At 72.5% G+C, this 57,671-nt stretch carries 48 protein-coding genes, 1 tRNA gene and 3 pseudogenes (2 of these 52 only partly in view); 31 read left to right on the top strand and 21 right to left on the bottom strand.

The window, feature by feature from the left end:
* Positions 1–698, top strand: partial view of an alpha/beta fold hydrolase gene (locus tag RM445_RS01625; RefSeq protein ID WP_311554116.1) — the 3' portion only. Its footprint begins 49 nt before the window's first position; the window shows 698 of its 747 coding nt (coding positions 50–747); its start codon lies off the left edge, out of view; the stop codon is at positions 696–698.
* Between the two features lie 60 nt (positions 699–758).
* On the opposite strand, the gene RM445_RS01620 is transcribed toward RM445_RS01625, so the two are convergent.
* Positions 759–832, bottom strand: a tRNA-Gly gene (locus RM445_RS01620).
* Positions 833–1,005: 173 nt separating this feature from the next.
* Here RM445_RS01620 and RM445_RS01615 point away from each other — a divergent pair.
* The 12 genes and pseudogenes from RM445_RS01615 to RM445_RS01560 all read left to right on the top strand — a co-directional run bounded on the left by RM445_RS01615 (position 1,006) and on the right by RM445_RS01560 (position 12,600).
* Entirely contained in the window at positions 1,006–2,157 is a 1,152-nt protein-coding gene (locus RM445_RS01615; protein WP_311554115.1) for a UDP-N-acetylglucosamine 2-epimerase, read from the top strand.
* A gap of 9 nt (positions 2,158–2,166) precedes the next feature.
* Positions 2,167–2,535 (top strand): annotated as a pseudogene (locus RM445_RS01610) (dCTP deaminase); the annotation flags it as partial.
* Positions 2,518–3,237: pseudogene (locus tag RM445_RS01605) on the top strand (LAGLIDADG family homing endonuclease); the annotation flags it as partial. The pseudogenes RM445_RS01610 and RM445_RS01605, both read left to right, overlap by 18 nt.
* 159 nt (positions 3,238–3,396) lie before the next feature.
* A pseudogene (gene dcd / locus RM445_RS01600) lies at positions 3,397–3,711 on the top strand (dCTP deaminase); the annotation flags it as partial.
* A gap of 42 nt (positions 3,712–3,753) precedes the next feature.
* Positions 3,754–4,716, top strand: a complete 963-nt coding sequence (locus RM445_RS01595; RefSeq protein ID WP_311554114.1) for a hypothetical protein — start codon at positions 3,754–3,756, stop codon at positions 4,714–4,716.
* Positions 4,717–4,971: 255 nt separating this feature from the next.
* Positions 4,972–5,208, top strand: coding sequence for a hypothetical protein (locus RM445_RS01590; RefSeq protein WP_311554385.1), 237 nt, complete (start codon positions 4,972–4,974; stop codon positions 5,206–5,208).
* A gap of 5 nt (positions 5,209–5,213) precedes the next feature.
* The gene (locus RM445_RS01585; RefSeq protein WP_311554113.1) at positions 5,214–5,636 is read left to right on the top strand and encodes a hypothetical protein; all 423 of its coding nucleotides are present in this window, start codon (positions 5,214–5,216) and stop codon (positions 5,634–5,636) included.
* 49 nt (positions 5,637–5,685) lie between these two features.
* On the top strand, positions 5,686–8,595 hold the full coding sequence (locus RM445_RS01580) for an ATP-binding protein (protein ID WP_311554384.1): 2,910 nt from the start codon (positions 5,686–5,688) through the stop codon (positions 8,593–8,595).
* Complete coding sequence (locus RM445_RS01575; RefSeq protein WP_311554111.1) at positions 8,592–10,511, top strand: hypothetical protein; 1,920 nt, start codon at positions 8,592–8,594, stop codon at positions 10,509–10,511. The genes RM445_RS01580 and RM445_RS01575 overlap by 4 nt, the downstream gene beginning before the upstream one ends.
* A gap of 29 nt (positions 10,512–10,540) precedes the next feature.
* Complete coding sequence (locus RM445_RS01570; RefSeq protein ID WP_311554110.1) at positions 10,541–11,131, top strand: hypothetical protein; 591 nt, start codon at positions 10,541–10,543, stop codon at positions 11,129–11,131.
* Between the two features lie 13 nt (positions 11,132–11,144).
* A complete protein-coding gene (locus RM445_RS01565; RefSeq protein ID WP_311554109.1) occupies positions 11,145–12,161 on the top strand; it encodes a C40 family peptidase in 1,017 nt (338 codons plus the stop codon).
* A gap of 13 nt (positions 12,162–12,174) precedes the next feature.
* Positions 12,175–12,600, top strand: coding sequence for a hypothetical protein (locus RM445_RS01560; protein WP_311554108.1), 426 nt, complete (start codon positions 12,175–12,177; stop codon positions 12,598–12,600).
* Positions 12,601–12,635: 35 nt separating this feature from the next.
* Here RM445_RS01560 and RM445_RS01555 read toward each other — a convergent pair whose 3' ends face one another.
* Both RM445_RS01555 and RM445_RS01550 read right to left on the bottom strand, forming a co-directional pair.
* Positions 12,636–15,797, bottom strand: coding sequence for an AAA family ATPase (locus RM445_RS01555; RefSeq protein ID WP_311554107.1), 3,162 nt, complete (start codon positions 15,795–15,797; stop codon positions 12,636–12,638).
* A gap of 16 nt (positions 15,798–15,813) precedes the next feature.
* Positions 15,814–16,908 (bottom strand): metallophosphoesterase family protein, encoded by a 1,095-nt coding sequence (locus RM445_RS01550; RefSeq protein WP_311554106.1) that lies wholly within the window; start codon positions 16,906–16,908, stop codon positions 15,814–15,816.
* Between the two features lie 401 nt (positions 16,909–17,309).
* On the opposite strand from RM445_RS01550, the gene dnaK reads away from it, so the two are divergent.
* Genes dnaK through RM445_RS01530 form a run of 4 tightly spaced genes read left to right on the top strand, consistent with a single transcriptional unit; the run spans position 17,310 to position 21,547 of the window.
* Positions 17,310–19,163: a molecular chaperone DnaK gene (dnaK, locus tag RM445_RS01545; RefSeq protein WP_311554105.1), complete on the top strand. Its 1,854-nt coding sequence runs from the start codon at positions 17,310–17,312 to the stop codon at positions 19,161–19,163.
* The gene (gene grpE / locus RM445_RS01540) at positions 19,160–19,846 is read left to right on the top strand and encodes a nucleotide exchange factor GrpE (RefSeq protein WP_311554104.1); all 687 of its coding nucleotides are present in this window, start codon (positions 19,160–19,162) and stop codon (positions 19,844–19,846) included. Before dnaK ends, grpE begins: the two co-directional genes overlap by 4 nt.
* A gap of 16 nt (positions 19,847–19,862) precedes the next feature.
* Positions 19,863–21,068: a molecular chaperone DnaJ gene (dnaJ, locus tag RM445_RS01535; protein ID WP_311554103.1), complete on the top strand. Its 1,206-nt coding sequence runs from the start codon at positions 19,863–19,865 to the stop codon at positions 21,066–21,068.
* Positions 21,069–21,103: 35 nt separating this feature from the next.
* Positions 21,104–21,547, top strand: a complete 444-nt coding sequence (locus RM445_RS01530) for a heat shock protein transcriptional repressor HspR (RefSeq protein ID WP_311554102.1) — start codon at positions 21,104–21,106, stop codon at positions 21,545–21,547.
* Positions 21,548–21,557: 10 nt separating this feature from the next.
* Here the strand turns inward: RM445_RS01530 and RM445_RS01525 are convergent, their stop codons facing one another.
* On the bottom strand, positions 21,558–23,537 hold the full coding sequence (locus tag RM445_RS01525; protein WP_311554101.1) for an OPT family oligopeptide transporter: 1,980 nt from the start codon (positions 23,535–23,537) through the stop codon (positions 21,558–21,560).
* Positions 23,538–23,631: 94 nt separating this feature from the next.
* Positions 23,632–24,801 (bottom strand): globin domain-containing protein, encoded by a 1,170-nt coding sequence (locus RM445_RS01520; protein WP_311554100.1) that lies wholly within the window; start codon positions 24,799–24,801, stop codon positions 23,632–23,634.
* Positions 24,802–25,132: 331 nt separating this feature from the next.
* Between RM445_RS01520 and clpB the strand changes: the two genes are divergently transcribed.
* The 4 genes from clpB (at position 25,133) to pyrE (ending at position 30,116) form a co-directional block, all read left to right on the top strand.
* A complete protein-coding gene (gene clpB / locus RM445_RS01515) occupies positions 25,133–27,748 on the top strand; it encodes an ATP-dependent chaperone ClpB (RefSeq protein ID WP_311554099.1) in 2,616 nt (871 codons plus the stop codon).
* A gap of 144 nt (positions 27,749–27,892) precedes the next feature.
* Positions 27,893–28,552: a type III secretion system chaperone family protein gene (locus RM445_RS01510; RefSeq protein ID WP_311554098.1), complete on the top strand. Its 660-nt coding sequence runs from the start codon at positions 27,893–27,895 to the stop codon at positions 28,550–28,552.
* Positions 28,553–28,595: 43 nt separating this feature from the next.
* Positions 28,596–29,378: an SDR family NAD(P)-dependent oxidoreductase gene (locus RM445_RS01505; protein WP_311554097.1), complete on the top strand. Its 783-nt coding sequence runs from the start codon at positions 28,596–28,598 to the stop codon at positions 29,376–29,378.
* A 165-nt stretch (positions 29,379–29,543) separates the two neighbouring features.
* Positions 29,544–30,116, top strand: coding sequence for an orotate phosphoribosyltransferase (gene pyrE / locus RM445_RS01500; RefSeq protein ID WP_311554096.1), 573 nt, complete (start codon positions 29,544–29,546; stop codon positions 30,114–30,116).
* A 115-nt stretch (positions 30,117–30,231) separates the two neighbouring features.
* On the opposite strand, the gene RM445_RS01495 is transcribed toward pyrE, so the two are convergent.
* The 3 genes from RM445_RS01495 to RM445_RS01485 all read right to left on the bottom strand — a co-directional run bounded on the left by RM445_RS01495 (position 30,232) and on the right by RM445_RS01485 (position 34,158).
* Positions 30,232–31,521: a hypothetical protein gene (locus RM445_RS01495; RefSeq protein ID WP_311554095.1), complete on the bottom strand. Its 1,290-nt coding sequence runs from the start codon at positions 31,519–31,521 to the stop codon at positions 30,232–30,234.
* A 236-nt stretch (positions 31,522–31,757) separates the two neighbouring features.
* Positions 31,758–32,723 (bottom strand): DUF4142 domain-containing protein, encoded by a 966-nt coding sequence (locus RM445_RS01490; RefSeq protein ID WP_311554094.1) that lies wholly within the window; start codon positions 32,721–32,723, stop codon positions 31,758–31,760.
* Between the two features lie 112 nt (positions 32,724–32,835).
* A complete protein-coding gene (locus RM445_RS01485; RefSeq protein ID WP_311554093.1) occupies positions 32,836–34,158 on the bottom strand; it encodes a ferredoxin reductase family protein in 1,323 nt (440 codons plus the stop codon).
* A 412-nt stretch (positions 34,159–34,570) separates the two neighbouring features.
* Between RM445_RS01485 and RM445_RS01480 the strand changes: the two genes are divergently transcribed.
* The 4 genes from RM445_RS01480 to RM445_RS01465 all read left to right on the top strand — a co-directional run bounded on the left by RM445_RS01480 (position 34,571) and on the right by RM445_RS01465 (position 39,835).
* Positions 34,571–35,260 (top strand): hypothetical protein, encoded by a 690-nt coding sequence (locus RM445_RS01480; protein ID WP_311554092.1) that lies wholly within the window; start codon positions 34,571–34,573, stop codon positions 35,258–35,260.
* A complete protein-coding gene (locus RM445_RS01475) occupies positions 35,257–37,761 on the top strand; it encodes an AAA family ATPase (RefSeq protein WP_311554091.1) in 2,505 nt (834 codons plus the stop codon). Before RM445_RS01480 ends, RM445_RS01475 begins: the two co-directional genes overlap by 4 nt.
* A gap of 94 nt (positions 37,762–37,855) precedes the next feature.
* Positions 37,856–38,521 (top strand): TrmH family RNA methyltransferase, encoded by a 666-nt coding sequence (locus RM445_RS01470; protein ID WP_311554090.1) that lies wholly within the window; start codon positions 37,856–37,858, stop codon positions 38,519–38,521.
* 147 nt (positions 38,522–38,668) lie between these two features.
* Complete coding sequence (locus RM445_RS01465; protein ID WP_311554089.1) at positions 38,669–39,835, top strand: glycoside hydrolase family 76 protein; 1,167 nt, start codon at positions 38,669–38,671, stop codon at positions 39,833–39,835.
* Between the two features lie 6 nt (positions 39,836–39,841).
* Here the strand turns inward: RM445_RS01465 and RM445_RS01460 are convergent, their stop codons facing one another.
* The 4 genes from RM445_RS01460 to RM445_RS01445 all read right to left on the bottom strand — a co-directional run bounded on the left by RM445_RS01460 (position 39,842) and on the right by RM445_RS01445 (position 42,643).
* On the bottom strand, positions 39,842–40,576 hold the full coding sequence (locus RM445_RS01460) for a DedA family protein (RefSeq protein WP_311554088.1): 735 nt from the start codon (positions 40,574–40,576) through the stop codon (positions 39,842–39,844).
* Positions 40,577–40,608: 32 nt separating this feature from the next.
* The gene (locus tag RM445_RS01455; protein WP_311554087.1) at positions 40,609–41,259 is read right to left on the bottom strand and encodes a DedA family protein; all 651 of its coding nucleotides are present in this window, start codon (positions 41,257–41,259) and stop codon (positions 40,609–40,611) included.
* A gap of 123 nt (positions 41,260–41,382) precedes the next feature.
* The gene (locus tag RM445_RS01450) at positions 41,383–42,051 is read right to left on the bottom strand and encodes a hypothetical protein (protein ID WP_311554086.1); all 669 of its coding nucleotides are present in this window, start codon (positions 42,049–42,051) and stop codon (positions 41,383–41,385) included.
* Between the two features lie 22 nt (positions 42,052–42,073).
* Positions 42,074–42,643, bottom strand: coding sequence for a SigE family RNA polymerase sigma factor (locus tag RM445_RS01445; protein WP_311554383.1), 570 nt, complete (start codon positions 42,641–42,643; stop codon positions 42,074–42,076).
* Between the two features lie 294 nt (positions 42,644–42,937).
* On the opposite strand from RM445_RS01445, the gene fbaA reads away from it, so the two are divergent.
* From fbaA to RM445_RS01425, 4 genes are all read left to right on the top strand, one after another.
* Entirely contained in the window at positions 42,938–43,972 is a 1,035-nt protein-coding gene (gene fbaA / locus RM445_RS01440; RefSeq protein ID WP_311554085.1) for a class II fructose-bisphosphate aldolase, read from the top strand.
* A 28-nt stretch (positions 43,973–44,000) separates the two neighbouring features.
* Positions 44,001–44,414, top strand: a complete 414-nt coding sequence (locus RM445_RS01435) for a DUF3151 domain-containing protein (protein WP_311554084.1) — start codon at positions 44,001–44,003, stop codon at positions 44,412–44,414.
* A 98-nt stretch (positions 44,415–44,512) separates the two neighbouring features.
* Positions 44,513–45,529: an FUSC family protein gene (locus RM445_RS01430; RefSeq protein WP_311554382.1), complete on the top strand. Its 1,017-nt coding sequence runs from the start codon at positions 44,513–44,515 to the stop codon at positions 45,527–45,529.
* 173 nt (positions 45,530–45,702) lie between these two features.
* A complete protein-coding gene (locus tag RM445_RS01425) occupies positions 45,703–47,178 on the top strand; it encodes a cation:dicarboxylate symporter family transporter (RefSeq protein WP_311554083.1) in 1,476 nt (491 codons plus the stop codon).
* 80 nt (positions 47,179–47,258) lie between these two features.
* Here RM445_RS01425 and urtE read toward each other — a convergent pair whose 3' ends face one another.
* From urtE to RM445_RS01395, 6 genes are all read right to left on the bottom strand, one after another.
* Positions 47,259–47,951 carry an urea ABC transporter ATP-binding subunit UrtE gene (gene urtE / locus RM445_RS01420; protein ID WP_311554082.1) on the bottom strand — a complete coding sequence of 231 codons (693 nt, stop codon included), beginning with the start codon at positions 47,949–47,951 and terminating at the stop codon, positions 47,259–47,261.
* Positions 47,951–48,730 carry an urea ABC transporter ATP-binding protein UrtD gene (urtD, locus tag RM445_RS01415; RefSeq protein ID WP_311554081.1) on the bottom strand — a complete coding sequence of 260 codons (780 nt, stop codon included), beginning with the start codon at positions 48,728–48,730 and terminating at the stop codon, positions 47,951–47,953. The genes urtE and urtD overlap by 1 nt, the downstream gene beginning before the upstream one ends.
* A complete protein-coding gene (gene urtC / locus RM445_RS01410; RefSeq protein WP_311554080.1) occupies positions 48,727–49,845 on the bottom strand; it encodes an urea ABC transporter permease subunit UrtC in 1,119 nt (372 codons plus the stop codon). The genes urtD and urtC overlap by 4 nt, the downstream gene beginning before the upstream one ends.
* A complete protein-coding gene (gene urtB, locus RM445_RS01405) occupies positions 49,842–50,726 on the bottom strand; it encodes an urea ABC transporter permease subunit UrtB (RefSeq protein ID WP_311554079.1) in 885 nt (294 codons plus the stop codon). The genes urtC and urtB overlap by 4 nt, the downstream gene beginning before the upstream one ends.
* Before the next feature lie 66 nt (positions 50,727–50,792).
* The gene (gene urtA, locus RM445_RS01400; RefSeq protein ID WP_311554078.1) at positions 50,793–52,040 is read right to left on the bottom strand and encodes an urea ABC transporter substrate-binding protein; all 1,248 of its coding nucleotides are present in this window, start codon (positions 52,038–52,040) and stop codon (positions 50,793–50,795) included.
* Positions 52,041–52,334: 294 nt separating this feature from the next.
* The gene (locus tag RM445_RS01395) at positions 52,335–53,000 is read right to left on the bottom strand and encodes a hypothetical protein (RefSeq protein ID WP_311554077.1); all 666 of its coding nucleotides are present in this window, start codon (positions 52,998–53,000) and stop codon (positions 52,335–52,337) included.
* A 235-nt stretch (positions 53,001–53,235) separates the two neighbouring features.
* Here RM445_RS01395 and RM445_RS01390 point away from each other — a divergent pair, with 235 nt between their 5' ends.
* Together RM445_RS01390 and RM445_RS01385 are read left to right on the top strand one after the other, a co-directional pair.
* A complete protein-coding gene (locus tag RM445_RS01390; RefSeq protein ID WP_311554076.1) occupies positions 53,236–54,516 on the top strand; it encodes an adenylosuccinate synthase in 1,281 nt (426 codons plus the stop codon).
* Between the two features lie 6 nt (positions 54,517–54,522).
* Complete coding sequence (locus RM445_RS01385; RefSeq protein WP_311554075.1) at positions 54,523–55,422, top strand: hypothetical protein; 900 nt, start codon at positions 54,523–54,525, stop codon at positions 55,420–55,422.
* A 26-nt stretch (positions 55,423–55,448) separates the two neighbouring features.
* Here RM445_RS01385 and RM445_RS01380 read toward each other — a convergent pair whose 3' ends face one another.
* The 3 genes from RM445_RS01380 to RM445_RS01370 form a co-directional block, all read right to left on the bottom strand.
* On the bottom strand, positions 55,449–56,645 hold the full coding sequence (locus RM445_RS01380; protein ID WP_311554074.1) for a MarP family serine protease: 1,197 nt from the start codon (positions 56,643–56,645) through the stop codon (positions 55,449–55,451).
* A 63-nt stretch (positions 56,646–56,708) separates the two neighbouring features.
* Positions 56,709–57,401 carry an NUDIX hydrolase gene (locus RM445_RS01375; protein ID WP_311554073.1) on the bottom strand — a complete coding sequence of 231 codons (693 nt, stop codon included), beginning with the start codon at positions 57,399–57,401 and terminating at the stop codon, positions 56,709–56,711.
* Positions 57,398–57,671, bottom strand: the 3' end of a protein-coding gene (locus tag RM445_RS01370) for a TlpA family protein disulfide reductase (protein WP_311554072.1). The gene runs 359 nt beyond the window's last position; 274 of the gene's 633 nt are visible here — the last part of the coding sequence; the start codon falls outside the window, past its right edge; its stop codon occupies positions 57,398–57,400. The genes RM445_RS01375 and RM445_RS01370 overlap by 4 nt, the downstream gene beginning before the upstream one ends.

Genomic DNA, 57,671 nt, shown 5'->3' with positions numbered 1-57,671 from the left:
GCCCACTGCTCGCCGAGCTCGGCCTGCCCGACGTCGTCCGGCTGTCGCCGCCCGGGTGGGGTGCGCCCGCGCCGGACGGCTGGACCGCCACCGTCGAGGAGTACCGGCGTTGGCTGGTCAGCGAGCTGGAGGCGATCGGCGAGCCTGTCGACCTCGTGGGCCACGACTGGGGCGGCGGGCACGCGCTGAACGTGGCGATGACCCGACCGGACCTGCTGCGCAGCTGGGTGTCCGACCTGCTGGGCTGCTTCGACCCCGACTACGTCTGGCACCCGCTCGCCCAGGGCTGGCAGACGCGGGGGAAGGGTGAGGAGGCCGTCGCCGCAATGGTGGACGACCCGTCGTCGCGGCTCGACGACATGGAGTCGCGCGGGCTGGCCCGGGCGGTCGGCGAGCAGATGGCGCGGGGCTACGACGCGACGATGGCCCGCTGCATCCTGGGTCTGTACCGCGACGCGGCGCAGCCGACAATGGCGCGCCTCGGTGAGAACCTCCCGGCTGCGGCAGCCCGTCCCGGCCTGGCCGTGCTCGCGACGGAAGACCGCAATGTCGGCACCGACGAGATGCGGCGCCGGGCCGCCGCCCGAGCGGGCGCGGAGGTCGCCGTGCTCGACGGACTCGGCCACTGGTGGATGGTCCAGGACCCGAAGCGGGCAGCGGCCGTGCTCCACGACTTCTGGTCGTCGCACGGCGGCTGATCGCCGGGAAAGACAAAGGCCCAGGTCCGGCGAATCGCCTCTGACCTGGGCCTTCTTTTATGGAGCGGATGACGGGAATCGAACCCGCGTATTCAGCTTGGGAAGCTGATGTTCTACCATTGAACTACATCCGCGTGGTGCAGTCCGAGGCTATCACGCTCACTCCGCGTGATCGACATCGGCGCTTGATCCCCTGGTCGGGGCAGCCGCTGAGAGCTTCCTGTGAACCGTCCGTCACACTCACAGTCGACTTCCGATGGTCGGAACTGCACACTGGCCGGGCTCCCCGGCAACGAAGGGCACCGCCATGACCGAGTTCGACGAGCCCCCCGAGGACTCGCTGGACGTGGAGGACGACTACGACCACGACATCCTGCTCGTGGCCGGTAGCCGCCCGGAAGTAGCGCGTCTCGCCCCCGTCGCCCGCGCCTTCGAGTCCGTCGACCGCATCCGCGCCGTCACCATCGCGACGGGCTGCGACCCCATGTCCGTGCACGAGGCGTACGAGGCGCTCGGGGTCCCCGTCGACGTCACGGTGCTGCTGCGCGAGCCGCTCGGCCCGAACCCCGCGAACGTCGCTGCCGTGCTGATGACCCGGCTCGACGACCTGCTCGTCGACCTCGACCCCTCGGCGATCATGGTGCACGGCGGAGGGATGACCGCCGTCGTTGCCGCCCAGGTCGCCTTCTGGCGGCAGATCCCCGTGGTCCACCTGCAGGCCGGGGTCGCGACCGACGACCTGCTCTGCCCGTTCCCCCAGGAGGCGAACCGCCGGGTGATCGGCCAGCTGGCCTCGCTGTTCCTCACCACCGGTGGCGCGGCGCTCGGCAGCCCGATCGGGCCCAACTCGATCCCCGTCGGCGACACGATGGCCGCGAACCCCCAGCCCGCGGACCTCCGCTTCGCCGGCCTCGTCCGGCGGGTGCGGACGCGCGGGACGCGCCTGGTCGTGGCCGGTCTGGACCGGCCCGACTCCCTGGGCGTCCTCGCGAGCCTCCCGGAGCTGCTGGAGCGCGAGCCGGATATCGAGCTCGTCGTCTTCGGCCGGCTCGCCGCGCACGGAGCCGCGCACTCGTTGGCCGTGCACGACCGCGCGGTCGTGGTCCGCACGGTGCCGGCGTCGGAGATGCTCGGGCTGATCACGGCGAGCACGGTGCTCGTCTCGGACGACCCCGAGCTGGTGGCGGACGCACCGGGGCTCGGCACGCCTGCCGTCCTCGTCGACGGCCCGCACGTCGCTCAGCCCGGCGACTCGATCCGCAGCATCCTCAGCCCCGCGGTGATGGACACCGTCCGGCAGGTGCTCGCCGTCGCTCCGGGTCCGGCTCCGCTGCCGTCCGACGGGCTGGAGGCGCTGCGGGTCGAACAGGCGGTGGCGTGGATGTTCGGGCTCACGCCCTCGCCGCAGCTCGACTCCGCGCAGGCGACGAACGCGAGTGACAATTCCGGCTCCGGTTAGGGTGTCGCCGTGCTGCTCTCGGACGTCGATCTGCGCAAGGAGCTCGAGGCCGGGCGGCTGGTGCTCGACCCCTGGGATCCGGCCATGCTGCAGCCCTCCAGCGTGGACGTCCGGCTCGACCGCTTCTTCCGCGTCTTCCAGAACTCCCGCTACACCCACATCGACCCGATGCAGCAGCAGGACGAGCTGACGACGCAGGTCGAGCCCGACGGCGACGACCCGTTCGTCCTGCACCCGGGCGAGTTCGTGCTGGGGTCGACGTTCGAGAAGGTCGGGCTGCCGGACGATCTCGCGGGCCGGCTGGAGGGGAAGGCCCTCGCCATCGGAACTCCGGTTGCGACCGTCGCCGGGTGGCGGACCATGGGATCGCTCCGGGTCGGTGATCTCGTGTTCGGGGTGGATGGACGTCCGACTCCGGTCGTGGCCGCCACCGAGATCATGAGCGGCCGGCCCTGCTACGAAGTCTGCTTCTCCGACGGTCAGACGATCATCGCGGATGCTGCTCACCTGTGGCGGACGACGACGAAGTCGGCGCGCAAGCACGGCAACCCGTCGCGGATCGTCACCACGACCGAGATCGCCGCGACATTGCGGGCCGGGTCGGAGTGGAACCATCACGTGGAGCTCGGCAACGCTGTGCAGTACCCGGAGCAGCCGTTGCCGGTCGACCCGTACGTTCTCGGCATCTGGCTCGGCGACGGTACGAGCACCAAAGCCGAAGTGACCGTGGGCCACCGCGACGAGCAGATACTGGACGAGATCCGGGCGGCCGGGTGTCGGGTCTGGAAGGCGACCGGTCCTTGTGCCTATCGAATCGGCGGCCTCTCGCATCGGCATGAGGGCCGTGTCCACGTCCCCGGTCGCTACCTCCGGGCGGCCGAGCACCAGAGGTTGGCGCTGCTGCAGGGCCTGATGGATTCCGACGGATACGTCGACGAGTTCGGCCGGTGCGAGTTCGTCAGCATCCGGGAGTGCCTGTCGGACGCCGTCGTCGAGCTGGCGGCGAGCCTCGGACTTCGGCCGGTCAAGCGGAAAAAGACGGTGAAGTTCCGCGGGATCGAGCACGGTGTCGCCTACCAGGTGAAGTTCAGCCCCCGAATCCCCGTGTTCCGCCTGGCCCGCAAGCTCGCGCGGCTGAAGACGGGAACGTCCCATCGGCACCGGGCCGTCGTCGACGTCCGGGCGGTGGCCTCCTACCCGGTGCGATGCATCCAGGTCGGTGCGCCCGACGGGATGTTCCTGGCGGGCAGGACCTTCATCCCCACCCACAACTCGAGTTTGGGCCGGCTCGGGCTGCTCACCCACTCCACCGCGGGGTTCATCGACCCCGGGTTCACCGGGCACATCACCCTCGAGCTGTCGAACGTCGCCAACCTGCCGATCACGCTCTGGCCAGGGATGAAGATCGGGCAGCTGTGCCTGTTCCGGCTGTCGACGCCCGCCGAGCGGCCCTACGGGAGCCAGGGCGTCGGATCCCGCTACCAGGGGCAGCGCGGCCCCACGCCGTCGCGGGCGCACCTCAACTTCCACCGGGCCGACACGCGGCGGTCCTGAACGCGCGTCCGGAGCAGGTGGCGCCGGTAGCCTCGCCCGACGATGGACCCGCGCCGCAGCACTCCGCCCCCTTCCGGGCAGTCCTGGCTGCCTGCCGTGCGGCCGCGCAACCCGATCGCCCGGCCCGAGGACGTGCGCCCCGAGGACGTGTACACGGTCGACCCTCCGACCGGACCGCCTCCGGGCGAGCCGACGCCGCCGGAGACGCCTGCCCACCGCTGGCGTCGCCTGACCCGCACGCGCCAGGGGGCCACCGGTCTGGCGATCCTCGTGGCCGCACTGCTGCTGTGGCCGTTCGCGGGATGGTTCTGGATCCCGTGGCTGGCCGGGCTCGTCGTGCTCGTGCTGATCGCCCTGCTGCGGCTGGACCGGCTGCTCCACGGATGGGCGGGCCATGTGGCCGGGCTGGCCGTGGTGATCGGGCTGATGCTCGCCACCGGCCCGTGGGACTGGGCACTGGCGGCGAGCCTCGGTGTGCTCCTGGCGGGCCTGGTGCAGTGGCCCTGGTGGCGGCTCGCGGCCGTGGGGGCCGTGCTGTGCCTGGTGGCCGGAACCGGATGGGGTGTGGATCGCTATCGCGTGGCGCAGGAAAGGGCCGCGCAGGAAGCGCAGCGGAGCCAGGAGAACATGAGTCAGCTCGGCGAGCGGTCGCCCGACCGTGTTCTTTCGGCTCTGGTGGAAGGCATCGGCCAGGGCGATGTCGTGGGGGTGTGCGGACTGCTCGCCGAACCCGCGCGGAATCAGTTCGCGACCGTGGCCGGCACGCCGGACTGCGCGAGCGCCGTGGCGCACTTCCATTCGGCCCTGCCCCGCGTTCCCCCGTTGCGCGGGCTCGCCGCGCCGGTCGCGGCCACCGCAGGTGGGGCGACCGTCGACGGCTGCCGCACCGTCTGGGCGTCGCCAGATCTCGGTGGTCCGACAGTGGGAGTACTGCAGATCGGGAAGGCGCCGCCGCCGGGACAGACCTATTTCATCAGCTCCTTCGCGCCCTGCGCCGCAGGTTGAGCCGAGATTCGACTGCGCCGTTCAGTCGACGACGCTTCGCAGCTGTGAACAGTCAGTGGTGCAAGCGAGGCGACACGGTGCCGCGGACTTAGGATTGATCCGGTCACCGTGCTCTACTCGGTGCCCGGGTATGTCCGGTGGAATGTGTCCACCTGTCCCGGGTTCGTCCGACGCCCGCTGGACAGGCGCCGGACGGGGACATGATGAGGAGGAGCAGTCGTGGCCGCACCGAACGCCCTGCTGCAGCCGGCGTTCATGCTCGCCCAGGATCTCAACACGCGCGGTCTCCAGGGTTGGATCCAGGACAACGTCATCCCGCTCGTCCTGCTGGGCATCGCGATCATCCTGCTGTGGATCGGCGGACGCGGCGACAACGCCGGTGTCGCGCGTCGCAGCGTGGGTCTGATCGTGGGCCTGATCGCCCTGGGCATCGCGGTCTCCGGCAACGGTCCCCAGATCGGCACGTTCCTCGCCAAGCTGATCACGGGCTGACCGCCGTGCTCGTCCGTACCGACGACGAGGTGTACCGCGTCGACTCCGTCTGGCTCGGGCCCCCGCGCGCCACCTTCCCCTGGCGTGCCCGGTACGTGAGCTACGGCGTCGGTCTCGTGGTAATGATCTTGGTTATGTTCGTGCAGCGCCGGGTCGGCATCGGGCTCGACTTCTTCTCCGTCGCGTGGGCGCTGGTGATCACCGTCGTCGTCACGCGGTTCCTCGGCAAGAAGATCGACTACGAGCGCCCGCTCGGTCAGGTCGTCGAGATGTTCCGGCACGAGGTGCGCGGGCCCCGGGCGCGCACGGCCGTCGCCGGCGGCGCGATCCGGGCCGGGCACGTCCGGATCTCCCGTTCGCGGACGCGTCCGCGACCCGTGCAGGCCCGGCGCCGGCGCCGGAAGGAGTGGGCCCGTGCCGCGGCGTGAGAAGCCACCGGCGAAGGGTCGAGATCCCCGGCGCAACGCGCGCCGGGAGATGCCCGCGGAGGAGCCCCGTCGGCGACGTGGCCGCTACCTGGCGGGCGAGGCGGACCTGCCCAAGTACTCGCCGGACATCGGGTTGCGCTCGATCGACGGACACCTCACCCGCACCGGCACCCAGGTCATGGCCTGGTACCGGCTGGCCGCGCAGGCCTGGAGCTTCCGCAGCGACTCGCAGCGCGAGGTGCTGATCCGCCAGATCGCCGCGCAGCTCGGCGAGCTGCAGGGGCGCTGGCTGCACATCCGGGTGACCACCCGGCCCTATCCCGTGCACATGTGGGCCGAGTCGTTCGACAACAACGCCCTGGGCCGGCTGCCGGACGTACCCGGCGGCCTGGGCTGGGACGGCTTCCTTGAGGGCGAGCAGCGCCACCTCATGGGCCTGTCGATGTCGGACAAGGAGGTCTTCCTCGGCATCGAGGTGTCGGGGCGCAGCATTCTCGACCGCTGGGTGGAGAAGGCGGCGCCCGTGCTGGGCAAGGTCGCGCCGGCGGCGGCGCGGGCCGAGCTGTCGGCGCTGACGTCGGAGGTCGGGCACCTCGACGAGCTCGTCGCCGGCAGTGGCCTGGACGCCGTGCCCGCGACCGGCGACGACGTCGCGTGGCTGATGCACCGGTCGTGCTCGCTGGGCCTGCCCGCGCCCCGCACGATCTCCGCCACCACCAACTCCCGCTGGGAGACCGAAGACCTCGCGGCGTTCACCGACGGCGTCGACATGTTCCAGGAGCCCTACGCGCCGACGGTGCGGGTCGTCGGCAGGCTGCGCTCGGCGACGGTCCAGCGCAACGTCGCCGTCCTGACGGTCGGGCTGATGGACGGCCTGCGCATCCCCGAGGTCGACGACCCGTGGATGCAGCACAGCGACCGGCTGCCGTTCCCGGTCGAGTGGTCCGCGCGGATCTACGTGCGCCGCCCGGAGGAGGTGGCCGGCGAGCTGCAGCGCCAGATGGGCAAGGTGCGCAGCCAGATCCGGCACTACACGCACGACCACGACCTCGACCCGCCGATGTCGCTGGCCCGGCAGGCCGAACGGGTGCTCGAGGTCGAAGACGAGCTGACCAACGGGCTGACCCAGCTCAACACCAGGCTCTACGGCTGGTGGCGGATCGCGGTGTCGGGCCGCGACGAGGCCGAGGCCGTCTCCCGGGCCCAGCAGGTGCTCGAGATCTACCGGCCGAAGGTGCAGATCGAGCATCCCGAGGCCCAGTACCGCTACGCCCGCGAGTTCATCCCGGGCGAGCCGCTGGCGTCGACGGCCTACCGCCGCCGCGGATCAGTCATGTGGGCCGCCGCCGCGGTGCCCGCCGCCACCGCCAGCGTCGGCGACCGCCGCGGGATCATGCTGGGCGAGACCTGCACCGCCACCCGGCGCCCCGTGGCCTGGGACCCGTGGCTCGCCCAGGAGGTCCGGCGCGCGTCCGGGCTGACGGCGGTGGTCGGCGGCCTGGGGTCGGGCAAGTCGTTCCTGACCGGGCTGATCGTCTACAAGACGCTGCGTGCCGGCGCCCGGTGGACGGTGCTCGACCCGTCCGGGCCGCTGGCCGCGCTCACCCGCCTCCCCGAGCTGGCGCCGTTCTCCCGCCACATCAACCTGCTGCGTGCCGAGCCCGGCATCCTCAACCCGTACCGGGTCGTGGCCGAGCCGCGGGCCGACCACTTCGCGGACGAGGACGAGCCCGAGCGCGCGTGGCGGCGGGAGCGCTCCCTGGCCGCGGCGACCCGGCGCCGGCTGGTGCTCGACGTGCTCACCGGGCTGGTGCCCTACGACGTCGCCCGGCTGCCGCACACCCGCATCGTGCTGCTGCGCGCCGTCCGTGAAGTGGGCGGCGCGCCGGACCGCCATCCCGGCATGGTCATCGACACCCTGCGCCGGCACGCCCGCGACGGCGAGGAGCACGCGGGCGTCGTCGCCGACTTCCTGGAGGAGCGCCGCGAGCTGCCGCAGGCCGCGCTGCTGTTCCCGGACACCAGCAGGGACGACCCGTGGCAGGCCGACCGCGACTACCGGCTGACGGTGCTGACCATGCAGGGGATGTCGCTGCCGCGCCCGGGCAGCCCCCGCGAGGAGTGGACGGACGCCGAGTCGCTCGCCGTCGAGCTGCTCAACCTGGCGTCGTGGCTGACCCAGCGCACGATCTACGACGCCGACCGCAACCTGCGCAAGGGCGTCGCGCTGGACGAGACGCACTTCCTGTCGCAGGTGCCGACGGGCAAGGTCCTCATCGACCGGCTGGCCCGCGACTCCCGCAAGTTCAACGTCCGGGCGCTGTTCGCCTCGCAGCTCGCGGGCGACCTGCTCCGGGTGTCCGGGTTCGCCTCGCTGGTCAACGCCGTGTTCGTCGGCCGGACGGACGACGAGGAGGCCCAGACCGAGGCGCTGCGGCTGCTGCGGGTGCCGACCGGGGTCGGTTACGAGCAGATGCTGGGCACGCTGTCCCCGCGGCCGCGGCACGACGACCGGCCGGACGACACGCCGCGGCAGTTCGTGTTCGCCGACGGGCACGGCGGCGTCGAGAAGATCCGTATCGACCTCGAGGCGCCGCACCTGGACCACGTGCGCGAGGCGCTCGACACGAACCCGGACGCCAACCGCATCGCCGTGCGCGGCGTACCCGGCGCGGCCGCACTGCTGGCGCCGGACGAGCCCGCTCCGCTCGGCGCGGTGTCGGACGAGCGCACCGAGGCCGCGCGCCGCGCGGTCCGCGCGCGCAACGGTGCCGGGCAAGCCCCGTCGCTCTCCGCGGCCGAGGCCGAGCTGCTCGACGACGAGGATCTCGACCTCTTCGACGACCTGGACGACCTGGCGGTCGACGGTGGACGGTCGCGGGGGAACGGCAACGGTTCGGGTCCGGCCGGTTCCCGGTCGCCGGGCGACGACCGGGTCCATGGTGGGGCCGTGCGGTGACCAGCGGCCTGCCGGTGTTCGGGGTGCTGGCGGCCGCGGTGCTGGTCGCGGTCGTCAAGGCGGTCGTCAAGGCGGTCGTCAAGGCACTGCGCGCGCGGCGGCCGGCGGACCCGGAGCGGCCGCGTCGGCGCGTCGCGCTGCTGGTCGTGACCGGCCTGGTCGCCGGGTCCGTGCTCCTCGGGACGCCCGCGTTCGCGCAGGGCCTCGAGTGCAAGGAGTCGCCGGAGCCGGACCGGCCCGGCACGGGGCTCGTCGGCTCGCTGGACCCGCCGACCCTGAGCGCCGGTGAACCCGGCAGCGTCTACAACGAGGTCGGCTACGCCGGCATGGTCTGGCACAACTACGACCTCGGCTGCGCAGGCACGGCCTTCAACCCCGCCTCGACCACCGACACGTGGCTGGGCAACCAGGCCTTCAACATCGCGAAGTTCGCCGTGGGCGGGGTCAACTGGGCGCACTACCTGATCTCCGGGGGCGGCAACCTGCTCGCGCCGCTCGACGGGGTGATCCGCGACGCGACGTCGGCGATGTACGAGGCCGTCTTCACCACGTGGATCGGCCCCGCGCTGGTCGTGCTGTCGGTCGTCCTGCTCGTGCTCGCCATCCGGGGCGACCTGGCCCGCCAGGCGCAGCGCACGGCGTTCGCCCTCGCCGCGCTCATGGTGGGGTCGGCCGCCTACCTGACCCCGGTCGAGTGGGCGAAGGCCGCCGACGGCCTGCTGCTCGACGGCGTGACGCAGATGCAGGAGGGGTTCCTGTCGCAGGTCGGGCTCGGCGACCGCGACACGCTGCCGACCGTGCTGGTGGATCGGGTTGTGTACGACAACTGGGTGCGTGGCGAGTTCGGGTCGCCCGACGTTCCGCAGGCCCAGCAGCTTGGCCGGAACCTGCTGCGCGCGCAGACGTTCACCAAGCAGGAGGTGGCCGAGGGCCGCGACAACGCGGCGCTGGCGGAGCAGAAGAAGGCCGACTTCGCCGCGGTGGCCGGCCAGATGGGCGACCGCTACAGCTACTTCCAGGGCAAGTCCGGCAGCCGGATCGGCGTCGGTGTCCTCGCGGTGATCCAGGCCGCGTGCATCGCGCTGTTCCAGCTGCTCAGCAAGGTCCTGGTGCTCACGGCGCTGCTGCTGCTGCGGCTGATGGTGATGACGGCGCCGGCGATCGCGGTGGTCGCCGTGCTCAAGCCCGAGATCCTGCCGGCGCTGTTGCGGGTGGCGGGCGCGGCGATCGTCAACACGATCGTCGTCGGGGCGCTGGCGGGCCTGCACGCGCTGCTGGTCGTCACGCTGTTCCGGCCCGGTTCGGGCATCGACCTGTGGCTCGCGTTGCTGGTCACGGGGGTGGTCACCGTGGTGCTGTGGGCGGTGGCCCGGCCGTTCCGGCGGCTGGTGTCGATGGTGTCGCTGACGAACGAGCAGTTCGGCGGGATCGTGCCGGGCGCCGGCACCGGGCCGATGTCGCGGGTCTGGCAGCGCGTGCGCGGCGGGGCGAACGACGACCGCCAGTCGCGCTGGTGGGAGGAGCGGCGCACCTCGGCCGAGGGCGTCGGCGGCCACGATTTCGTGCGGCCCGAGGCGGCGCCGATCGTGGCCCAGGCGTATCAGACCGGCACCGGGGCGTGGACGTCACGACGGCGGACGGAGGTCGAGGCGCCCGCCCGGCCGAGCATCCCGGCCGCGCGCCGGGCGGCTCTGCCTGCGGGACCCGACGGCGTCGGCACCGGCTCGGGCTTCCCCGGGTGGGCCGACTCCGGGGAGATCGACGACCGCGTGATCTACCGCAGGCCGGACGCCGTGCCGTTGCGCCCGGGCGGCGCACGACCGGTCACGGCCGAGCTCGTCGACGGCGTGCCGGTCTACCGGATCTACCGGTCCACCCGGAACCGCCCCGCCTACAGCGGGAGCGGGAGTGACTGAGCGGAGCCGGCGAGAAGGGACGGGTCCCGGTGCCGATCAGGACGCCTAGGGGCCGATCCGCGGCCTACCGCGTGCTCTGGCAGTGGCCGTTGCGCTCGCCGGCGCGGCTCGGGCTCAGCGCGGTGCTGCTGCTCGCCGTGGTCGTCGGCGCCGTCGCGGCGATCGGCGCCGTGCGCGGGACCAGGGGCACCACGGTCGCGAGCGAAGCCCCGGCGACGGCCCAGCCGGCCGCACCGGGGGCCGACGCGGCGCCCGCCCCGACCGTCCTGCCGCCGGTCGCCCCGCTCACCCCGAGGAACCTGCCGTTGTCGGCCGCTCCTTCTCCCGCGCTGTCCGTCGCGGCGCGGTGGACGGGGGCGTGGGTCGACCACCCGCCGGGCGTCCCGGCCCAGAAGTGGGTCGACGGCCTGCGCCCGTTCACCACCGACGAGTACTTGGGCGTGCTGGTGGGCGTGGACCCGGCGAACATCCCGGCCACGCGCGTCACAGGTGAGCCCCGGGCGACCAAGGTCGCGGCCCGCTCCGTGCAGGTGACGGTGCCGACGAACGCCCTGACCCTCGACGTGCTGGTGGTGCTGACCGACGACGGCTGGCGGGTCGCCGGCTACGACAAGGCGTGACCGGGGGAGCGCCATGAGGTTGCTGCGCCCGCTGCGCCTGCTCGTGCCGCTGGTGGCCGTCGGCGGCGCGCTCGTGATCTTCCTGGTGTTCGGGTTCCTCGCGTACCAGGGCGGCACCGGCGGCGGGGCGAGCTTCGTCCCCGGCTACTGCGACGCGGGGCTGCGGTCGGCCACCCAGTCCGGGCGCGGGCAGGCGGGCGACACGGCAGCCACCCTCAGCGCCGAGCAGCGGCAGAACGCCACGACGATCATCGGGGTGGCGAAGCAGAAGGGTGCGCCGCCGCGGGCGTGGCTCGTGGCGCTGGCCACGGCCAAGCAGGAGTCCGACCTGCGCAACATCAACTACGGCGACCGCGACTCGCTGGGGCTGTTCCAGCAGCGGCCGTCGCAGGGCTGGGGCTCACCGGCCCAGGTCCTCGACCCCGTCTACAGCACCACCATCTTCCTCGACAAGTTGCTGCAGGTGCCGAACTGGGACCGGCTGCCGGTGACGGTGGCGGCCCAGACGGTGCAGCGCTCGGCCTTCCCCGACGCCTACGCCAAGTGGGAGGGGCTGGCCGCCGAGCTCGTCTCCCAGCTCGCGGGCGTCGCCGATCCCACCGGGTGCGGGCCGAACACGGCGACGTTGCCCGCGGGCGCGGCGGGCAACGCGATCCGCTTCGCGCTCGCCGAGGTCGGGAAGCCCTACGTCTGGGGGGCGACCGGGCCCAACACCTACGACTGCTCCGGGCTCATGCTGCGCGCCTTCCAGGCGGCCGGGATCGACCTGCCGCGGGTGTCGTGGCAGCAGTTCCAGGCGGGCGGCCACGTCCCGATCAAGCAGGCACAGCCCGGCGACCTGCTGTTCTACGCCACCGACCCGAGCGACCCCGCGACCATCCACCACGTGATGCTGTACATGGGTGACGGGCAGATGGTGGAGGCCCCCTACAGTGGCGAGTCCGTCCGGGTGCGGCCGGTCCCGTGGGGCTACAACGAGCTGGTGCCTCTCGCGACGCGCCCCGGGACGACCCCCAACAGCCGCGCCTGATGATGGAGCGTCGATGCCCGACCCGTCCCTCCCGGCGTCCACGACGCCGGTGCAGGACTACCTCGACCGCCCGGCCCGTGGCGCCACGGCCGACCACCTCGTGGTGCCCCGCTCGCTCGCCCAGTCGATGCCGCTGCGCTGGCAGCAGGTGTTCGTCGGCCTGCTGGCCGACCTGCACGACGCCTACGCGGAGCTGCCCTGGCCCGACTACAAGGTCGTGCCCAGCCGCTGGGAACGTCTCGTCGACCTCGACGAGGAGCAGCTGCAGGCCGCCGGGTACGTGACCGACCTCGACGCCGAGGGCCGGCTGGAGTACCACGACGCCGCGGATCAGCCGATCCCCGACCCGGAACGGCACAAGGTCCTCGCCCCGATCGACGACCCGCTGCCCCGGGCGGCGGACGGGCGCGTCGAGCCCCGCCCCGCCGCCCCGCTCTGAGGCTCCCTGTCAGGTCTCCCTGTCAGGTCTCCCTGTCAGGCGACGGGGAGGCGGGTGAGCTCCCGGACGCGGTGCCGGTCGCCGTCGAGGTGCTCCCGGGCCCATCGCAGCACCGTCTCCTCCTGGGTGAACAGCACCACCTGACGCTCGGCGGCCAGCCGCAGCAGCAGGTCGAGGATCTCCCGGGTGCGCTCGTCGTCGGACTGCGCCGTCACGCCGTCCAGCAGCAGGGGGCAGGTCTCGCCCGTCGTCGCCAGGTGCTGGGCCAGCGCCACCCGCAGCAGCAGGTAGACCTGGTCGGTCGTGCCCGCCGAGAGCCGGTCCAGCGGCCGCCAGCGGCCGCCCGACCCGTAGACCTGGATCGCGAGGGTCTCCGGGTCGACGGTCGCGTCGACGTAGCGCCCCCCGGTCACAGCCGGCAGCCAGGTCCGCAGCGTCGCCTCCAGTACCGGCGCGAGGTCCTGGTGTGCCTGCTCCTGGGCCCGGGCGAGGAACCGGCGGGTCAGTGCCGTGGTGCGGCGCAGCTGCTCGATGCGGCGCAGCTCGGCCTCCGCCGCCTCGACTTCCTCGTCGGCCCGGGCCACACCCGGCCCCTCGACGGGGACGGGCAGGGCTGCAGGCTGTTGCTCCAGTGCTGCGCGGGCGCGCCGCACCTCGGCCTGCGCCACCTCGATGAGGGCGGTGACGACGGAGCGGTCGCCGGCCCGCACGGGGTCGACCGCCGCCGCCTTGGCGAGCTCGTCGCGGCGCTGGCGCGCCTCGCACGCGGCCAGGTCGGCGGCCCAGGCCTGCGCCAGACGCTCGTCCCGCTCGGCCCGCAGCGCCTCCTCGCGGCCGCGCAGGTCGTCGGGGGGGCCGCCGTCGAGCAACGTGGCCAGCTCGGGAGCTGCACCGCTGCCGTTCGCGGTCGGGTCGGTCGTGACGAAGCGCGGCCGCGGCCGCTCGGCCAGCGCCACGGCGCCGTGTGCGGTCCGGGTCGCGCGCCATCCGTCCAGGGCGGCCACCAGCGTCTCCGGCTCGCCCGACGAGTCCAGCCCGGCCGCACCGGCCACCGAACGCAGGCGGGCGACCGCGTCCCGGCGGGTGGCGACGACGTGCGCCGCGGTCTCCTCCGCGGCGATGCGCGCCGCGAGCGCGCGCTCCAGCTCCGCGCGGCGCGCACCGGCGCCGCCCGACTGCTCCTCGTACCGTGCGAACTGCTCCAGCGGCGAGCCCTCGTCGAGGATCCCGCGCTCGCGCAGCGCCGCCCGCAGCTCGTCGCCGGTGCGGGCGACGGCCGCGGCGAGCCGCGACCGCTCCGCGTCGTGCCATGCCGACTGCTGCTCCGTCCGGTCCGCCAGCGCCCGCAGCGCCGCCGGGTCCGCGCGCAGACCGTGCTCCGCGCACCAGTCGAGTGCCTGCTGACGCGCCGGGTCCGGCCGCTCGCCCCGCTGCGCGGCCTTCTGCTGTGCGCGGCACTCGGCGAGGTGCTCCTCAGCCGCACGCGCCTCGTCACGGGCCCGCGTGGCCGCCGCCCTCTTCTCGCGCACCGTCACGATGGCGCCGACGAGGTCTTCGACGAGCGGCTGTCCCGGCTTCTTGCCGGGCTTGCGCACGGCGCGCACTGCGACGACGACGGCTGCCAGGAGCGACACGACGACGGGCAGGATGACGATCGCGCTGAAGACCAGCGCCGCGAGCAGGCCGAAGTACAGCGCGGCGAGCCCGACGCCGACGCCGAGCACGGTCAGCGCGAGGGCCTTGAGCCGGCCGCGCGCCTTGCCGGACCGCTTGGCCCCGGCGACCGGCGCGGCCGCCCGCATCCGCTCGTAGCGCTCCGCCGCTGTTGCGGCGTCCTGCTCTGCGGCCTCCGCTGCGGCCGCGGTCTCCCGCTGCCGGGTCTCCGCGGCCTCGACGACCGACGTCAGCTCGGCGAGCGCCGGCCCGCCCGCCGACGTCGCGTCGAGCCGGGGGGCCGGGGCGGTGAGGACGTCGGCGATCCGGCGCAGTTCCTCGGCGGGCGCGGGCGACGGGCGCGGGGCCGGACGCGCCACGGGGTGCGCCGCGACCGCGTCGACCGCCTCGCGGTGCTGCTGGGCCAGTGCCCGCACGGCGGGGTCGGCACCGTCGGGCAGTGCGGCGAGCTCGCGGCGCAGCTGCCGGGTGCAGGGTCCGTCGAGGGGTGGCGGGACGGGCCGGATGTCCCACGCACGGCGCGCGGAGTCGACCTCGTCGAGCAGCGCGGTCTCGTCGGGCGGCGCGTCGACGTCGACGCGCCCGGAGTTCTGTTCCGGCACACCCGTCGACATCGCCGCGGCACGGACCGACCGCGCGGCGGCCGCCTCGCAGGCCGCCGTCGCCGCCGCCAGCTCGGTGCGCGACCGCTCGGCCGCCGCCCGTGCCTCGTCGGCCGCCCGGGCGGCGTCGCGCAGCGCCTCCAGCCCGCGCAATGCCCCCTGGGCGGACTGCAACCGTGCCGAGTCGTCCGCGGTCGAGCTGCGCCGGCGGCATGCGGCGGCCAGGCCGGCGAGGTACTGCTCCTGGCCCCGGCGGGCGACCACCCGCGCCTCGCGGGCGAGCCGCACGCGCTCCTGGGCGAGCAGCAGAGGGTTGCCGCCCTCACGACCGAGCCGTTCCTGCTGGAACCGGTCGAGCGCGGCCAGCGCAGGCCCGGCCGTGCCCCCGGTGCGGGCGCTCTCGGCTGCCCGCAGCAGGTAGTGCTGCAGCCCGTGGGCGGCGTCGCGCACTGCGCGGTGCTCGGCCTGGTTCACCAGCGCGACCGCACCGAACGCGGAGCGGTCCAGGCCGAGCCAGCGGCTGGCGTCCGGTCCGTCCGCGGTGAGGATCTCCGAGGTGATGTCGGTACGCGGGACGACGCCGTCGCCGTCCTCGTCGCCGAGTTCGACGACGGTGCTCCCTGACGTGCCGTCGAGGTCCTGGCAGATCTCCACCCGGCGTCCGTCGTCGAGCACGACCACCGCGGACACCAGCCAGGGCGACCCGTCCCACGGCTTGTAGCGCTCGAGCAGCCGACGGTCCTCCGGGGTCGGTGCGACGGCGCCCCGGCTCCGGCCGCACAGCGCCGCGTAGAGCGCGGCGTGCCACGACGACTTCGCCGACTCGTTGACTCCGCTGACGACGGTCAGCCCCGGCGCCAGCGCCAAGGTCTCCCCGGCGAGCGGCCCGAAGGCCTGCGCGGTGACGGATTCGATCCGCACGGCTGCCCCCCTTTCCTTATCCGACGGCCGGCTCGGGCGTGCGCCCGTCCAGGGCCCGCAGCCCGGCGAGCAGCACCCGCGTGCGGGTCTCCTCGTCGAGCGAGGAATCGGCGCGGACGTCACGGACGAACTGCCCGCGCACCGTTCGTTCGCCGGCCAGCGCGTCGAGGTCGTGGCCGAGGTCGAGCTGTCCCTGGCGCAGCACCAGTCCGTCGAGGTGTGCAGCGTCGTCTTGACCGAGACCCGTGAGGTCGGCGAGGTCGACCGAGGGGGCGAGCGCGCCGTGGACGGTCACGCGGACGACTCCGGCCAGGCCGGCCACCGCCTCCTCGACCCGCTCCCGCATCTCGGCCGAGTGGCTCGCGCCCGTGACGTCCACCGAGACCTCGTGCACGCGGCCGCCTGCGACGTCGTAGCGGGTGCGCTCCACCGCGCCGTCGTCGCCCACGGCGACCAGCACCGCGCCACGCGGGCCGGTCTCGCCGGGCGTGAGCGGGCAGGGATTGCCCGGGTACGTGAACTGCGCGTGGTCGACGGGGGTGTGTACGTGCCCGAGCAGCGCGTGGTCCAGCCCGGCGGCCTCCACCTGCTCGGCCCGGAACGGCGCGTACGGCACGGCGGCGGCGGTCGTGCCGGTCTCGCAGCCGTGGAACAGGGCGAGGTTGACCCCCGCGCGGTCCACGCGGAACCCGTCGAGGAAGCCACCGGTGCTCGCGGGCGAGTCGTGCGCGGCACCCCAGAGCGTCAGGCCGTCCTCGACGGTGACCGGGGTGAGCCGGGCCTCGGTGAAGACGTGGACGTTCGGCGACCAGTCGACCTGCCGGTACGGGCTCGACGGGCCGTACCAGTCGTCGTCTCCGGGGGTGAGGTGCACCGGGACCTCGAGCTCGGCGAACGAGGTCCGCAGATGGTCGAGGGTCTTCGGGGTGGCGCGGGCCTGGTCGAAGAGATCACCTCCGCACAGGAGCGCGTCGGCGCGCGACTGGCGCGCCAGTGCGGCGATCCGGTCGAGCGTCGCGCGCAGGTTGGCCCGCAGCACCTCGCCGAGCGCCGGCCCTGCCCACCCGAACGCGGTGTCCAGGTGCAGGTCGGAGACCAGCAGTATCCGCATCCGCCCCTCCGATTCCCCTACCGGTTCCGTCACGCGCGGTGTGTCGCGCCGGGTGAGTGCCGCCCTCATGTGCTGCCCGTGGGTGATTAGTACAGCCCGATGCGGCACTCCGGCTCGCGCAACCACCGCACTGACGGGTGAATGCGCCCGGTTCTCCGCACGATCCGGTGATCTCGCCGAAACGGCTCGTCAGGAAGGGGTGAACCCGGGTACGTGTCCGGCCGCGATTCGGCCGACGGCCCCGGAACATTCCGGGGGGGTCGCACGTTGGGCAGGATGAGCAAGTTGAGCGGTACCGGCTCAGGTTCGGTTTGACGATCCGTGTCGGAGCCGCTAGAACTTGAGTCGAGCAAGCTCAAGACTCCCCGCAGTACCAACGCAGTATCAACGGAGGAAGCACCATGGCTCGTTCGGTCGGTATCGACCTCGGGACCACCAACTCGGTCGTCGCCGTCCTCGAGGGCGGCGAGCCGACGGTCATCGCGAACTCGGAGGGTTCGCGGACCACGCCCTCGGTCGTGGCGTTCGCTCGCAACGGCGAGGTGTTGGTCGGTCAGTCCGCCAAGAACCAGGCGGTCACCAACGTCGACCGGACCCTGCGTTCGGTCAAGCGCCACATCGGGACCGGCTGGAGCACGCCGGACATCGACGGCAAGAAGTACTCCGCCCAGGAGATCAGCGCGCGCGTGCTGCAGAAGCTCAAGCGCGACGCCGAGTCGTACCTGGGTGAGGAGATCACGGACGCTGTGATCACCGTCCCCGCCTACTTCGAGGACGCGCAGCGCCAGGCCACCAAGGAGGCCGGCCAGATCGCGGGTCTCAACGTGCTCCGCATCGTCAACGAGCCCACCGCGGCCGCCCTGGCCTACGGCTTGGACAAGGGCGACAAGGAGCAGACCATCCTGGTCTTCGACCTGGGTGGCGGCACGTTCGACGTCTCGCTGTTGGAGATCGGTGAGGGCGTCGTCGAGGTCAAGGCGACCAACGGCGACAACCACCTCGGCGGCGACGACTGGGACGAGCGGATCATCACCTGGCTCGTCGACAAGTTCAAGGCCAGCCAGGGCATCGACCTGACTCGCGACAAGATGGCCATGCAGCGTCTGCGTGAGGCCGCCGAGCGGGCCAAGATCGAGCTGTCGAGCCAGAACACGGCCACGATCAACCTGCCGTACATCACGGTCGACGCCGACAAGAACCCGCTGTTCCTCGACGAGACCCTGTCGCGTGCGGAGTTCCAGCGGATCACCAGCGACCTGCTCGACCGCACCCGCGCCCCGTTCAACCAGGTCATCAAGGACGCCGGGATCTCCGTCGGCCAGATCGACCACGTCGTGCTCGTGGGTGGCTCCACCCGCATGCCCGCCGTCGCCGAGCTCGTCAAGGAGCTGACCGGTGGCCGGGAGCCCAACAAGGGCGTGAACCCGGACGAGGTCGTCGCCGTGGGCGCCGTCCTGCAGGCCGGTGTCCTGAAGGGCGAGGTCAAGGACGTCCTGCTGCTCGACGTCACCCCGCTGTCCCTGGGCATCGAGACCAAGGGCGGCGTGATGACCAAGCTCATCGAGCGCAACACCACGATCCCCACCAAGCGGTCGGAGATCTTCACGACGGCCGACGACAACCAGCCGTCCGTGCAGATCCAGGTGTTCCAGGGTGAGCGCGAGATCGCGGCGTACAACAAGAAGCTCGGCATGTTCGAGCTGACCGGCCTGCCGCCCGCCCCGCGTGGCGTGCCGCAGATCGAGGTCTCCTTCGACATCGACGCCAACGGCATCGTGAACGTCTCGGCGAAGGACATGGGCACCGGCAAGAGCCAGGCCATGCAGATCACCGGCGGGTCCGCCCTGGGTAAGGACGAGATCGACCGGATGATGCGCGAGGCCGAGGCGCACGCCGAGGAGGACCGCCAGCGCCGCGAGGACGCCGAGGTCCGCAACCAGGCCGAGTCGCTGGTGTACCAGACCGAGAAGTTCGTCAAGGAGAACGACGAGAAGCTCCCGGCTGAGGTCAAGGACTCGGTGAACGCCGCGTTGACCGAGGCGCAGGAGTCCCTCAAGGGCACCGACACCGCCGCCATCAAGGCGTCGATGGAGAAGCTCGCGACCGAGTCGCAGAAGCTCGGCGCTGCTCTCTACCAGCAGCAGCCAGGCGACGCCGGTGCCGCCGGTGCGGCCCCGGGCGCGGACGCCGGTCAGTCCCAGTCGGGTGCGGACGACGTCGTCGACGCCGAGATCGTGGACGAGGACAAGAAGTGAGCCAGGACCCGAACCGCCACTCTGACGAGAACGGCGAGCGGGTCGTGGTGCGGGACCGTCGCCGGATCGACCCGGAGACGGGCGCGGTGCGGACCCCGGACGCGCAGTCGGAGACTGCCCACCCCGTTTCTGGGGAGTCCGGGGCCGCCCCGGCCGCCGAGACCCCGGCCGACGACCCCCGTGTCGCCGAGCTGACCGCCGAGGTCGCGGAGCGCACGTCGGACCTGCAGCGCCTGTCGGCCGAGTACGCGAACTACCGGCGGCGCGTCGACCGCGACCGCGAGACGGTGCTGGTCAACACGCGTGCCCAGTTCGTCGGCGAGCTGCTCACCGTGCTCGACGACGTCGAGCGGGCCGGCGTGCACGGCGACCTCACGGGGCCGTTCAAGTCGGTGGCCGACAAGCTCGTGTCCGTGGTGCAGAAGCTGGGCCTGGAGCCCTTCGGGGTCGAGGGCGAGCCCTTCGACCCGGCGGTGCACGAGGCCGTGCAGCACGAGAGCGCGGACGTCACCGGACCGACGGTGACGGTGGTCTCGAGCGTGATGCGCCGCGGCTACCGCATCGGCGACCGCGTGCTGCGGCCCGCGATGGTCGGCGTGGTCGACCGCGCGGACGACGGCACGACGACGGAGACCCCGCCCAAGGGAATCCCGGTCGTCGACCCCGGCGAGACGCCGGCCTGAACGGAAAGGAGGCGGAATGACCCAGCGCGACTGGATCGAGAAGGACTTCTACCGTGAGCTGGGCGTCGCCTCCGGCGCGACCCAGGACGAGATCAAGAAGGCGTACCGCAAGCTCGCCCGCGAGCTGCACCCCGACGCCAACCCCGGCGACGCGAAGGCCGAGGCCCGCTTCAAGTCGGTGTCCGAGGCCTACGGCGTGCTCTCGGACGAGAAGAAGCGGCGCGAGTACGACGAGACCCGCGCGTTGTTCGCCGGCGGGGGCGCGGGCTTCCCCGGCGGATTCCCGGGCGGGGCGGGCGGGTTCCCCGGCGGCGCAGGCGGGTTCCCCGGTGGCGGCGGACAGACGTTCGACATGGGCGACCTGTTCGGCAACACCGGCGGAGCCGGCCCGGGCCTCGGTGACCTGCTCGGCGGGATCTTCGGCAACGCCGGCGGGGCCGGCCGCGGCACGCGGGCGTCGGCGACGCGCGGACAGCGCGGCGCGGACGTCGAGAGCGAGTTGCGGATCGACTTCACCCAGGCCGTCCGGGGTGCCGAGGTGCCGATCCGGCTCTCGGCGCCCGGGCGCTGCCAGACGTGTTCCGGCAGCGGCGCGCGGCCGGGTACGACTCCGCGGCAGTGCCCGACCTGTTCGGGACGGGGCCTGATCAGCCGCAACGAGGGCGCGTTCGCGTTCTCCGAGCCGTGCCCGGACTGCCGCGGCACGGGCCGGATCATCGACGACCCGTGCCCCGAGTGCCACGGCGACGGCGTCAGCACCCGCACCCGCTCGCTCACGATCCGCGTCCCAGCGGGAGTGGACGACGGGCAGCGGATCAAGCTCGCCGGCCAGGGCGAGCCGGGCCGCGGCGGGGCGCCGGCGGGCGACCTGTACGTCAAGGTGCACGTCACGCCGCACCGCGTGTTCGGGCGGTCGAAGGACAACCCGGACGACCTCGTCGTCACGGTGCCGGTGACCTACCCCGAGCTCGTGCTCGGCAGCACGATCGACGTGCCGACGCTCGACGGCTCGGTCACCCTGCGGATCCCGGCCGGGACCCAGAGCGGCAAGACGTTCCGGGTCCGGGGCCGCGGCGTGCAGAAGCGCACCGGCACCGCGGGCAACCTGCTCGTCACGGTGTCGGTGGCGGTCCCGCAGCGGCTGGACGACGCGGCGCAGAAGGCGCTGAACGACTTCGCCGAGGCGACCAAGGGTTTCGACCCACGGGCGGACCTCTTGTGACTGTGACCGATCACGAGTTCGGGAGGTGACCGATCGTGGCATCCCGTGAGCACGGCGGCGGCCTGCCACCCGGCGAGAGCCAGGACAGCCCGGTGTTCGTCATCTCGGTGGCGGCCCAGCTGTCCGGCCTGCACGCCCAGACACTGCGCAGTTACGACCGGCTGGGGCTCGTGAGCCCCGGCCGGTCGGCCGGCGGCGGCCGGCGCTACTCCGCCCGCGACATCGCCCTGCTCCGCGAGGTGCAGCGGCTGTCGCAGGAGGAGGGCGTGAACCTCGCGGGCATCAAGCGGATCATCGAGCTGGAGCAGCTCGTCGACGAGCTGCAGGGCCGGGTCGAGGAGCTCCTCTCCGAGCTGCAGTCGGTCCGCGACGCCGCCGAGCAGGCGACGGCCATGGTGCACCGGTCCTACCGTCGCGACCTCGTTCCGGTGGACCGGCGCCACCACGTGGTGGTCTGGCACCCGGAACGCCCGGAGTAGCCACCGCCCGTCAGGCCCTGTCGTCGGCCGAGCGGCGCGTCCACCGGTACAGCGCGAGCACGAGCGCCACGTACAGCACGATGCCCAGGCCGAGGGCCCAGTTCTCGAAGCTGTCGCCGACCACGGCCAGCGGGGCGTCCGAGCCCGAGGCGGCCACGATCCCGGCGAAGACCACGCCGAACAGACTCTCGCCGACGATGAGCCCGGTCGCCATCAGCACGCCGAGCCGCTTCTTCTGCTCGACGTCGCCGCCGCGGCGCTCCGCCCACCGGTCGTAGAAGCGGCCGAGCAGGGCGCCGATCGGGATGACCAGGGTCAGCGACATCGGCAGATACATGCCCATGCCCACGGCGAGCGGCGGCAGCCGCAGGCGTCCGCGCCGGGCGAGCACCTCGTCGATAGCGATCACCACGGCGCCGATGAGTGCGCCCAGGCCGATCAGACCCCAGTTCAGGTCGCCCCCGAACACCCCCTCGGCCAGCGCCGAGATCAGCGCGGCCTGCGGTGCGGCCAGCGCGTCGGGGCCCGCGTTGGGCGCCCCGGCGAAGCCGAACGCGGTGTTGAGGAGGTCGAGCACGGGCGGGATGATCAGCGAACCGAAGATCACTCCGATGACCAGGGCGATCTGCTGCTTCCACGGCGTCGCGCCGACCAGTTGACCGGTCTTGAGGTCCTGCAGGTTGTCGTTGGAGATCGTCGCGACCGAGAACACCACCGCGGTGGTGAACAGCGCGTAGGCGACCAGCGCAGTGGTCGAGTTCGCGTCGCCGCCGGGCCGGTGCAGGGCGGCGAGCAGCAGCGCGATCCCCAGCACGACCAGGATCCCGACCCCGGAGATGGGGCTGTTGGACGAGCCGATCAGCCCGGCCATGTACCCGGCGACGGCCGCGATCACCGCGCCGAGCACCACGATGTACACGAGGCTCACCACGATCGTCGCGACGCCGCGGTCGGCGACCGGCGTGCCGGTGAGGAAGTCCCAGAGCAGCAGCGCGATCGGGATGAGCAGCACGGCGATCGTCGTGCCGACGATCCCGATCGGCAGGTCGCGCTCGGTCAGGTCCACCGTCCCCCCGCCACGGCGGGCCCGGCTCGACACGGCGGCGGCCCGGATGCCGCGCACGATCGGGCTGAGGATCTTCAGCAGCGTCCAGACCGCGGCCACCGCGATCGCGCCCGCCCCGGCGAACCGCACCTCGGTCCCGAACGTGCTCGACACGACGTCGGACACGTCGGCGCCGGCCGGCAGATCGCCCCACGTCAGCGTCGGCAGCAGCACGCCGTAGGAGATCAGCAGACCGATGATCATCGCGGCGCCGACCGTGACGCCGACCAGGTGCCCGACGCCGATCAGCGCGAGCGAGAGGCTGGCCCCGAACAGCGTGCCGCCGGACCCGACGCGGAAGGCCGTGGACACCTCGTTGCCGACGACCTTCATCGCGGCCAGCAGGGAGAACCCGGCGGCGGCCAGCGAGCCGACGACGATCGCGCGCAGGCCACGGCGGTTGCTCTCGACGCCGTCCGCGCCGTCGGGGCCTTCGGTGGACTCGCCGACCTTGAGCACCTCGGCGGCCGCGACACCCTCGGGGTAGGGCAGGTCCGAACCGGTCACCAGCGCGCGGCGCAGCGGCACGGAGTACATCACGCCGAGCGTGCCGCCGATCGCGCAGACGAACACCGTCGTCCAGTACGGGAAGCCCTGCCACCAGCCGATCATGATCAGGCCGGGCAGCACGAAGATGATCGCCGCCAGGGTGCCTGCCGCCGACGCGATCGTCTGGACGATGTTGTTCTCGAGGATCGAGTGCCCGCGGAAGTAGCGCAGGATCGCCATCGAGATCACCGCGGCCGGGATGGCGGTGGCGAAGGTGAGGCCGACCTTCAGCCCGAGGTAGACGTTGGCGGCGGTGAACACCAAGGTGATCAGGCCGCCCAGCACGACGGACCGGATGGTCAGCTCGCGTGTCGTGGTCGTGCTGGTCGTGGTCATCGGTCCCCCCGAAGCTGCCCAATCCCCAACGGCAGCCGATCACACTACGGCTGCGGATGCAGGGCGGACCAGCCCCGGGAACTCGGTCGGGAAATCAGTCGAGCGTGAACGGGTCGTAACCGATCCGGTCCAGCGGAGTGCCCGCCACGAGCATCTGGGCGACGGTCGCGCGGATCATCGCCGGCGAGCCGCAGACCGTGACGTCGTGTTCGGCCCATGCGCCGTAACGGGTGACCACGTCGGCCAGCGTGCCGATCTCCGCACCGCCGTTCCCGGTGTCGTCGCGCTCCACCACCGGGACGACGTCGAGCCACGGGTTGTCGTACGACAGCCGGCGCAGAGGCGCGAAGTCGTAGAGGTCGTCCCAGGTCCGGCCGCCGACGAAGACCTGCGTGCGGGGCTGGCCGGTGCCGTGCACGAGGTCTTCCAGCATCGCGCGGATGGGCGCGGAACCGGTACCGCCGGCCACCAGCAGCGCGTTCCGGCGGCTGTTGCGCGCGATCTGCATCTGCCCCATCGGGTGGGCGAGCCGCCAGGTGTCGCCGACGCGCGAGTGCGCGACGATCGAGCGGCTGACCCAGCCCCCCGGCACCGCACGGACGTGGAACTCCAGGCGGCCGTCGTCGCGCGGGGCGTTCGCCGGAGAGAAATAGCGCCACAGGCGCGGGCGCTGCGGGGTCTCGACACTCAGGTACTGCCCGGCCCGGTACGGGACCGGCTCGGTCGCGGCGACCTCGACGACGGCGAGGTCCCAGCCGATCCTGCGGTGCCCGACGACCCTGCCCAGCCAGGTCGCCGGACCGCGCTCGGCCTGCGCGGCCGTGCGCATCGCGTCGGACACCGTCCGGTAGGCACCGGTCCAGGCCTTCTCGACCGCCGGGGTCCAGGTCGGACCGGCGAACTCGCGAACCGCGCTGATCAGAGCGGTCCCGACGGCCCCGTAGTGCGGGGCCAGCACGCCGAACTTGCGGTGGTCGCGGCCGAGTTGCTCGAGGTACGGCACGAGCTCGTCCGGGCGGTCCACCATCTGCACCACGTGCACCAGCGCGCGGAGCAGGCGGCTGCGCTGCACCTCCATGTTCACCGGGAACAGGTCGCGGGTCTCGGGGGCGAGGCCGAACAGCGTCGCGTAGAAGTGCCGGGCGACGTCCTCGGCCTGCGGCTCGACGACGGCGAAGCTCGATCGGATGAGCGCGACGGTGCGGTCCGGGTGCGCCTTCCCGGCCCGCTCGCGCTCGGTGGTGAGCAACTGCTCCGCGGTCATCGGGCGCCCGCCCGCATGAGGACGGAGCGACCCCGGCTGAGCGGGGACGACGGTGCGACAGGCATGGGTAATCCGTTCGACGTGCAGCGGCGTGCGACGGGGGTGGGCGCGCCGCACAGCAGAGTAGCGTGCGCTCGCGTCCGGGCCGGCCTGTCCGGGCCGGGCGCGGCGGTGGGCGCGCCGGGCGGTAGCGGGTAAACTTGAGCGCGACCGGCTCAACGTGGATCCGGCTGAAGAAGCACAACCTGAGCGGAACACACTCAACTTTTCCGACGTTGTCTCCAGTGACGGCAACTACTGCCCCAGGATCTTTTCGCAGGAGGACGCGGGGATGGACAGCTTCAACCCCACTACCAAGACCCAACAGGCGATCTCGGCCGCGGTGCAGGCCGCCTCGCTGGCCGGCAACCCCGATGTCGGCCCCACGCACCTGCTCGGCGCGCTTCTCGCGCAGGCCGACGGCATCGCCGCGCCGCTGCTCGCGGCCGTCGGTGCAGACGTGGCCGCGGTCCGCGCCGAGGTGACGGCGCTGGGCAACCGGCTGCCCTCGGCGTCGGGCTCCACCGTCGCCACCCCTCAGCTCTCCCGTGAGGCGCTCGGCGCGATCACCGCCGCCCAGCAGCTGGCCACGGAGATGGGCGACGAGTACGTGTCGACCGAGCACCTGCTCGTCGGGCTCGCGGACAAGGGCGGCCAGGTCGCGCAGGTGCTCCGCCGCCACGGCGCCACCCCTGACGCGTTGCGCGAGGCGTTCGCGAAGGTGCGTGGCTCGGCGCGGGTGACGAGCCCGGACCCCGAGGGCAGCTACCAGGCGCTGGAGAAGTACGGCGTCGACCTCACCGAGCGTGCCCGCAAGGGCGAGCTGGACCCGGTGATCGGCCGCGACACCGAGATCCGCCGCGTGGTGCAGGTGCTCTCGCGGCGCACCAAGAACAACCCGGTGCTGATCGGCGAGCCGGGCGTCGGCAAGACCGCGATCGTCGAGGGCCTGGCCCAGCGGATCGTGGCGGGCGACGTGCCCGAGTCACTGCGCGGGAAGCGCGTGGTCTCGCTCGACCTCGGCTCGATGGTGGCTGGCGCGAAGTACCGCGGCGAGTTCGAGGAGCGGCTCAAGGCCGTGCTCAAGGAGATCACCGACTCCGCCGGGCAGGTCGTCACCTTCATCGACGAGCTGCACACCATCGTCGGCGCCGGCGCGACCGGCGAGGGCGCGATGGACGCGGGCAACATGATCAAGCCGATGCTCGCCCGCGGCGAGCTGCGGATGGTCGGCGCCACCACGCTCGACGAGTACCGCCAGCACATCGAGAAGGACCCGGCGCTGGAGCGCCGCTTCCAGCAGGTGCTGGTCGGCGAGCCGAGCGTCGAGGACACCGTCGGCATCCTGCGCGGGCTCAAGGAGCGCTACGAGGTCCACCACGGCGTCCGGATCACCGACGCCGCGCTGGTCGCCGCCGCCACGCTGTCCGACCGCTACATCACCGCCCGGTTCCTGCCGGACAAGGCCATCGACCTCGTCGACGAAGCCGCCTCGCGGCTCCGGATGGAGATCGACTCCCGGCCCGTCGAGATCGACACCGTCGAGCGCGCCGTCCGCCGGTTGGAGATCGAGGAGATGGCGCTGGAGAAGGAGTCCGACCCCGCGTCGATCGACCGGCTGGCGGCGCTGCGGGCCGAGCTGGCCGAGCGGCGCGAGGAGCTGTCGGCCCTGACCGCGCGCTGGCAGAACGAGAAGGGCGCCATCGAGGTCACCCGTGACCTCAAGGAGCAGCTCGAGCAGCTGCGCGGCGAGTCGGAGCGGGCCGAGCGCGACGGCGACCTCGGCCGGGCCGCCGAGCTGCGCTACGGGCGCATTCCGGCGCTGGAGAAGGAGCTGGCCGAGAAGACCGCCGTGGTCGAGAGCCAGGAGCAGGTCATGCTCAAGGAGGAGGTCGGCCCGGACGACGTCGCGGACGTCGTGTCGTTGTGGACCGGCATCCCCGCCGGGCGTCTGCTCGAGGGCGAGACCGCGAAGCTCCTGCGCATGGAGGACGAGCTGGGCCGGCGCGTCGTCGGCCAGGCCGAGGCCGTGCGCGCGGTGTCCGACGCCGTGCGGCGCGCCCGCGCCGGCATCTCCGACGAGAACCGGCCCACGGGGTCGTTCCTCTTCCTCGGGCCTACCGGCGTCGGCAAGACCGAGCTGGCGAAGGCGCTGGCGGAGTTCCTGTTCGACGACGAGCGGGCGATGGTCCGCATCGACATGAGCGAGTACTCCGAGAAGCACTCGGTGGCCCGGCTCGTCGGTGCCCCGCCCGGATATGTCGGGTACGACCAGGGCGGCCAGCTCACCGAGGCCGTCCGTCGGCGCCCGTACACCGTCGTGTTGTTCGACGAGGTCGAGAAGGCGCACACGGACGTGTTCGACACGCTCCTGCAGGTGCTCGACGACGGCCGGCTGACCGACGGCCAGGGTCGCACCGTCGACTTCCGGAACACCATCCTCGTGCTGACCTCGAACCTGGGCAGCCAGGCGATCGCGAACCAGATGCTCGACGACCGCGGGCGCCGCGACGCGGTGATGGCCGTGGTGCGGTCGCACTTCAAGCCGGAGTTCCTCAACCGGCTCGACGACGTGGTGGTCTTCCACGCGCTCTCGACGGCGGAGCTGGGCCACATCGTCGACATCCAGCTCGGCGTGCTGGGGCGGCGGCTCGCCCGGCGCCGGCTCTCCCTCGACGTCACCGAGGCCGCGCGGGAGTGGCTGGCGATGAACGGGTTCGACCCGGTCTACGGGGCGCGCCCGCTGCGTCGGCTGGTGCAGTCGTCGATCGGCGACCAGCTGGCCAAGGAGCTCCTCGCGGGCGAGATCCGCGAGGGCGACACGGTGCGGGTGGACCTCGACCCGACGGCCGAGGGCGGCACCGGCGCACTGGTCGTCGGCCGGGCCCTCCCCGTGGCCGTCCTGTAGGTCCGTACTTCCACGAGACCCCGGCGCACGCTCGTGCGCCGGGGTCTTCGTCGTGTGGAACTCCGTGTGGAATTCGGCGACGCGCCGGGGGATGTGACCCGGCGATACGGCTCAGCGGGTGGTATCGGGTCTACGCTGCGCGCCGTGGGCATCCCGTCGTCGGTGTGGTTCCTCGTCGCGGTCGTCGCGTTGGTGGTCGGCGCGGCGCTGCTGATCGCCGACCGCTCGAACTCTCGAGGCGGTGGGCGCGACCGGCGGAAGTGGGCGGCCCAGCACGACTGGGAGTTCGTCGAGACCGATCCCGTGCTGCCCGGCCGGTGGCGCTTCGGCACCATCCACCAGGGCGGGCCCGGCGTGGCACGCAACCTCGTCGCCGGCCAGGTGCCCACCCCGGACGGGCCGCGCCAGGGCTACCTGTTCGACCACGAGCAGGCCGGGCGGGTGAGCACGGTGCTGGCCGCGGTGCAGGTCGCGCGGCCGCTGCCCGCCGCGGTCGAGCTCCGCCTGCCGTCGGCCCCGCTGCCCGACGACGCCGGGCTCGACCTGCTCGAACCGGTCGGTGAGCGCTACGCCTTCGTCTCCGACGCCGAGGCGGTCCGCCCACTCCTGACCTCGCGGCTCGCCGACGCCGCGGACGTCATCGGCGACGACGTGGAGCTGGTCTGGGCGGAAGACACCTGGGTGCTCGGCACGGCGCCCGTCGGGTCGACCCCCGCCCGTCTGCAGGATCTGCTGGCCGACCTCGCCGAGGTCGCCGCGGCCCTCGAGCAGGGCGTTCGGGCGCGCGACCGCTCCGACCGCTGAGGTGGCGGCAGTGGAATTGCCCGCGACGTCCTAGGGTCGCGGTGTGCCCACCGCCATGATCACCGGGGCGACGTCCGGCATCGGCGCCGCGTTCGTCTCCCGCCTCGCCCGCGACGGCTTCGACCTCGTGCTCGTCGCCCGTGACCGAGGGCGGCTCGACACCGCGGCGGCAGACGCGCGGGAGACCGGCGTCGTCGTCGAGGTCCTCCCTGCCGATCTCGCGCTGGCCGCAGGCCGGGACCAGATCTCGGCGCGGCTCGCCGACCCCGATGTCGCGCCGATCGACCTGCTGGTCAACAACGCCGGCCTGGCGACGCCCGGGTCCCTACTCACCGCGGGCCCCGACGAGCTGCAACGTCAGCTGGACGTCAACGTCACCGCGGTGCTGCACCTGACCCGCGCGGTGCTGCCCGGCATGATCGACCGGGGCCGGGGCGCGGTCGTGAACGTCTCGAGCATCGCGGGCTTCCTGCCCGGGCGCAGCCCCAGCTACGGCGCCGACAAGGCGTGGGTGACCTCCTTCACCGAGGGCGTCGCCGCGTCGCTGCGCGGGACGAGGGTGCGCGCGATGGCCCTGTGCCCCGGGTTCGTGCGCACGGAGTTCCACGAGCGGGCCGGGATCGACGTCGGCGCACGCCGGGGGCCGTTCTGGCTCGAGCCGGCGCGGGTCGTCGACGACTGCCTCGCCGACCTGGCACGCGGACGGGTGATCTCGGTGCCGAGCAGGCAGTACCGGGCGATCGCCGTGGCCGCGGACCTGCTGCCCCGCACGCTGGTGCGACGGCTCGTCGGGCTGGCCGGTCGCGGCAGGCAGGCGAAGCCCTGACAGCTCACGGGCAGTAGCGTCGGATGCCAGCGAGCCTGACTGCTGCGAAGCGGTCGGGAGCGAGCGCACGTGACGGTCGGGCGCGACCCGGGTACCGACTGCTTTCGATCGCCCACGGGTACGGCAGTCGCGGTGGGTTCGATCAACGACTGCGAGGAGGAACCCGTGACAGGCGCCGACAGCGAGCGCGAGGAGCTCGCACGGCTGGTCCGCGAGCTCGGCGTGGTGCACGGGCGGGTCACCCTGGCTTCGGGCGCGGAGGCCGAGTACTACGTCGACCTGCGCCGGGTCACCCTGCACCACCGGGCGGCCCCGCTGGTCGGCCGGCTGATGCGGGTGCTGACGGCCGACTGGGACTACGGCGCCGTCGGCGGCCTCACCCTGGGCGCCGACCCGGTGGCCGACGCCGTGTTGCACGCGGTCTCGGCGGAGCGGGCCACCAACCCCGACCTTCAGCCCGTCGACGCCTTCGTCGTCCGCAAGGCGACCAAGGAGCACGGCCTGCAGCGGCTGATCGAGGGCCCCGACGTGACCGGCCGCCGCGTGCTCGTCGTCGAGGACACCTCCACGACGGGCCAGTCGGTGCTGGCGGCGGTGCATGCCGTGCGCGACGCGGGGGCGACCGTCGTCGGCGTGGCGACGGTGGTCGACCGCGGCACGGGTGCACGGGAGGCGATCGAGGCCGAGGGCGCGCCGTACCGCTCGCTGCTCGGCCTGGCGGACCTCGGCCTGGCCTGACTTACGGGCCGAGGCCGAGCTCGGGGCCGAGCCCGGAACGGAGCGAACGCGGCGTTGGGTGCGGTAGATGCACCGAACGCCGCGTTCGCTCAGTCACTTACGCGGGTGGTGGCCGTCAGCCGGCCGGCGGGGCCGCCGACTCCGCGGGAGCCGCGGCCGACGTGGCCGGGTCCGCGGGCACTGCGGCGGCGTCGGCGGGCGCCGGGATGGCCGCCACCCCACCGTCCGGCTTCTGCGTGGCGGCTGCCTGCTCCTCGGCCTGGACCTGCTTGGCCTCGTCGGCAGAGGCGTCCGCGACGTCCGCCGCACCCGCCGCAGCCGGAGCCAGGGCGGCGTCCGCCGCTGCGGCGTTGTCGACGCGCTGGCCGCGGCCGACCACGAAGATCCGGACGGAGTCGATCGCCGGCGTCTCGTTGGCCCGCGACATCATCGGGGTGCGGTGCGAGCCGTCACCGGCCCACGAGGTGCACTGGAGCACGCCGGCCGTCTTGATGCCGGGAACGTCGATGGTCACGGTGTCCGGCTTCGCACCGCCGCCGTTGTCCTGGGTCGCGAGGAAGAACTCGGGAGCCTTCCCGGAGTCGGGAGCGCTGCGCGTCGACGACAGGCTGCGGCACGCGGTGTGGAAGTGCCCGCGCTGCAGCTTGTCGGCGTTGAGGAACGAGCTCTCCAGGTAGTAGCCGCCGGCGGCCGCCCCGAGGAACCGGTCACGCACCAGGTTGCGCGTGCTGACCTTGAGCTGGAACTTCTCGCCGACCCGCACGAACCGCGGCGCGCCCGTGATGAGCAGCGACGGCAGTTGGTCCTCAGGGGCGATCTCACCCATGGCGATGTCCACGCACTGCGCGTCTGCCGACTGGAAGCCGGTGTGTGCCGGCAGCTGGCTGTCCGCGCAGCGCTGGCCGAGGACGTCCAGGCCATTGTTGGGCCCCGCGGCCGGGGGAGCCGTGCTGGTCGCGGTCCCGGAGGTCGCGGCGGTGGAGGTCGCCGAGGTCGCCGTGGTCGGCGCGGTGGTCGTCGTCGAGGTGGCACCCGTCGGGGCCGTCGTCGCGGTAGTCGTCTGGTTGCCGCGTCCTCGCCCGCGTCCGTCCTCGCCACGGCGCCCGTCGTCCCCGCGGCGTCGCTCGCTCGCGACCCGCTGCGCCTCGGCGGTGGAGGCGGTGGCTGCTGCGGCCTCGTCGGTCGTCGGCGTCGATGACCTGGTGCTGCCGACCTGGACGACCTGGTGCTCCTGGACCGGCGCGTCCATGTTCATGCCGTCCATGTGCCCCGAGTGGCCGGTCATGTCCATCTGGGCGGGGCCGCCGTAGTCGCAGGCCGTCGGCGCGATCATCACGGCGACCGCGGCCGCCGAGATGGCGATGACGCGGCGGACTCGCCGCGGGCGGGATGTGGGGTGCTGCATCGGTGTGCCTCGATCGGGGTTGGGGCCGTGACCGTGTGGCGCGGGCCTGGGGAGCTGTCGCCGGGGAGCGAAGTGCGGGGAGCGGACTTGCGGTCGAGCGACTTCTCGATGGAGCCGGGTGCTGGGGAGCGGACGGCGTGGGGTGCGCGGCGGAAGCGGGGGAGCGGGCCGCGCGGGTCGAGCGGGTCGAGCGGGTGGTGCGGGGTCGTGCCGTGGAACTGTCGGTCGATGAGCGGCTAGCGGCGGACGGCGTGCCGTCCGCTGTCGCTCACCCGGGATCTCGGGATGCCGCGACCGGCGGTCGGTACGTCCGGGATCCCGCCCGGGGGTGTGCCCGGTGAGATCACGGGATGGGCGCCGGACGAGGTCGACGTCCCCGACCGGGCCGTGCTCAACGCCTCCGGCAGCGCGATCAGCGCCGCCGCCGTGGCCACCCGGGGAGCGGCGGCGGTCACCATCGGCGGGAGCGTCGACTTGCCGGCCTTGCCGGCCTTGCCCCGGCTCCGCACGTTCGCGGCGATCAGGGTGGCGGCCAGCAGGCAGGCGATGAGGACGAGGCCCGGCACCAGCAGGTCGGTCCAGTTGGCCGAGCCGGACAGCAGGCCGGGCGACTGCGGCTCGGGCAGTGCGGAGTAGTCGACCAGCCCGGTGGACTCCAGGTAGCCGATGTGCCGGGTGACGTACGCCGTGCCGTCGGAGGCGAACTCGCGGACCAGGTCGTTGCGGGTGCTGATCCGCACCTCCGCGAGGATCGGCAACACGATGCCGTGGGCCTCGCGCAGCCGCTGCACCGCGGTGCGGTCGTAGTCCGCGCCCGTCTTGGACGCGATCTCCTTCATCCACCCGATCTGCTGGGCGCTCGGGCTGGCCGGCAGCGGCACGCCGAGCTTGTTGGCGATGTCGCGGGTCTTCTGGTCGAGGTCGGTGTGCTCGGCGGAGATCTTCCGCCCGGCTTCCTTGACCGCCGGGCTGGTGCCCTGTTGCTGCACCTGCTGCCCGGTGGACATCTCCCACAGGCAGGCGAGGCGGACCTTCACGATCAGGTCACGGTCCGCGGGGGAGAGCGGACCCCATTGCGTGGCGACGACCCCGGACATGCCGGGCATGCCGGCTGTCCAGGACTGCCAGATTGTCGCGCCGACGGCGAGGATCACCGCCACCACGACGGCGCGACTGAGATTGCGGGACGTACGGCGTTGCATCGGAACCCTTCGGAGAGTGCTTGGGGAGCGAACCGGGGGTTTGTCAGGCGGTGTTCGACAGGGCGGTCACGCTGTATCGGATAGGGCGCTCACGCCATGTCGGATAGGGCGCTCACGCCATGTCGAACTGTTCGGTGTGGACGCGGTGTTCAGGCACGCCGAGGGCGTCGAGCGCCTCGAGCGTGTCGTGGATCAGCCCGGGAGGGCCGCAGAGGAAGTAGTCGAGCTGCGCGGGCTCGTGCTCGCTGCCCAGGACGGTCGTGAGCAGCCCGACGTTGATCTCTCCGGTGTGGCCGTCCCATCCGGGGTGGGGGCGCCGGAGCACCTCGGTGACCTCCAGGTCGAGCTCGTTGCGGAGCCAGCCGAGCTCGTCGCGGAAGAGCACGTCGTCCCGGTTGCGGGCGACGACGACGAGCCGGTGCGGTCGGGGGTCGCGGCGGTCCGCCGCCGCGCGCACCATGCTCATCATCGGGGTGATGCCGACCCCGCCGGAGATCATGACGACTCCCTCGACGGAGGAGACGTCGCTGGTGAACGAGCCGTGCGGGCCGTCGACCCACACCGGCTGCCCGGGGCGCAGCCGGTTGATGCCGCGGGTGAAGTCGCCCGCGTTGCGGATCGTGAACTCGACCCGGCCCGGCAGGTGCGGCGACGAGGCGATCGTGAACGGGTGCTCCTCGGCGGTGACCGACCGGGTCAGCCGCAGCCACGCGAACTGGCCGGGCGCGAAGTCCCAGCTGTCCTCGTCGTAGCCGTTGCGGGCGGCGAGGCTCACCGTGGTCACGGTGGACGACTCGCGCCGCACCTCGGCGACGACGAACTCGGTCGACGGGTCGAGCAGCGTCCGCCACAGCCACCGGTGCGCGAGCACGCCGGTCACCGCGACGGCCAGCAGGACGAAGATCGTCCACAGGGCGGGCACGTTGACGAGGTGGTTGAGCAACAGCACGTGCAGCGCCGATCCCACGAGCGTGGTGACCGCCAGCAGCACGTGGATCCAGCGCCACACCTCGTAGCGCTGCTCGAGCCGCCGCCGGGCGACGGCGAGCACGACCAGCATCACGAGTGCGGCGGTGGCCACGGAAGCGGCCTTGGCCGGCGGGCCGTTGAGCGCCGGGTCGAGCAGCGCGACCTGTGCCGGGTTCATCGCGACGACGCTGGCCAGGTGCAGCAGCACGAGCACGGCCGCGGACATGCCGAGGAAGCGGTGCACGTCGAGGATGTCCTCGATGCCGAACGCCCGTGTGAGCGACCGCACCCGGGAGGGGAGCACGGCCGCGCACACCAGACCGGACAGCGCCAGCAGGCCCGTGACGTCCGCCAGCTGGTTCCACAGCGGCAGAGGGCCGGAGGTGGCGAGGCGCACCGCCACCGGCACGGCCAGGACGGCGCCGAAGACGGCCAGCCATCCCGCTCGCACAACACGCTGAGTCATGGCCGGGGACCGTAGGTCGGGATGATCGGTGGTTCCGAACCCTGAGAGCTTGGTGAGATGTGCGCACCCTGTGAAACGGCGAGTGGTAGCAACTCCGCCATCTGCCCCGGAATATTGCTCCGTCTGCCGGTTAACGTTCTCAGGGCGGGTGCCGTAGCGCCTCAGCGGTGACCCACTGTGACCGCTCGCCGAAGCCGGACGGTCGATTGCCGATCATGTCGACCGGTCGGCGTCGTGGCCCGTCGACGACCGGCCCGACCACTTCACGTCAGCGGGTGGGCATACCCGGCACCATGGTGCCGGAAAACCGTCCGGATGTCCCCCGAAACGTTCTCGCAACCCCCGCGAGGAGGTCCGGGGCTGCGTTCGTGGCGCATACTCGACATCACAGGTCGGTCACGCGGGAGGTCGGATGCCGATCCGAGAACGGCACAGGAGTTCCCCGGGAACCACCAGGGCACTGCTCCTGTTGTCGGTCGCCGCCCTCATGGCGCTGGTCGGCTGCGGGGCACCGGAGTACACGTACGTCACCAACTCGACGGACCGCACCTACCTCAAGGTGCCCACCACGTGGCGCCCGATCGACGAGAAGGCGATGGACGACGCGATCGGGTTCGACCCGACGCTGTCTGAGGAGGAGCGCGGCCTGTGGTTCGAGGGCTACGACGCGGACGTCGCGCCGTCGCCGGTGCACCTGTTCGGCCCGAGCGCCGCGGTACCGGCGGCGTTCGTCGGCGTGCAGCAGGTTCCCGAGGCCGCCCGCGGCCAGTTCTCCCTGGACCGGCTGCGTGATCTGTTCTATCCGGTGTCGCCGTCGGCCCAGGAGGCCGCCTCGCTGGACCCGACGGGGGGCGTCAGCGATTTCGTCCTGGTCAGCGACGAGGTGCTCACGCCGGGCAACGGCCTGCGCGGGGTGCACTCGGTGTTCCGGTACCGCGTGGGCGAGGGGCCGATGCAGATGATGGACCAGACCGCGTACCTCAACGACGACGCCAGCAAGCTTTACATGTTCTTCGTGCGCTGTTCGACAGAGTGCTACGAGCAGCGCCAGAAGGAGATCGGCACCGTGGTCTCCTCGTTCACCGTCCGGGAGAGCCCATGATCGACCGATCCGACCTTCCGGGGTCCGACCTGCCGGGGTCACATCACCCGGGGGTTGGCCTCGCCACGGACGGGCTGCCCGCGCCCTCCGATCCGCCCGCTGCAGCGGCGCCACCCCCGCGCCGGGCCACCCGGCCGAAGGCGCCGCTGTGGCACCGCATCCGGCTGCTGCTCCTGCTGGGCCTGATCTGGCTCGTGGTCGTGTGGGCGGCGATGGCGGACAACCCCCTGCTGCCGTTCGTCGACGCGGTGCGCATCCACGTCGTCGAGTCGCAGTGGCTGCTGTGGCTGATGGGCCTGGAGCTGCTGCGCCAGATCCACTACTTCGTCAGCGAGCGCTCGGCCGGCTACCACCGGTTCTGGGCTCACGGGGTGTTCGGCGGCTTCGACCGGGCAATGAAGCGCCGGTTCTCCGACTGGACGCGGTTCCGGCTCGCCCGGATGGTCAAGTGGATCGCGTTCATCGTGCTGTTCGCGGTGGTCGCCGGGCAGATCCTCGACACCTCGCCGCTGCTGGCGTTGTTCGCCGCGCCTGCGCTGTTGTGGCAGGCCCTGCCGATGATCCTGCAGCTGGCCTTCGCGTTCTTCTTCATCGCGTTCCAGTTCATCGGGCTGTTCTGGCTGCTCTCCCGGGGCGGTGTCGACACCTACTACCCGGACGACATCAAGACGCGCTTCTCCGACGTCTGGGGCCAGGACCACGTGGTCCAGCGGATCCGCGAGAACATCATGTTCCTGGAGAAGCCGGACGAGATCGAGGCCAAGGGCGGCTACGTCCCCGGCGGCATCCTGCTGTGGGGGCCTCCCGGTACCGGCAAGACGCTGATGGCCGAGGCGGTCGCCGGTGAGACCGGCAGGCCGTACGTCTTCGTCGACCCCGGCGCGTTCATCAACATGTTCATGGGCGTCGGGATCCTCAAGGTCAAGTCGCTGTTCCGGAAGCTGCGCAAGCTCTCGCTGCGCTACGGCGGCGTGATCGTGTTCTTCGACGAGGCGGACGCGCTGGGCAACCGCGGGTCGCTCGGCGGGACCGTCCCGGGCGGGGCCCGCGGCATGCGGCCGCCGGCCTTCGCGCACGCGGGCTGCCACGGCTTCTCCTACCTGTCGGAGGACACCCGCTCGCTGCTGACCCGCGAGGCCATGGCGTCGGCCGGGCGGGCGGGCGGCGGCACCGAGGAGCCGGAGCGGCGCAGCCGCTTCGTCATGGGCGGCGGGATGAACGGTGGCGGCGGTGGCGGCATGGGCACGCTGCAGGCGCTGCTCACCGAGCTGTCCGGCCTCAAGAAGCCCCGCGGCATCCTCAACCGCTGGGGCCGGCGGGCGCTGGGCATGCGGCCGAAGCCGCCGCCCAAGTACCGGATCCTCGTGATGATGGCGACGAACATGCCGGAGTCGCTGGACGAGGCGCTGCTGCGGCCGGGCCGCATCGACCGCATCTACCGGGTCGGCTACCCGAGCAAGGCCGGCCGGATCAGGACCTACGAGGGCTACCTCGACAAGGTCCCGCACGAGGTCACCAGCGACGAGCTCGACAAGCTCGCCACGATCACCCCGTACGCCACCGGTGCGACGATCAAGGACCTCGTGAACGAGGCCCTGATCACCGCGATCCGCGACGGGCGCGAGGTCATCAGCTGGCGCGACCTGATGAAGGCCAAGCAGCTCAAGGACCTCGGGCCGCCCGAAGACGTCGAGTACATCGAGCGCGAGCGGCACGCCGTCGCCGTGCACGAGGCGTGCCACGCCGTGGTCGCCTACCGCACGCGGCAGCACATGGAGATCGACCTCGCGACGATCGAGAAGGGCAGCGACTACCTGGGCATGGTCGCGAGCATCCCGCCGGAGGACCAGTTCACCCGGTGGCGCTCCGAGTACGAGGCGGACATCCTCGTCTCGCTCGCCTCGCTGGCCGGCGAGCGGATGTTCTTCGAGGGCGACTCGTCGTCGGGCGTCTCCGGCGACCTGGAGTCGGCCACGGCGGTGGCGTCGTTCATGGAGGGCTACTGGGGCATGGGGCACACCGTGTCGTCGTACTCGACGGCCCGGCGCCTCGAGGTCGGCAGCCCGGGCGGCGGCCGCGGTGGCCCGCAGAAGGGCGAGAGCACCGAGAAGGTGCTCCGCGCGGCGCTGGCCGACCGGATCGAGGACCAGCTCGCCGAGCTGCTCGACCGGGCCGAGGCGATCCTGCAGGAGAACCGGACGTCCGTGCTCGCCATCGCGCACGCCCTGGAGACCCACAAGACCCTCACCGGCGAAGACATCGAGGCCGTCGTCGAGGGCCGTGAGGGGCTCACGGTCGACGGGCGGGTGTACCGCGACCCTGGCTTCATCTCCAGCCTCGAGGACTACCACGCCGCAGCGGCGGGGGCGCACCGCGGCCACACGTCGGTGAAGCTCGCGCTGCCCGCGGGCGGGCGCCGGGCCCTTCCTGCAGCGGAGGAGGGCGACACGGCGGCGGCCACCCCGGCACCGACGCCGTCGCCGTACGAACCGCCGCGCTGATCCCGGATCCACCGGACAACGGACGGCACGCCCGTCGGACACGCTCCGACCGGCGGGCCGTTCGTCGTCTCGGGTGGACGGGCATCATCGGCTCGTGACCGACACCGAAGACGCGCACGCGCCGGGAGCCACCGAGTGGGCCGTGCCCGGGGCCGTCGGGGTCGGTCCGTGGGCGGGCGAGTGGCCGTCCGACGAGCGCTACGACCCCGAGCTGCTCGCCCACGGCGACCGGCGCAACGTCGTCGACGCCTACCGCTACTGGCGCCGCGACGCGGTCGCCGCCGACCTCGCCCGGCGCGGCCACCCGTTCCACGTCGCCATCGAGAACTTCGGCCACGACCACAACATCGGCACGGTCGTCCGCACGGCCAACGCGTTCGCGGCGGCGGGCGTGCACATCGTCGGGCGGCGTCGCTGGAACCGGCGCGGGGCGATGGTCACCGACCGGTACGTCGCCGTGCACCACCACGCCGAGGTCGACGGCCTGACCGCCTTCGCCGCCGCGCGCGGGCTCGTCGTGGTGGCCGTCGACAACACGCCCGGCGCCGCCCGCCTGGAGACCGTGGTGCTGCCGCGGGAGTGCGTGCTGCTGTTCGGCCAGGAGGGTCCGGGTCTGTCCGACGCCGCGCGGGCCGCCGCCGGACTGACGGTGTCGATCGCGCAGTTCGGATCCACCCGTTCGGTGAACGCGGGCGTGGCCGCCGGGATCGTCATGCACGCCTGGGTGCGTGCGCACGCGGACCTGTCCAGCGCGTGGTGACGTCCGTCGGGCGACGCACAGGGATGCCCGGATCGAGCAGCCTTGACGGGCTCGCCACACTGTCCGTCTCACAAGGATGTTGATGATCGGTAACGCTTCTCGACGCGCGGGCCGGGTTTCCGACACCCTTGCACGGAGGGGGGCGACATGGTGGAGGGACCGGTGGGTGCGACGGGCGGGGGCGCGGGTGATTCCGTGCCCGATCCGCTCGGCTCCGACACGTACCTGAGCGGCCGGGTCGCTCCGGACGTCGACTGGGCCGCCCGCGCCGCGGCGGCCGAGCGTGCGGTCGTCCGCAGGCACCTGCGTCGCCTCGCCGGGGTCGTGCCGGGCACGCGGATCGGCCGGATCCGCTGGCCACGGCTCCCGCCCGTCAAGCCGTGGCCCTGGCACTACTGGTGGCAGGCGCACCTGCTCGACTGCCTCGTCGACGCCCAGCTGCGCTCCCCGAGGCCGGAGCGCGCCGACACGATTGCCGCCGTCGCCCGGACCGTCCGGCTGCGCAACCTCGGTTCGTGGACGAACGACTACTACGACGACGTGGCGTGGTTCGGCCTGGCCGTGCAGCGGGCGGGCACCCTCGCGCGGCGGTCCGCGCGCCCGGCGCTGGGTGCGATCACGTTGCAGCTGCGCACCGGGTGGAGCACGGACGGCGGCGGCGGGATCTGGTGGCGACGCGGCGACGACTTCAAGAACGCCCCCGCCAACGGCCCCGCGGCGATCCTGCTCGCCCGCGGCGGCCACGTCGCGCTGGCGGGGTCGATCACCGACTGGGTGCACGACACGCTGCTCGACCCGGCGACCGGGCTGGTCCGCGACGGCGTCCGGGTACGTCCGGACGGTGCGGTGCGCGCGGTCGAGGGCACCACGTACACCTACTGCCAGGGAGTCCACCTCGGGGCCTGCGTGGCGCTGGCGGAGGTCGACGGTTCCCCCGGCGCCGAGCGCTGGGCGGCCCGAGCGGCCGCGCTGCTCGACGCGGTGGACGCGAACATGGTCGGCCCGGACGGGGTCGTCCCGGGCTACGGCGACGGCGGCGACGGAGGCCTGTTCAACGGGATCCTGGCCCGCTACCTGGCCGACGCCGCACTGCGCCGCCCGGAGCTCGCGCGGACGGCCTCGCGCGTCGTGCTGGCGAGCGCCGCAGCGGCCTGGGAGGGCCGGCTGGAGGTCGGCGGCGGGCCGGTGTTCGCGCAGGACTGGCGCCGGCCGGCCCGCGCACCCCGGCCGGGACGGGCGGAGGCCGACCTCTCGGTGCAGCTCTCGGCGTGGATGCTCCTGGAGGCCGCGGCGGCGGTGCAGCGCGCCGGCTGAGGGCTGTCAGGACGCGTCGGAGGGGCGCTCGTCGTCGGGGCCCGTCCGCTCGCGAGCGGCCGCCTCGTCGCGGAACGCGTCTTCGGGGTGCGCGGCGTCTTCGTCGATCGGGCGGCGCATCTCCTGCCGGAAGCGGTAGAGGCCCACGGCGCTGCCGAGCACGAACCCGGCCACCGCCAGCACCGCCGCCACGGGCTTGAGCCACGGCACCGCGTCGAGCAGGCCCGCCCCGTAGTAGCCGAGCAGGATCAGCGTCGGTACCCAGCAGGCCGCGCCGACCGCGTTCGCCGTGATGTAGCGGCGGTTGTCCATCCGGGCCGCGCCGGCGATCATCGGCGCGAGCGTGCGGATCCAGGGGATCCACCGGGCCACCACGATCGCCCAGAAGCCCCAGCGCTCGAAGAACGCGGTCGCCCGGGCCAGGTTCGCCCGGTTGAGCACCCGGCCCTCCTTGCGGGCGAGCATGCGGGTGCCGGTGTAGCGGCCGGTGACGTAGCCGACCTGGTTGCCGACCACCGCGACCGCCGTGGCGACGCCGCCGAGCAGCCAGGCGCCGGACTCGTGCCCGTGGTCGGCCAGCAGCACACCGGCCGCGAAGAGCAGCGAGTCGCCGGGCAGGAAGAGGCCGAGGATGAACGCGCACTCGAGGAAGACGAACACGAGCACGACGACCCAGACCGTCGCAGGCCCGGCGTCGCCGAGGAACGGCAGCGCCAGATCGGTCACCACGCCGCCGTCCACACGTCCGAGGGTAGCGACGCCGGCGCCTCCGCTCAGGCCGGTCCGGTCGGATGCGTACGACCGCGGCGGGCCCGCACCACCTCAATGATCACCGGCAGCACCGAGATGAACACGATCGCGATGAGCATGAGCTCGATGTTCGCCTTGACGAAGGCGAACTGCCCGAGCCAGAACCCCAGCAGGGTGACCCCCGCGGCCCAGGCGACACCGCCGATGAACGAGTAGGTCAGGTAGCGGCGCGGCTCCATCCGGCCCACGCCGGCCATCACCGTGATGAAGGTGCGGACGATGGGCACGAACCGGCCGAGCACGATGGCGCGGTTGCCGTAGCGGTCGAAGAACTCCTGGGTCTTCGCCACGTGGTGGGGCTTGAACAGCCGTGACTGCGGCTTGTCGAACACCGCGGGCCCGGCACTGCGGCCGATCCAGTAGCCGGTGGCGTTGCCCAGCACCGCCGACGCCACGAGGAGCAGGCACATCACCCAGAGCGGGGTGCGGATGGCGCCGCTCGCGACGAAGAGGCCTGCGGTGAACAGAAGGGAGTCGCCCGGCAGGAAGAACCCGAGCAGCAGGCCGCACTCGGCGAAGATGATCAGCGCCAGTCCCACGAGAGCCCACGGGCCCAACCACGTCAGGATCGTGTCGGGCTTGAGCCATTCGGGGCCGAGCGCAAGAGCGGTCACGACGGGCAACGGTACCGACGTGCCGGAACGTGTCCCGCCGCGGGCGGATCGGTCATCCCGACGGGACGGCGACGCGCCCGGATCGTGGGAGCCGCCGGCGTCCCGGATACGGACGGTCGCCGCTCAGCCCAGGGCGGGGAGCAGTCCGGGCTCGAGTACCGACAGCAGGGCGAGCGCGCAACCCAGGAACGCCCCGACGATCAGCCCGACGATCAGCGCCACCCGCACCCGGGTGTCCAGGAGTGGCGGGCGCGGCGCCGCCGGCGCGGAGCCGGGCAGCGGGTGTGCGGGAGCCGACGGGGTGGCCGGCTGCTGGGTGGTCGGGGCTCCGGCCAGCCCGGGCTCGGCGGTCGCGACCTTGGTGGTGGGCAGTTGGTCGTCGCGCGGACGGGCGCGCTGGCCGCCGCTGTGGCCGGTTCGGCCGGGCGGCGGTGCGAGGTGAGCCGCACCGCCGTGCAGGGCGGCCCCGGCGGGGCGTTGCGGACCGGATTGGCCCCCGCGTCCGTGCGGCCCCGACTGCCCGGCCGTCGACGGTGCTCCGGCACCGCCGCGCCCCGGTGCCGACGCGGGTGCCGGCTGCGCCGGGGCGGGGCTCGAGCCCACGGGCTTCTGCCCGGCCTTGCGGCCCGCGGGCTTCTGGACGGCACGCTTGGGAGTGGTGGGCTTGTGGACGGCGGGTGGTGCGGGTGCCGGGGCGGACCGGGCCCCGAGGGACGCCTGCGCCCGCAGGGCCTCGGAGAGACGGCGCTCGGCCGCACCCCCCTCGCCGTCGCGGCTGGTCCCTCTACTCAACGCCGGCCCCGTTGCCCATCGCTCAGCCCCTCCCGGGCCGACCGGCCATCGCCCGCTGCACGGCGTCCAGCGCGCGGCTGGCCGTCGACTTGACGGTGCCCCGGCTGATCCCCGTGGCGTCGGCGATCTCCGCCTCGGACATCCCGCCGTAGTAACGAAGCACGAGCACCTCGCGCTGGCGCGGCGGCAGCGTGCCGAGCGCGTCGACGACCGACTGGTGCTCGGCCGACAGCATCGCCAGCGACTCCGCGGAGCGGGCGTTGACCTGGTGCGGCGGGACGTAGTCGCGCGCCGTCCGGCGGCGGCGCAGCACCGACCGCGAACCGTTGACGACCGCCGTGCGCAGGTAGGCGACCGCCGCCGCCTCGTCGCGCAGCCCGGCCCAGTGCCGGTGCAGGCCGGTGAAGGCCTCCTGTACCACGTCCTCGGCCGTGCTCGGGTCGTCGACGAGCAGCACCGCGAGGCGCACCATCCGCATGCGGTGGTCGCGGTAGAGGTCGGCGAGGTTGCGCGGCTCGGCCGGAACCGGCGTCCCCGGCGGGGGCGGTGCGACGGACGGGCCCCGGGCGTCGAGCGCCCGCAGCCGGCTCAGCGTCTGCTCGACCGCGCTCTCGGCACCCTGGTGCCCAGGGGCGTGAACACCCGGGTACGCACGGTGGTCCGCGGTACGGCCCGGGTTGCCGTCGCGCTCGAATCCACCACCGATCACCCGTGCAGCCTAGCGAGTGCGGCGCGGACGTCTGACGGCGTAGGTCCCGTCGCGGACGGGTGCCCTCGGGGCGGCCCGTCGAGCGACTCCCGCTCTCCGGTGGACGGCGACCCCGTGACGACCCGCGTGGGGAATACTGCGCCTGGAGAAGCCGACGACGTCGAGGAGGGCTCGGCCGTGCCAATCGCGACCCCCGAGATCTACAACCAGATGCTGGACAGTGCCAAGAGCGGCGAGTACGCCTACCCCGCGATCAACTGCACGAGTTCGGAGACCGTCAACGCCGCGCTGCGCGGCTTCGCCGAGGCGGGGAGCGACGGGATCATCCAGTTCTCCACCGGTGGAGCGGAGTTCGGCTCCGGCACCCGCGTGAAGGACATGGTGACCGGCGCCTCGGCGCTGGCCGAGTTCGCCTACGTCGTGGCCGAGAAGTACCCGGTCAACATCGCGCTGCACACCGACCACTGTCCGAAGGACAAGCTCGACAGCTACGTCCGGCCGCTGATCGCGCTGTCGCGCGAGCGGGTGGACCGCGGCGGGAACCCGCTGTTCCAGTCGCACATGTGGGACGGCTCGGCCGTGCCGCTCGACGAGAACCTGAAGATCGCCGCCGACCTGCTGGAGCAGGCCGCGAAGGCCCGGATCATCCTCGAGATCGAGGTGGGTGTCGTCGGTGGCGAGGAGGACGGCGTCGCCCACGAGATCAACGAGAAGCTCTACACCACACCGGCCGACTACGAGGCCACGGTGGACGCGCTGGGTTCCGGCGAGAAGGGCCGCTACCTGCTGGCCGCGACCTTCGGCAACGTGCACGGCGTCTACAAGCCGGGCAACGTCAAGCTGCGCCCGTCGGTGCTGAAGACCGGCCAGGACACGGCCGTCGCCAAGCTCGGCCTTCCTGACGGCAGCAAGCCCTTCGACCTGGTGTTCCACGGCGGCTCGGGCTCGCTGCTCGAGGAGATCCACGAGGCGATCTCGTACGGCGTCGTGAAGATGAACATCGACACCGACACGCAGTACGCGTTCACGCGCCCCATCGCCGGGCACATGTTCACCAACTACGACGGCGTGCTCAAGGTCGACGGGGAGATCGGCAACAAGAAGGTCTACGACCCGCGGACCTACATGAAGTCGGCCGAGCTGGGCATGGCCGAGCGCATCACCCACGCCTGCGAGAACCTCAAGAGCGCAGGCAGGAGCCTGGGCGTCTGAGCCGTCGGGGGCCGGGCAGGATGGAGCCATGAGTCTGCACGGCAACCTGCTCGGTCCCGAGCCCACGCTGCTGCCCGTCGATCCCGCCGTCGCCGAGCTGGCGGCGGGCGCCGACCCGGTGAAGGTCGCCGCCGCTCACCCCGCATCCAGCGCGGCGTGGGCGACGCTGGCCGAGGCGGCGCTCGCCGACGGCACGCCGGTCGCGGCGTACGCCTACGCCCGCACCGGCTACCACCGGGGCCTCGATCAGCTCCGCCGATCGGGCTGGAAGGGCTTCGGACCGGTGCCGTGGGCGCACGAGCCCAACCGCGGGTTCCTGCGTGCGCTCGCCGCGCTGCACCGGGCCTCCGCCGCGATCGGCGAGCTGGAGGAGGCGGAGCGGACCGCGACGTTCCTCGCCGACTCCGACCCGGCGGCGCCTGCAGCGCTCGACCTGGGGTGATCCGACCCGGCCGCGTCACACCGCGGCGGGTCGCCGCCGACGTGTCGCGCCGGCTGCGTGCCTCTCTGCATCGCCTGCGGACATCCGCCTTGCCGATCGTGCAGTGCGGGCTGGCCGCGGGCGGAGCATGGCTGGTCGCGTTCGACCTGGTCGGGCACGAGCGCCCGTTCTTCGCCCCGATCGCGGCGGTGATCAGCCTCGGGGTGTCGCTGGCGAACCGGCTGCAACGGGCCGTCGAGCTGGTCGTCGGCGTGAGCTTCGGTGTCCTCGTCGGCGACCTGCTGATCTCGGTGATCGGCAGCGGCTGGTGGCAGATCACGCTGGTCGTCACCCTCGCCGTGGCGGGGGCGGTCTTCGCGAACGGCGGCACGCTGCTCGTCAACCAGGCGGGCGCCTCCGCCGTGCTGGTGGCGACCCTGTTGCCTCCGGGCCAGGCCGGCGGGATCGACCGCTGCGTCGACGCCCTCATCGGCGGCCTGGTCGGGGTGCTGGTGGCCGCCGTGATCCCGTCCGATCCGGTCGCACCGGTGCGCCGCACCTCCCGGACGCTGCTCGACGAGCTGGCCGCCGTGCTGCGCGGGGTCGGCGACGCCCTGCGTGACCGCGACGCCGACGGCGCCCTGTCCGCTCTGGAGCGCGCCCGGCGCACCCAACCGCTGATCGACAGCCTGCGCGGGGCGTTGCACGGCGGCCGCGAGGTCACCACGGTGTCGCCGCTGCACCGCAGGCGCCGCCGGGTGCTGGTGCGCTACGGCGAGCTCGCCGAGCGGTCCGACTACGCCATGCGCAACACCCGCGTCCTCGCCCGCCGCGCCTACACCGCGCTGCACGACGGGGAGCCGGCGGTTCCGGACCTGCCCGACGTCCTCACCGAGCTGGCGGGCGCCGTCGACAAGCTCACCGCGGAGCTCACCCGCGAGGGTGATCTCTCCAGGGCGCGGGTGGCGGTCGTCGACGTCGTGGCGCACGCCAAGGTCATGTCGGACGACGCGGCGGACCTGCTGGGCACCTCCGAGCAGGTGCTCGTGGCCCAGGTCCGCTCGATCGCCCTGGACCTGCTGCAGGCGACGGGGCTCTCCCGCGACGAGGCGCGGACGGCGATGCGCTCCCGCTAGTGCACGAGCTGCCGATGACGGCAGGGATCGCATCCGGCAACTGGTGCACGCCGACCCGCGGACGTAGCGTGCAGACGCCGGGTATGACGTGCGTCACGGACGCGCACTTCGGGTAGTCGGTGCCACATTCGGGCGGGTCGCGTCGTACCCGTCATCGAGGTCGGGAGGGTTTCATGGCCGAGGCCGCCGCACCACCCCAGGCCGCCGCACCAGGGGCGCCACCGAAGAAGCGCCTGGTCACCCAGCTCTGGTTCTGGGTGCTGATCGGCATCGCGCTGGGCATCCTGGTCGGCCTGGTGGCCCCCGGGTTCGCCCGGCAGCTCAAGATCCTCGCCGACCTGTTCATCCAGCTCATCAAGGTGGTGATCGGGCCGGTCATCTTCTGCACGGTGGTGGTCGGGATCGCCTCGCTGGGCAACCTGGCCCGCGCCGGCGGCCTGGCGCTCAAGGCGCTCGGCTACTTCCTCGTCGCGACGGTCATCGCCCTGTTCCTCGGCCTGCTCGCCGGCAACCTCGTGTCACCCGGCTCCGGATTCCAGGGGCAGCCGTCGCAGGCGCAGCTGGACGCGGCGAACAAGTCCGTCGAGACCGGCTCCGAGGAGACCGGCCTGTCCGCGTTCCTGCAGAACGAGCTGTTCCCGACGAGCTTCCTGCAGCCCTTCGTGGACAACAAGGTGCTGCAGGTGCTGGTGCTGGCGATCCTCACCGCCTGCTCGATCAGCATGCTCTCCACCCGGATGCGCGAGCGGGCCGTCGCGGCGATCGACGGCATCGCCAAGGTCATCTTCGGCATCATCAAGATCATCATGTGGGCGGCGCCGCTCGCCGCGTTCGGCGGCATGGCGTTCACCGTCGCCGCCTTCGGAGCCTCGTCACTGGCCAACCTCGGCCTGCTGATGCTCACGTTCTGGGGCACCTGCGCGATCTTCATCGGAGTCGTTCTCGGCACTGTGTCGGCGTGGGCCGGGTTCAACGTGTTCAAGCTGATCCGGCTGATCAAGGACGAGCTGCTGATCATCGTGGGCACGTCGTCGTCGGAGACGGTGCTGCCCCGGTTCCTGACCAAGCTGGAGTCGGCCGGCGCGTCCCGGCAGACCGTCGGCCTGGTGATCCCGACCGGTTACTCGTTCAACCTCGACGGCACCTGCATCTACCTGACCCTCGGCGCGCTGTTCATCATCCAGGCGGGCGGGGAGCAGCTGGGGGTCGGCGCCCAGATCGGGCTGGCTGCGCTGATGGTGCTCACGTCCAAGGGTGCCGCGGGCGTCACGGGCGCGGGTCTGGTCACGCTCGCAGCCTCGCTGCAGGCCTTCGGCGGTCAGTTCTTCAGTCCCGAGGCGATCGCGGTGGGCATCGCCCTGATCGTCGGGATCGACCGGGTCATGAGCGAGGGCCGTGCGCTGACCAACGCGATCGGCAACTGTGTCGCGACCCTGGTGATCGCCCGGTGGAACGGGGAGCTGGACCGCGAGCGGCTGCGGGCGGTGCTCGACGACCCGTCGCTGGTCGAAGACGACATGGAGCTGCACCACGGCAGCGGGCCGGACGACGAGGCGCCGGTCCACGACGCCGACGTCCCCGAGCAGCGGACCGCCGCCGAGACGGCCGAGAACGGCGCGCGCCGGGAGCAGCCCGTTACGCGGGCCTGAGCACGCGACCAGCATGTAGCGAAAGCGGCGTTCAGTGCGTTGAGTGCATCGAACGCCGCTTTCGCTACATTCCGCGCGGGTCAGATCGCCATCGCAGCCCGGACGTCCGTCGACGCCGTGGTGCCCCCCGAGCCCTCCGCCGTCACCCGGCCCGAGGCCAGCACGTAGTACCGCCCCGCCGCGTTCAGTGCGAACCCGACGTGCTGCTCCACCAGCAACACCGAGAGCCCGCCGCGCCCCGTCAGGGCCATGATCGTCCGCTCGATCTCGGACACGACCGACGGCTGGATGCCCTCCGTCGGCTCGTCGAGGATCAGCAGTCGTGGTTCGGTGATCAACGCCCGGGCGATCGCCAGCTGCTGTCGCTGGCCCCCCGAGAGCAGGCCGGCGCGGCGGGTCAGCAGGTCGCGGAGCACCGGGAACAGGTCCAGGGCCTCGTCGATCAGGGTCTGGCCGTTGCGTTTCCCGTCGGCGACGACCTGCAGGTTCTCCGCCGTCGTCATCTGCCCGAACGACTGCTGGCCCTGCGGGACGTACGCCAGCCCGCGCCGCACCCGCTGGTGCGGGGCGAGCCCGGTGACGTCCTCGCCGTCGAGCAGGATCCGCCCCGCCCGCACCGGCAGCAGCCCGACCGCAGCCCGCAGCAGCGTCGTCTTGCCCGCGCCGTTGTGCCCCATCACGGCCGCGACGCCGTCCGCGGGCACCTCGACCGTCACGCCGTGGATCACCGAGGTGCGGCCGTAGCCCGCCTCGACGTCGAGCATCTGCAGCATCAGGAGACCTCCGTGCCGAGCACTGCCGCGACCTCGTCCTCGGAGTGGTGCCCCGGCCCGAGGTAGACCTCCTGTACGCGCGGGTCGGCCTGGACCGTCGCCACGTCGCCCTCGGACAGCACCTTGCCCGCGTGCAGCACCGTCACGGACTTCGCGAACGACCGCATGAAGTCCATGTCGTGCTCGACGATGACGACGGTGCGGTCCTCGGCGATGCGCTGCAGCAACCGCCCCGTGTCGGCCTTCTCCTCGGCGCTCATCCCGGCCACCGGCTCGTCCAGCATGAGCAGCTTCGCGTCCTGCACCAGCAGCATCCCGATCTCGAGCCACTGCTTCTGACCGTGCGGCAGGATGCCCGCGGGGATGTCGACGAGGTCGGAGAGCCCGATCGTCTCCAGCGTCGCCGCCACCTCGTCCGGCACCCCGGACCGGCGGCGCATCAACGTCAGCGCGCTGCGGCGCCTCCCGGCCGCGATGTCGAGGTTCTGGAGCACGGTGAGCTCCTCGAACACCGTCGCCGTCTGGAACGTGCGCCCGACTCCGAGCCGGGCGATCCGGTGCACCTTCCGGCCGACGAGCTCGTGGCCCCCGAACCGGGCCGACCCGGTGGCCTTCACGAGCCCCGAGACGGCGTCGATCAGCGTGGTCTTGCCGGCGCCGTTGGGCCCGATGAGGAACCGCAGGTCGCCGGGGAGCACCGACAGGTTCACCGAGTCGACGGCGACGAAGCCGTCGAAGGAGACCGTGAGGTCCGTCAGCTCCAGGTAGTCCGCATTCATGCCCGTGCTCCCGTCGGCTCGGCGACCTCGGCCGGGTCGACCCGCGGCGGCGAGTTGCGCAACCGCGCCCGCAGCCCGCTCCAGACACCACCGAGCGAGGCCAGGCCGCCCGGCAGGAACGCGATCACCAGCATGAACAGGAAGCCCTGGATGTAGGTCCAGCCCGAGGGGATCGTCTCGGACAGCGCGGTGCCTGCCCAGGCCACCGCGATCGCGCCGAGCGCCGGCCCGAGCAGCGTGGTCCGCCCGCCGATCGCCACTCCGATGAGGAAGCCGATCGAGGGGACGATGCCCACGTCGTTCGGCGAGACGATGCCGACGATCGGGACGAACAGCGCCCCGGCGATGCCCGCCATGAACGCCGCGATCATGTAGGCCACGGTCTTGACGTTCGCCGGGTCGTAGCCGAGGAAGCGCACCCGCTCCTCCGAGTCCCGGCAGGCCACCAGCAGTTCGCCGTACCGGCTCACCATCAGCTGGCGGGCCAGCGCGACCATCGCGAGCAGCACGCCGGCGGCGATGAAGAACAGCATCTGCTTGTTCAGCGGGTCGTAGAGGTTGAAGCCGAAGAAGCCGCGGAAGTTGTTCAGGCCCGTCGATCCGCCCGTGCTCGTCGGGTTGCCGACGAGCAGGATCGCGAAGGCGGCGGCGAGGGCCTGCGACAGGATCGCGAAGTAGGCGCCGCGGACCCGGCGGCGGAACGTCGCGAGGCCGAGCAGGCCGGCCACCAGCGCGGGCAGCACGAGGATGGCGAGCACCGTCACGAAGCCTGACCGGAACGGCTCCCACCAGCCGGGGACGCCGTCCGAGGAGATCAGCGCCATGAAGTCGGGCGTGCCACCGGGGCCGGCGTCGGCGAGCTTGAGGTGCATCGCCATGAGGTAGGCGCCGATGCCGAAGAACACGCCCTGTCCGAGGGTGAGCATGCCGCCGCGGCCCCAGGCCAGGCCGATCCCGACGGCCACCATCGCGTAGCAGAGGTACTTGCCGAGCAGGTCGAGCCGGAAGGGCGACAGCATGAACGGGGCGACGACGAACAGCAGTACCGCGGCCACGACGAACCCGCCCAGCACCGCCCATCCGCTCCGCAAAATCCCGGATCGATCACTGCTCACGCGAGGCTCCTCGTCTTGAGCTGGTAGATGCCCTGCGGCCGGACCTGCAGGAACGCCACGATCAACGCGAACACGATCACCTGGGCGATCGAGGCTGTGGTGGTGTACTCGGCCCAGGCCGACACGATGCCGAGCACGAACGCCGCGATCACCGCGCCCTTGATCTGGCCGATGCCGCCGACCACGACCACCAGGAAGGCGTTGATGATGTAGCCGGTGCCCAGGTTCGGCGAGATCGAGCCCATCAGCGTGACCGCGACGCCGGCGACGCCCGCGAGTCCCGACCCGATGAAGAACGTGAGCCGGTCCGTGGCCCGCGTGGAGATGCCGGCGCTCTCCGCGAGCGGCCGGTTCTGCACCGTCGCGCGGATGCGGCGGCCGAGCGAGGTGAACTTGAGGCCGGCGGCCAGCGCGGCGAACGCCGCGATCGACAGCACGAGGATGAACAGCCGCGACCGCGGGAAGGCGAAACCGAGGACCTCGACGGGGCCGGACAGCCACGCCGGTGCCGGCACGTCGACGCCCGCGGTGCCGAAGACGTCGCGGGCCAGCTGCTGCAGCACCAGCGCGACGCCCCACGTCACCAGCAGCGTGTCCAGCGGGCGGTGGTACATGCGGCGCAGCAGCGTCGCCTCGAGCAGCACGCCGAGCAGGCCGGCGACGACGAAGGCGATCGGCAGCGACAGCAGCAGCGACAGGCCGGCGCTGCCGAGGATCTGGTTGGTGACGTAGGCCGTGTAGGCGCCGGCCATGATGAACTCGCCGTGCGCCATGTTGATGACGCCCATCTGGCCGAACGTGAGCGCCAGGCCGAGCGCGGCCAGCAGGAGGATCGACCCCACGCTGAGCCCGTTGAACACCTGGGTGACCAGGACTCCCATGCGAGACCTCTCGGGACGAGGAACCGCGCCCGGCCGACTCGTCGTCGACCGGGCGCGTCCGGGCGACTAGCTGCTGAGGCTGCTGGCCCAGGGGTAGGTCTTGAGGTACGGGTCGGGCTCGATCGGCTTGCCCGACGACCAGTCGGTGTAGATCAGGCCGTCCTGCGCGATCTTGCCGATGAGCGCGGTCTTGGCGATGTGGTGGTTGTCGCCGTTCACCGTCACCGTGCCCTCAGGGGCGGCGAAGGTCACCCCGCCCGCCGCGGCCTGTATGTCCGGCACCGCGAAGGAGTTCGCCTTCTCGACCATGCCCTTCCACAGGTACAGCGAGGTGTAGGCGGCCTCCATCGGGTCCGACGTGACCTTGTCCGCCCCGTAGACGGTCTTGAAGTCCTGGACGAACTTCTTGTTCTCCGGGGTGTCGATGGTCTCGTAGTAGTTCCACGCCACCGGCTGGCCGACGATGTTGTCGACGCCGATGCCGCCGACCTCCTCCTCGGCGATCGACACGCTGAGCACCGGCATCGCGTCGGCGGTCAGGCCCGCGTTCTTGTACTCCTTGAAGAACGCGACGTTCGAGTCGCCGTTGAGCGTGTTGAACACCGCGTCGGCGTCCGCGCTCTTCACCTTGGACACGATGGTGGAGAAGTCGGTGTAGCCCAGCGGGGCGTACTCCTCGCCCTTGATCTCCATGCCGTTCGCCGCCGCGTACGCCTTGATGATCTTGTTGGCGGTCTGCGGGAAGACGTAGTCGCTACCCACCAGGAAGAGGCTCTTGGCGCCCTTCTCCTTGAGGTAGTCGAGCGCCGGCACGATCTGCTGGTTCGTCGTCGCACCCGTGTAGAAGATGTTCTTCGACGATTCCAGGCCCTCGTACTGGACCGGGTAGAACAGCAGCGCGTTGTTGCCCTCGAAGACCGGCAGCATCGCCTTGCGCGACGACGAGGTCCAGCCGCCGAACACCGCGGCCGTGCAGTCGCTGCGGATGAGCTTCTGGGCCTTCTCGGCGAAGACGGTCGGCTCGGAGGCGCCGTCCTCGGCGACGACCGTGAGCTGCTTGCCGAGCACGCCGCCGGCGGCGTTGATCTCGTCGGACGCCATCTTCAGCGAGTTGTAGACCGTGTTCTCGCTGATGGCCATGGTGCCGGACCGCGAGTTCAGGAAACCGATCTTGATCGACGACCCCGAGGTGTCGACGCACGACGCCGCAGCCGGGGCGGAGCCGCCGGTGCCCGCGGAGTCGACCCTCGACCCGCAGGCCGTGAGCGCGAGGCCCAGGGACAGGAACACGGCCGTGACAGCCGTTCTTCGCATGCGTGGTGTGCTCACAGGGGCCTTTCGGTTCGCCAGACGGGGGGCGCGGCGCGGAGGATCCCCGGGTGTCTCCGGGCCGCCCAGAAGTGGTCAGTGCGGTGCCGCGGGGCTGCGGTGACCCGTGCGGGTGAACGCTAGGAAGCGGGTGTTGCGCATGCGGGCGTGCCACGTAACGGGGTGATTGCCCGGAACGCGCTTACGGCCGGATCGACGTAACGCCGACGACACCGGCCGTTTCGGAAGTGTTATCCGACACCGGGAACTACGGTCCGTCGGCAATGGGTAAGCGCGCCGTCAACCCCGGACGAGCAGCCAGTCGGCCGTGTGCCGGTACCAGGCCCAACGGGTGATCGGCCGCGGGTGCTGCACGCCGTCGTGGATCACCGTGGCCGGCAGGCAGCCCAGTTGCACGGCCCGGCCGACGGCGCTTCCCCGGCCCGCGGCGGCGGACGGCGGCACCGGGTCGTGGCGGCCGTCGGGAAGAGCGCCCCACCGGCTCGCACGGACGGCGACCCCCGGAGGTGTGGGCCTGTCGATCCCACCGGGCGACGGTTCGGCGTCCGGCCACGGCGTCACCACCAGCCGCCGCGTCGCCCCGCGCAGCGCAAGCGACCCGTCGCAATAGGCCTCGCCGTGCATCGGCCCGGCCGGGCCGCGGACCTCTCCCCGGCCGACCAGCACGCCGCCCCCGTCGTCGCGGACCAGCGGGGCCGGCCGTGCGGCACCCTCGCGGGCCAGCTCGACGGCCGCGGCACCGTGCGGCAGCCCCCAGATGCGCGCCGCCGCCGACCGGTGATCGGCGGGGATGTAGGCGAGCTCGACGTCCAGTCGGTCGCGGCGCAGCAGGCGCACGAGCACGGCGGCGAGGTCGGCGTCGGTGCCGGCGACGACGAGGCGGCGCAGCGAGCCGGTCAGCAGGGGGTCGACGTCGGCCTTGCCGGGCTGCGCCGGTACCGCCACCGCTCGGGTGCCGGGAATGCAGCATGGTGGCTTTGCTGCACTCCGACCGCGGTATGGCCACCATGCTGACAAGACCCGACCCCGTCGACCGCCGGGACGTGCGATGCTGTCACGTTCGTCCCCGCAGGTCAGCAGCATCACGCTCGCGTCGTCGTCCCCCACGTGATCCGTTACCCTTTCCTGCCGGCACCTCGGCGGACCGGGGCGCCGTAGAAGCCGATGACTGGAGTGTCACATGCCGGCGATCGTGCTCATCGGCGCCCAGTGGGGCGACGAGGGCAAAGGCAAGGCCACGGACCTGCTCGGGGGATCCGTGCAGTGGGTGGTGCGCTACCAGGGCGGCAACAACGCCGGACATACGGTGGTGCTCCCCGACGGGCAGGACTTCGCACTGCACCTCATCCCGTCGGGCATCCTCACGCCCGGCGCCAAGAACGTGATCGGCAACGGCGTCGTCGTCGACCCGGGCGTGCTGCTGGAGGAGCTGGCCGGGCTGGAGGCCCGCGGCGTCGACACGTCCGGCCTCTTGATCAGCGCAGATGCGCACATGATCATGCCGTACCACGTGGCCATGGACAAGGTCACCGAGCGGTTCCTGGGCAAGGCCAAGATCGGCACCACCGGTCGCGGGATCGGCCCGGCCTACCAGGACAAGGTCGCCCGCATCGGCGTCCGGGTCGCGGACATCCTCGACGAGAAGATCCTCCACCAGAAGGTCGAGGCCGCCCTGGAGCTGAAGAACCAGGTGCTGGTCAAGGTCTACAACCGGCGCGGGCTCTCCGTCGACGAGGTGGTCGACACCGTGCTGGAGCACGGGCGCCGGTTCGCCGACCGGATCGCGGACACGCGGCTGCTGCTCAACCAGGCGCTCGAGCGGGGAGAGACGATCCTGCTGGAGGGCAGCCAGGGCACGCTGCTCGACGTCGACCACGGCACCTATCCCTACGTGACCAGCTCGAACCCGACGGCAGGCGGTGCCGCCGTCGGCTCGGGCATCGGCCCGACCCGGATCACCCGCGTGATCGGGATCCTCAAGGCCTACACCACCCGCGTCGGCTCGGGACCCTTCCCGACGGAGCTGCACGACGCGATGGGCGAGCGGCTGCGCAAGGTCGGCGGGGAGGTCGGCGTCACCACCGGCCGCCCGCGCCGCTGCGGCTGGTTCGACGCCGTGATCGGTCGCTACGCCGCGCGGGTCAACGGGATCACCGACTTCTTCCTCACCAAGCTCGACGTGCTCTCCGGGCTCGAGACGGTGCCGGTGTGCGTCGGCTACGAGGTGGACGGGCGCCGGGTCGACGAGATGCCGATGACCCAGACCGACGTGCACCACGCCCAGCCGGTCTACGAGGAGCTGGCCGGTTGGTTCGAAGACATCTCGGCCTGTCGGGAGTTCGCCGAGCTGCCCGCGAACGCGCAGGCCTACGTCAAGCGCATCGAGGAGCTGACGGGGGCGCCGGTGTCGGCGATCGGGGTCGGGCCCGGCCGCGACGAGACGATCACCCGCGACGTCTGATCGCGCGTGCTCCCGTCTCGCTGGACCCTCCACCACTACGGCGCGCTGCTTGACGTGGTGTGTGCGGTGGCCGTCGCGATCGGGACGGTCGTGCTGGGCGCCTCCGCTCCGACGCTGCGCGACGCGGCGTTTCCGCTCCTGCTGGGGGTGTGCGTTGTGGCGGTGCTGGTGCGCTGGGCGGTGCGCAGCTGGCGGGACGGCGGTCGGAAGGCCGAGCGCGTGGCGTCGCCACCACCGCGCTCGCCGGCCGATCCGCCGCGCCTCTCGCCCGAGGGTGAGCGCGAACTGACCCGGATCGTCGCCGTGCTCGCCGCGGCCGGTGTGTTCGCGCCTCGCGCCCCGGACCCGGCCGACCTGCACGGTCCGGTCGCCGACCAGGGAGAACCGATCACGGTCGAGGGCGTGCTGGCAGCGCTGGACGAGGCGGACTACTACGTGCCGGGCTTCGACGCGGCGGCGTACTCCGCGAACCTGGCCTTCCACGTCTCGCACGGCGAGCAGCTCGCCGAGGTGCTGCGTGAGCAGGTCGGCGACCTCGTGCGACTGGGCGGCGGCCGGCTCGCCGACGTGACGGCCGCCGTCGACCTCACATATCGCCCCGGCACCGCACGCGTCCGGACAGTGATCCGACTCGTCGTAGACGAGGCCGAGCAGGTGCTCGCCTACGACGGCGCCGCCAAGTACCTCAGCACCGAGGTGCATGTCGCCCTGGCCCGGATCTTGCGCGAGCGCGGGATGGACCGCCGGCTGGCGTGGTTGTGGAGCGACCAGGGCGTGTGGCTGTCCGGCCTGCCCGACGGCGCAGTCGACGGGCTCAACACCGCGCTCGGCGCCGCGGCCGGCGAGGGCTGGCAGTGGGTCGACGAGCAGGAGCCGGTGGCCGCGGGCGAGATGTACGAGCCCTGACCCATCGGTGCGGTTCCTGTGTGCGGTCAGGCCGCGCAGCTGCCCGTGTCGACCGGCCGGGTCAGCGTCGGTGCCCGGTCCAGCGTCGGCTTCACCTGCGCGGCGGTGAGTACGAAGCCGGTCTCGGAGTCGTCGAGCGCCGCGCCGAACACCACGCCGACGACCTTCCCGTCGGGCCGGATCAACGGGCCGCCGGAGTTGCCCGAGCGCACCACCGCGCGGACCGTGTACACCTCGCGGGTGACCTCGCCGCTGTCGTAGATGTTCGGCCCGCGCAGCTGGATCCGGTCGCGGATCTTGGCCGACGTCGGGGTGAACGGTCCGTCCAGCGGATAGCCGAGCACGATTGCGTCGTCGCCGATCGAGGCGGTCTCGGGCGCGAAGTCCAGTACCGGTGCCTGCAGGCCGCGGACGTACAGCACGGCGAGGTCCGTCGACGGGTCGTAGGAGATCACGGCCGCCGACATCTCCCGGGTGCGCCCACGGCTGTTGACGACCTCCACGCTCGTCTCGTCCGTCCCGGCGACGACGTGCGCGTTCGTCATCACGAGCTCCGGGCCGATGACGAAGCCGGTGCCCTCGAGCTGCCGGCTGCACGACGGCGCCTTGCCGCGGATCTTCAGGACGCTGTTCTGGACGTCGCCCACGATCCCGCTGTTCGCCAGCGTCGGATCCGGCGGGCCGACCTGGGTGATCGGCGTGGGCGCGAACGGGCTGAGCACGTCCGGGAAGCCGGAGCTGTCGAGCACCTGACGCAGGTCCGCGGGTAGCTGGCGGGCCGGGGCGGGCATGACCTCGTCGACGGCGCGCAGCACCGTCGAGGCCCGCACTCCTGCGGCGAGGCCCGGCAGGCTTGCACTGGCCAGGGGCAGCGCGACCAGCCAGGCCGCGAGGACCACCGTCGCCGCCTGCAGCACCGAGCCCAGGGCCGAGTCGATCGCGAGCGTCCGCTCGCCGCTGATCCGGTCACGGATGTGGCGGCCGAAGTACACCCCGGTGGTCTCGCCCAGTGCGACGAGCACCACGACCACGACGATGCTGACCACGACCTGCGTGTTCTTGGCCTCGAGGTTGGTCGCGAGCAGGGGGGCGAGCTGCACGCCCAGGATCGCGCCGCCGATGACGCCGACGAACGACAGCAGCGCGACGGCCATGCCGTGGCGCCACCCCGAAATGCCGGCGACGAGCGCCAGCAGCACGACGAGCACGTCGACCCAGCTCACGCCGACTCCTCGCTCGTCACCCGTACCGCGTCCGTGAACCGGCCCGAAGATTCGATCACGGGCTCACGACTCCGCGACCTCCCGACCCTCGGCCCGCACCGCGGCCCATGCCTCGTCCAGATCCCGCACCCTCGATGCGTTCCAGGGCCGCTCCCAGCCTCCCAGGTGCAGCAACGTCGACAGCAGGCCCCCCGTGAATCCCCAGACGATCAGGCCGGCCACGGAGAACGCCGGCCCGACGTAACCGGACGGGTGGCGCACCTGGAACCGGTTGACGGGGTCGGCCAGCGTCGCGACAGGCACCCGGACGACCGTGGCCGTCTCACTCGGGTCGACCGCGTGCACGGCCGTCGGGTCCGCCCAGTGCGCGATCACGGGTGCCACGACGTACCCGGTCGGAGGAATGAACAGGTCGGGCAGCACCGCGAGCGGGACCACGCCGTCCGGCACCAGCCCCGTCTCCTCCTCGGCCTCGCGCAGGGCGGTCGCCACGGCGTCCGCGTCGCCGGGGTCGGTGCGGCCACCGGGGAACGAGACCTGACCGGCGTGCGAACGCAGCGTGCTCGCCCGCTCGGTGAGCAGCACGTCCGGGCCGTGTTCGGCGTCGTGGCCGAACAGGATGAGCACGGCGCTGCGGCGCCCGTCCGCGGGCGGCGGGATGCCGTGGCGGCTCAGGGTGGCGGCGTCGACGTCGCGGATGCCGTCGAGCACGGGGCGCAACCAGTCGGGCGCGCGCTCGGGCCGCAAGCGCGTCACCGGAGCCGCTCGACTGCGGCGGCCACGTCGTCCGCCGAGGCGAACGGCGTGGGTGGGTCGACCCGGACGACGCTGCCGTCGGTCCGCACGACGTAGCTCACCGGCAGTGCCGGCGGGAGGGCCAGGGCGCTGCGCAGGGCGTCGGCCGGATCCGTGACCGACGGCAGCGTGACACCCAGCTCGCCCAGCAGCGCCAGGGCGGACCGCGGATCATCCTGGACGTCGATCGCGACGACCGGGACGGCGTCCGGACGCCGGGCGTACTCGGAG

The sequence above is a fragment of the Pseudonocardia charpentierae genome (genome assembly GCF_031845345.1).
In the GTDB taxonomy this organism is placed as follows: domain Bacteria; phylum Actinomycetota; class Actinomycetes; order Mycobacteriales; family Pseudonocardiaceae; genus Pseudonocardia; species Pseudonocardia charpentierae.
Note: the sequence above shows the minus strand (reverse complement) of the source record. Positions and strands in the feature narration are given on the sequence as shown.

Coding starts and splice junctions, on each gene's coding strand:
- RM445_RS01590 (WP_311554385.1), top strand. CDS start 4,972: ATGCTCGCCCAGGATCTCAACACGCGCGGTCTCCAGGGTTGGATCCAG.
- urtA (WP_311554078.1), bottom strand. CDS start 52,040: ATGCGAAGAACGGCTGTCACGGCCGTGTTCCTGTCCCTGGGCCTCGCG.
- RM445_RS01550 (WP_311554106.1), bottom strand. CDS start 16,908: ATGCGGATACTGCTGGTCTCCGACCTGCACCTGGACACCGCGTTCGGG.
- urtD (WP_311554081.1), bottom strand. CDS start 48,730: ATGAATGCGGACTACCTGGAGCTGACGGACCTCACGGTCTCCTTCGAC.
- RM445_RS01580 (WP_311554384.1), top strand. CDS start 5,686: ATGCCCGCGGAGGAGCCCCGTCGGCGACGTGGCCGCTACCTGGCGGGC.
- RM445_RS01475 (WP_311554091.1), top strand. CDS start 35,257: ATGATCGACCGATCCGACCTTCCGGGGTCCGACCTGCCGGGGTCACAT.
- RM445_RS01465 (WP_311554089.1), top strand. CDS start 38,669: ATGGTGGAGGGACCGGTGGGTGCGACGGGCGGGGGCGCGGGTGATTCC.
- RM445_RS01615 (WP_311554115.1), top strand. CDS start 1,006: ATGACCGAGTTCGACGAGCCCCCCGAGGACTCGCTGGACGTGGAGGAC.
- RM445_RS01565 (WP_311554109.1), top strand. CDS start 11,145: ATGAGGTTGCTGCGCCCGCTGCGCCTGCTCGTGCCGCTGGTGGCCGTC.
- RM445_RS01435 (WP_311554084.1), top strand. CDS start 44,001: ATGAGTCTGCACGGCAACCTGCTCGGTCCCGAGCCCACGCTGCTGCCC.
- urtE (WP_311554082.1), bottom strand. CDS start 47,951: ATGCTGCAGATGCTCGACGTCGAGGCGGGCTACGGCCGCACCTCGGTG.
- RM445_RS01595 (WP_311554114.1), top strand. CDS start 3,754: ATGGACCCGCGCCGCAGCACTCCGCCCCCTTCCGGGCAGTCCTGGCTG.
- RM445_RS01480 (WP_311554092.1), top strand. CDS start 34,571: ATGCCGATCCGAGAACGGCACAGGAGTTCCCCGGGAACCACCAGGGCA.
- RM445_RS01560 (WP_311554108.1), top strand. CDS start 12,175: ATGCCCGACCCGTCCCTCCCGGCGTCCACGACGCCGGTGCAGGACTAC.
- dnaK (WP_311554105.1), top strand. CDS start 17,310: ATGGCTCGTTCGGTCGGTATCGACCTCGGGACCACCAACTCGGTCGTC.
- RM445_RS01425 (WP_311554083.1), top strand. CDS start 45,703: ATGGCCGAGGCCGCCGCACCACCCCAGGCCGCCGCACCAGGGGCGCCA.
- RM445_RS01525 (WP_311554101.1), bottom strand. CDS start 23,537: ATGACCACGACCAGCACGACCACGACACGCGAGCTGACCATCCGGTCC.
- urtB (WP_311554079.1), bottom strand. CDS start 50,726: ATGGGAGTCCTGGTCACCCAGGTGTTCAACGGGCTCAGCGTGGGGTCG.
- dnaJ (WP_311554103.1), top strand. CDS start 19,863: ATGACCCAGCGCGACTGGATCGAGAAGGACTTCTACCGTGAGCTGGGC.
- clpB (WP_311554099.1), top strand. CDS start 25,133: ATGGACAGCTTCAACCCCACTACCAAGACCCAACAGGCGATCTCGGCC.
- RM445_RS01520 (WP_311554100.1), bottom strand. CDS start 24,801: ATGACCGCGGAGCAGTTGCTCACCACCGAGCGCGAGCGGGCCGGGAAG.
- RM445_RS01485 (WP_311554093.1), bottom strand. CDS start 34,158: ATGACTCAGCGTGTTGTGCGAGCGGGATGGCTGGCCGTCTTCGGCGCC.
- RM445_RS01490 (WP_311554094.1), bottom strand. CDS start 32,723: ATGCAACGCCGTACGTCCCGCAATCTCAGTCGCGCCGTCGTGGTGGCG.
- RM445_RS01390 (WP_311554076.1), top strand. CDS start 53,236: ATGCCGGCGATCGTGCTCATCGGCGCCCAGTGGGGCGACGAGGGCAAA.
- RM445_RS01495 (WP_311554095.1), bottom strand. CDS start 31,521: ATGCAGCACCCCACATCCCGCCCGCGGCGAGTCCGCCGCGTCATCGCC.